Origin of the sequence: Corynebacterium sp. HMSC063A05, from assembly GCF_001809695.1 — a bacterium.
GTDB classification, from domain to species: Bacteria; Actinomycetota; Actinomycetes; order Mycobacteriales; family Mycobacteriaceae; genus Corynebacterium; species Corynebacterium amycolatum.
The window spans coordinates 1-57,659 of the sequence record NZ_KV798506.1; the positions used below are offsets into that span (position 1 = coordinate 1).

The 57,659-nt window shown below is 60.2% G+C and carries 47 protein-coding genes, 2 tRNA genes, 1 other RNA gene and 1 riboswitch; of the genes, 38 read left to right on the forward strand and 12 right to left on the reverse strand.

The window, feature by feature from the left end; all coding sequences use genetic code 11:
* The first annotated feature begins 462 nt into the window (after positions 1-462).
* Positions 463-1,452: an LLM class flavin-dependent oxidoreductase gene (locus tag HMPREF2651_RS08005; protein ID WP_049181383.1), complete on the forward strand. Its 990-nt coding sequence runs from the start codon at positions 463-465 to the stop codon at positions 1,450-1,452.
* 47 nt (positions 1,453-1,499) lie between these two features.
* Here the strand turns inward: HMPREF2651_RS08005 and HMPREF2651_RS08010 are convergent, their stop codons facing one another.
* Positions 1,500-2,348, reverse strand: a complete 849-nt coding sequence (locus HMPREF2651_RS08010) for a CoA transferase (RefSeq protein ID WP_038627302.1) — start codon at positions 2,346-2,348, stop codon at positions 1,500-1,502.
* 9 nt (positions 2,349-2,357) lie between these two features.
* Complete coding sequence (locus HMPREF2651_RS08015) at positions 2,358-3,383, reverse strand: prephenate dehydrogenase (protein WP_049181384.1); 1,026 nt, start codon at positions 3,381-3,383, stop codon at positions 2,358-2,360.
* A 38-nt stretch (positions 3,384-3,421) separates the two neighbouring features.
* Here HMPREF2651_RS08015 and HMPREF2651_RS08020 point away from each other — a divergent pair, with 38 nt between their 5' ends.
* From HMPREF2651_RS08020 to HMPREF2651_RS08030, 3 genes are all read left to right on the forward strand, one after another.
* A complete protein-coding gene (locus HMPREF2651_RS08020; RefSeq protein WP_005510946.1) occupies positions 3,422-3,979 on the forward strand; it encodes a tRNA adenosine deaminase-associated protein in 558 nt (185 codons plus the stop codon).
* Positions 3,921-4,535, forward strand: coding sequence for a tRNA adenosine(34) deaminase TadA (gene tadA / locus HMPREF2651_RS08025; RefSeq protein WP_080972874.1), 615 nt, complete (start codon positions 3,921-3,923; stop codon positions 4,533-4,535). Before HMPREF2651_RS08020 ends, tadA begins: the two co-directional genes overlap by 59 nt.
* 135 nt (positions 4,536-4,670) lie before the next feature.
* The gene (locus HMPREF2651_RS08030; RefSeq protein ID WP_005510930.1) at positions 4,671-4,859 is read left to right on the forward strand and encodes a CsbD family protein; all 189 of its coding nucleotides are present in this window, start codon (positions 4,671-4,673) and stop codon (positions 4,857-4,859) included.
* A 108-nt stretch (positions 4,860-4,967) separates the two neighbouring features.
* Here HMPREF2651_RS08030 and HMPREF2651_RS08035 read toward each other — a convergent pair whose 3' ends face one another.
* Positions 4,968-5,948 carry a diaminopimelate dehydrogenase gene (locus tag HMPREF2651_RS08035; RefSeq protein WP_049181387.1) on the reverse strand — a complete coding sequence of 327 codons (981 nt, stop codon included), beginning with the start codon at positions 5,946-5,948 and terminating at the stop codon, positions 4,968-4,970.
* A gap of 276 nt (positions 5,949-6,224) precedes the next feature.
* Here HMPREF2651_RS08035 and HMPREF2651_RS08040 point away from each other — a divergent pair.
* From HMPREF2651_RS08040 to HMPREF2651_RS08060, 5 genes are all read left to right on the forward strand, one after another.
* A tRNA-Ser gene (locus HMPREF2651_RS08040) sits at positions 6,225-6,315 on the forward strand.
* Positions 6,316-6,740: 425 nt separating this feature from the next.
* Positions 6,741-9,788 carry an MMPL family transporter gene (locus HMPREF2651_RS08045; protein ID WP_049181389.1) on the forward strand — a complete coding sequence of 1,016 codons (3,048 nt, stop codon included), beginning with the start codon at positions 6,741-6,743 and terminating at the stop codon, positions 9,786-9,788.
* Positions 9,789-9,849: 61 nt separating this feature from the next.
* Complete coding sequence (gene tgt, locus HMPREF2651_RS08050) at positions 9,850-11,151, forward strand: tRNA guanosine(34) transglycosylase Tgt (RefSeq protein ID WP_038627312.1); 1,302 nt, start codon at positions 9,850-9,852, stop codon at positions 11,149-11,151.
* Positions 11,152-11,330: 179 nt separating this feature from the next.
* Positions 11,331-12,293: an ABC transporter ATP-binding protein gene (locus HMPREF2651_RS08055; protein ID WP_187402556.1), complete on the forward strand. Its 963-nt coding sequence runs from the start codon at positions 11,331-11,333 to the stop codon at positions 12,291-12,293.
* 13 nt (positions 12,294-12,306) lie between these two features.
* On the forward strand, positions 12,307-13,086 hold the full coding sequence (locus HMPREF2651_RS08060) for an ABc transport system integral membrane protein (protein ID WP_049181390.1): 780 nt from the start codon (positions 12,307-12,309) through the stop codon (positions 13,084-13,086).
* 61 nt (positions 13,087-13,147) lie between these two features.
* On the opposite strand, the gene HMPREF2651_RS08065 is transcribed toward HMPREF2651_RS08060, so the two are convergent.
* Together HMPREF2651_RS08065 and HMPREF2651_RS08070 are read right to left on the reverse strand one after the other, a co-directional pair.
* On the reverse strand, positions 13,148-13,924 hold the full coding sequence (locus tag HMPREF2651_RS08065) for a queuosine precursor transporter (protein ID WP_049181394.1): 777 nt from the start codon (positions 13,922-13,924) through the stop codon (positions 13,148-13,150).
* Between the two features lie 22 nt (positions 13,925-13,946).
* Positions 13,947-14,639, reverse strand: coding sequence for an ArsR/SmtB family transcription factor (locus HMPREF2651_RS08070; protein ID WP_049181396.1), 693 nt, complete (start codon positions 14,637-14,639; stop codon positions 13,947-13,949).
* Between the two features lie 182 nt (positions 14,640-14,821).
* On the opposite strand from HMPREF2651_RS08070, the gene HMPREF2651_RS10830 reads away from it, so the two are divergent.
* The 24 genes from HMPREF2651_RS10830 (at position 14,822) to recR (ending at position 40,082) form a co-directional block, all read left to right on the forward strand.
* Positions 14,822-16,006 carry an MFS transporter gene (locus HMPREF2651_RS10830; protein WP_083300190.1) on the forward strand — a complete coding sequence of 395 codons (1,185 nt, stop codon included), beginning with the start codon at positions 14,822-14,824 and terminating at the stop codon, positions 16,004-16,006.
* Positions 15,993-17,123, forward strand: coding sequence for an acyl-CoA dehydrogenase family protein (locus HMPREF2651_RS10835; protein WP_080972872.1), 1,131 nt, complete (start codon positions 15,993-15,995; stop codon positions 17,121-17,123). Before HMPREF2651_RS10830 ends, HMPREF2651_RS10835 begins: the two co-directional genes overlap by 14 nt.
* Positions 17,117-17,566: a thioesterase family protein gene (locus HMPREF2651_RS08080; protein WP_049181401.1), complete on the forward strand. Its 450-nt coding sequence runs from the start codon at positions 17,117-17,119 to the stop codon at positions 17,564-17,566. Before HMPREF2651_RS10835 ends, HMPREF2651_RS08080 begins: the two co-directional genes overlap by 7 nt.
* A 64-nt stretch (positions 17,567-17,630) precedes the next feature.
* Positions 17,631-18,590, forward strand: a complete 960-nt coding sequence (gene gluQRS, locus HMPREF2651_RS08085; RefSeq protein WP_049181403.1) for a tRNA glutamyl-Q(34) synthetase GluQRS — start codon at positions 17,631-17,633, stop codon at positions 18,588-18,590.
* A 401-nt stretch (positions 18,591-18,991) separates the two neighbouring features.
* A complete protein-coding gene (locus HMPREF2651_RS08095) occupies positions 18,992-19,444 on the forward strand; it encodes a flavodoxin family protein (protein WP_049181406.1) in 453 nt (150 codons plus the stop codon).
* 38 nt (positions 19,445-19,482) lie between these two features.
* Complete coding sequence (locus HMPREF2651_RS08100) at positions 19,483-20,739, forward strand: Nramp family divalent metal transporter (RefSeq protein WP_049181409.1); 1,257 nt, start codon at positions 19,483-19,485, stop codon at positions 20,737-20,739.
* 115 nt (positions 20,740-20,854) lie between these two features.
* Positions 20,855-20,975, forward strand: a riboswitch (SAM riboswitch).
* 10 nt (positions 20,976-20,985) lie between these two features.
* Entirely contained in the window at positions 20,986-21,339 is a 354-nt protein-coding gene (locus HMPREF2651_RS08105; protein ID WP_038627330.1) for a hypothetical protein, read from the forward strand.
* Positions 21,340-21,445: 106 nt separating this feature from the next.
* A complete protein-coding gene (locus tag HMPREF2651_RS08110; protein ID WP_049181416.1) occupies positions 21,446-22,966 on the forward strand; it encodes an AMP nucleosidase in 1,521 nt (506 codons plus the stop codon).
* Between the two features lie 120 nt (positions 22,967-23,086).
* Entirely contained in the window at positions 23,087-24,265 is a 1,179-nt protein-coding gene (locus tag HMPREF2651_RS08115) for an HNH endonuclease signature motif containing protein (RefSeq protein ID WP_049181418.1), read from the forward strand.
* A 37-nt stretch (positions 24,266-24,302) separates the two neighbouring features.
* On the forward strand, positions 24,303-24,512 hold the full coding sequence (locus tag HMPREF2651_RS08120; protein WP_038627335.1) for a heavy-metal-associated domain-containing protein: 210 nt from the start codon (positions 24,303-24,305) through the stop codon (positions 24,510-24,512).
* A gap of 24 nt (positions 24,513-24,536) precedes the next feature.
* Entirely contained in the window at positions 24,537-26,735 is a 2,199-nt protein-coding gene (locus HMPREF2651_RS08125; protein WP_049181420.1) for a heavy metal translocating P-type ATPase, read from the forward strand.
* Positions 26,736-26,738: 3 nt separating this feature from the next.
* A complete protein-coding gene (locus HMPREF2651_RS08130) occupies positions 26,739-27,086 on the forward strand; it encodes a metal-sensitive transcriptional regulator (RefSeq protein ID WP_038627339.1) in 348 nt (115 codons plus the stop codon).
* A gap of 198 nt (positions 27,087-27,284) precedes the next feature.
* A tRNA-Ser gene (locus tag HMPREF2651_RS08135) sits at positions 27,285-27,370 on the forward strand.
* Positions 27,371-27,574: 204 nt separating this feature from the next.
* Positions 27,575-28,924: an extracellular solute-binding protein gene (locus HMPREF2651_RS08140; RefSeq protein ID WP_049181445.1), complete on the forward strand. Its 1,350-nt coding sequence runs from the start codon at positions 27,575-27,577 to the stop codon at positions 28,922-28,924.
* A complete protein-coding gene (locus HMPREF2651_RS08145; protein WP_049181424.1) occupies positions 28,925-29,842 on the forward strand; it encodes a carbohydrate ABC transporter permease in 918 nt (305 codons plus the stop codon).
* A 12-nt stretch (positions 29,843-29,854) separates the two neighbouring features.
* The gene (locus HMPREF2651_RS08150; RefSeq protein WP_167836000.1) at positions 29,855-30,694 is read left to right on the forward strand and encodes a carbohydrate ABC transporter permease; all 840 of its coding nucleotides are present in this window, start codon (positions 29,855-29,857) and stop codon (positions 30,692-30,694) included.
* Positions 30,695-30,712: 18 nt separating this feature from the next.
* Positions 30,713-31,870, forward strand: a complete 1,158-nt coding sequence (locus HMPREF2651_RS08155; RefSeq protein WP_038627345.1) for an ABC transporter ATP-binding protein — start codon at positions 30,713-30,715, stop codon at positions 31,868-31,870.
* 56 nt (positions 31,871-31,926) lie between these two features.
* Positions 31,927-32,021: signal recognition particle sRNA small type (gene ffs / locus HMPREF2651_RS08160), an RNA gene on the forward strand.
* Between the two features lie 328 nt (positions 32,022-32,349).
* Positions 32,350-33,819, forward strand: coding sequence for a SulP family inorganic anion transporter (locus HMPREF2651_RS08165; protein WP_070586023.1), 1,470 nt, complete (start codon positions 32,350-32,352; stop codon positions 33,817-33,819).
* Between the two features lie 125 nt (positions 33,820-33,944).
* Complete coding sequence (locus HMPREF2651_RS08170; RefSeq protein ID WP_187402754.1) at positions 33,945-35,216, forward strand: aspartate aminotransferase type Ic; 1,272 nt, start codon at positions 33,945-33,947, stop codon at positions 35,214-35,216.
* Between the two features lie 25 nt (positions 35,217-35,241).
* Positions 35,242-35,967 carry a suppressor of fused domain protein gene (locus HMPREF2651_RS08175; protein ID WP_049181430.1) on the forward strand — a complete coding sequence of 242 codons (726 nt, stop codon included), beginning with the start codon at positions 35,242-35,244 and terminating at the stop codon, positions 35,965-35,967.
* Between the two features lie 30 nt (positions 35,968-35,997).
* The gene (locus HMPREF2651_RS08180; RefSeq protein ID WP_049181431.1) at positions 35,998-38,982 is read left to right on the forward strand and encodes a DNA polymerase III subunit gamma and tau; all 2,985 of its coding nucleotides are present in this window, start codon (positions 35,998-36,000) and stop codon (positions 38,980-38,982) included.
* A gap of 112 nt (positions 38,983-39,094) precedes the next feature.
* Positions 39,095-39,418 carry a YbaB/EbfC family nucleoid-associated protein gene (locus tag HMPREF2651_RS08185; RefSeq protein ID WP_048759222.1) on the forward strand — a complete coding sequence of 108 codons (324 nt, stop codon included), beginning with the start codon at positions 39,095-39,097 and terminating at the stop codon, positions 39,416-39,418.
* A 37-nt stretch (positions 39,419-39,455) separates the two neighbouring features.
* The gene (gene recR / locus HMPREF2651_RS08190; RefSeq protein ID WP_016421873.1) at positions 39,456-40,082 is read left to right on the forward strand and encodes a recombination mediator RecR; all 627 of its coding nucleotides are present in this window, start codon (positions 39,456-39,458) and stop codon (positions 40,080-40,082) included.
* 56 nt (positions 40,083-40,138) lie between these two features.
* On the opposite strand, the gene HMPREF2651_RS08195 is transcribed toward recR, so the two are convergent.
* Genes HMPREF2651_RS08195 through HMPREF2651_RS08205 form a run of 3 tightly spaced genes read right to left on the reverse strand, consistent with a single transcriptional unit; the run spans position 40,139 to position 43,603 of the window.
* Positions 40,139-40,951: a type 1 glutamine amidotransferase gene (locus HMPREF2651_RS08195; RefSeq protein WP_049181432.1), complete on the reverse strand. Its 813-nt coding sequence runs from the start codon at positions 40,949-40,951 to the stop codon at positions 40,139-40,141.
* Complete coding sequence (locus tag HMPREF2651_RS08200) at positions 40,952-42,301, reverse strand: MurT ligase domain-containing protein (protein ID WP_038627359.1); 1,350 nt, start codon at positions 42,299-42,301, stop codon at positions 40,952-40,954.
* A gap of 60 nt (positions 42,302-42,361) precedes the next feature.
* Entirely contained in the window at positions 42,362-43,603 is a 1,242-nt protein-coding gene (locus HMPREF2651_RS08205; RefSeq protein ID WP_053088412.1) for an exonuclease domain-containing protein, read from the reverse strand.
* 283 nt (positions 43,604-43,886) lie between these two features.
* On the opposite strand from HMPREF2651_RS08205, the gene HMPREF2651_RS08210 reads away from it, so the two are divergent.
* Complete coding sequence (locus HMPREF2651_RS08210) at positions 43,887-44,930, forward strand: hypothetical protein (RefSeq protein ID WP_049181436.1); 1,044 nt, start codon at positions 43,887-43,889, stop codon at positions 44,928-44,930.
* 202 nt (positions 44,931-45,132) lie between these two features.
* On the opposite strand, the gene leuA is transcribed toward HMPREF2651_RS08210, so the two are convergent.
* Complete coding sequence (gene leuA, locus HMPREF2651_RS08215; RefSeq protein WP_049181438.1) at positions 45,133-46,950, reverse strand: 2-isopropylmalate synthase; 1,818 nt, start codon at positions 46,948-46,950, stop codon at positions 45,133-45,135.
* 402 nt (positions 46,951-47,352) lie between these two features.
* On the opposite strand from leuA, the gene HMPREF2651_RS08220 reads away from it, so the two are divergent.
* A complete protein-coding gene (locus tag HMPREF2651_RS08220; RefSeq protein WP_065422985.1) occupies positions 47,353-49,986 on the forward strand; it encodes a YhgE/Pip domain-containing protein in 2,634 nt (877 codons plus the stop codon).
* A complete protein-coding gene (locus tag HMPREF2651_RS08225) occupies positions 49,986-52,301 on the forward strand; it encodes a YhgE/Pip domain-containing protein (protein ID WP_049181440.1) in 2,316 nt (771 codons plus the stop codon). The genes HMPREF2651_RS08220 and HMPREF2651_RS08225 overlap by 1 nt, the downstream gene beginning before the upstream one ends.
* 6 nt (positions 52,302-52,307) lie before the next feature.
* Here HMPREF2651_RS08225 and HMPREF2651_RS08230 read toward each other — a convergent pair whose 3' ends face one another.
* Both HMPREF2651_RS08230 and HMPREF2651_RS08235 read right to left on the reverse strand, forming a co-directional pair.
* On the reverse strand, positions 52,308-53,321 hold the full coding sequence (locus HMPREF2651_RS08230; protein WP_049181441.1) for a class C sortase: 1,014 nt from the start codon (positions 53,319-53,321) through the stop codon (positions 52,308-52,310).
* Between the two features lie 158 nt (positions 53,322-53,479).
* Positions 53,480-54,559 carry a DMT family transporter gene (locus HMPREF2651_RS08235; protein ID WP_224786687.1) on the reverse strand — a complete coding sequence of 360 codons (1,080 nt, stop codon included), beginning with the start codon at positions 54,557-54,559 and terminating at the stop codon, positions 53,480-53,482.
* A gap of 557 nt (positions 54,560-55,116) precedes the next feature.
* Here HMPREF2651_RS08235 and HMPREF2651_RS08240 point away from each other — a divergent pair.
* On the forward strand, positions 55,117-56,382 hold the full coding sequence (locus HMPREF2651_RS08240) for an aspartate kinase (protein ID WP_038627371.1): 1,266 nt from the start codon (positions 55,117-55,119) through the stop codon (positions 56,380-56,382).
* A 9-nt stretch (positions 56,383-56,391) separates the two neighbouring features.
* Complete coding sequence (locus HMPREF2651_RS08245; protein ID WP_038627372.1) at positions 56,392-57,432, forward strand: aspartate-semialdehyde dehydrogenase; 1,041 nt, start codon at positions 56,392-56,394, stop codon at positions 57,430-57,432.
* Between the two features lie 81 nt (positions 57,433-57,513).
* Here HMPREF2651_RS08245 and HMPREF2651_RS08250 read toward each other — a convergent pair.
* Positions 57,514-57,659 (reverse strand): IS3 family transposase (locus HMPREF2651_RS08250; RefSeq protein WP_141746490.1); only part of this gene is annotated, 146 nt, incomplete at its 5' end.

A 57,659-nucleotide genomic window follows, 5' to 3' on the forward strand; every position in this document is an offset into this window, starting at 1 on the left:
GGCATGCGGACACACTTTTCTTTACTTAACCCCTCATGTCGATGAGCTATTCACTTGTGGCCAGGCTATAGCTCATCGATATGTGAATATCTCATCGACAGGTGAGGGGCGGAATTGACAGGTGAGGGGCGGAGCGGAGAATCAAGCAGGGAACTAGAATATTCGTGCCTTTTTCGTAAGTGAAGTCGACACGAAGTTCGCATTTCCGCCCACCTGCATCCGCAAACCGCACCCGCCACCCGCCATCCGCACCCGCACCCGCAAACTGCCACCGCCACCCGCCATCCGCACCCGCACCCATGTGCCCGCAAACCGCCACCGCCACCCGCACCCATGTGCCCGTCCACCCACGAGCCACCCTCAAACCTCCAAACGCCAAATCTCAAACCCCCAAACCCCAGCGCCTCAGTATTCGAAACATCTCAAACTCGCAATATCTGCCTAACGGTCTACAGTGGAACCATGATTCGTACTGAGTCCATTCTTGACCTTGCTACCGTAGCCTCGGGGCAGTCCCACGCTGACGCCCTGCAAGGCTCCATTGATTTGGCACAGACTGCGGAAAAGGCCAGTTATCAGCGTATTTGGTACGCAGAACACCACAATATGAACTCCATCGCGTCCTCGTCGCCGGCCGTTCTTATCGCAGCCGTGGCTGCAAAAACCGAGAGCATCACCCTCGGCTCCGGCGGCGTCATGCTGCCGAATCATGCACCGCTGACGGTCGCGGAGCAGTTCGGCACGCTCGCGAACCTGTACCCGGATCGCATCGAGCTGGGGCTTGGCCGCGCGCCGGGCACTGACCAGGCCACTATGCGTGCGCTGCGTCGTGACCCGCGCTCTTCCGATTCCTTCCCGCAGGATGTGCAGGAGCTGCGCGGTTACCTCTCCGACGAGTCGCTGATCAAGGGCATCAACGCGATTCCGGGCCGTGGCACCCACGTGCCGCTGTACATCCTGGGCTCCTCGCTCTTTGGTGCTCAGCTCGCGGCGGCGCTCGGCTTGCCGTACGCATTTGCTTCGCACTTCGCGCCGGACGCGCTTCGCGATGCCATCGCGGTCTACCGCGAGCAGTTCCAGCCTTCTGAGCAGCTGGATAAGCCGTACGCTTTTGCGGCCATGAATGTGATTGCGTCGGAAAGCGAAGAGTATGCGCAGCAGCAGTACTTCGCTACCCGCAGGAACATGGTCAGGCGTTTCCTCAGCCGCGGTGGGCATCATCTCACTGACGATGAGGCGGAGATTCTGATGGATACTCCGCAGGGGCGCCAGGTGCAGAATATGTTCCGTCATACGGCAGTCGGCACGGTGGCGCAGGTGCGTGAGCAGATTGCGCAGTTCGGTGAGTACTCGACGGCGGATGAGCTAATCGTGGCTCATCAGTCGTTGAAGGTTCCTGACCGACTGCGTTCGGTAGAGCTCACCGCGGAGGCCGCGGGGCTGACCGCGTAAGGCTTCAGGTCCCCGGCGCCTCGAGGCGCGGGGCTTTAGCTTTCCGCTTACTCCACCGCAGCCAGCGGTAGCGCTTTTTCGCTGGCAAACTGCATTATTTCGGCATTGGTGCGCTCGCTGAGGAAGGCTGCGAGTTCCTCGCGGTTGCTCGCGCCAGTGGCCTCGGTCAGGGCGGCGGCAAAGTGCGGCTCCAGCGCTGCCACGGCCGCGTAGCCATCGGCGCTGGGGTAGAGGCCGTACGTCCACAGGCCGCCACCGAGTAGTCCGCCGGGCGCCGTCATGCCGTACTTCAGCGGCGCGGCACCGGTCTCACCAGCCTGCTTCAGGCCGATGCGGCAGTGCAGTCCAGACTGCTTTACGACGTCCGCCCCAGCACCTGCCCGCTTAATCAACCCGGCAAGGGCAGCGGTGACCGCAAAGTGTGCGCCCAGAATGTCGCCCAACAGCACCGGGGGCATGGCCGGAGGCGTGAGGGTTCCGGCCTCCGCCTGGTAGGTCAGGTCATGGCCGGGTGTTTCTGGAGCTTCGGTATCACCGACAATGTCGATATGTACCGGCCCATTCGGGCGCTCGTGGAGACCCGCCAGTCCCATGCGTTCCAGCGCGGAGGGGCGAACCGAGGTGATGACCACATCGGCCTCATCGATCAGTGAGCTCAGCTGTGCGCGGCCCTCATCGCTCTTCAGATTCGCCTGGATAATCTCGTGACCTGCGGACATAGCTTCGTACCAAGGGCGGCCGAAGGAACCGAGCGGGTCGCCTGTGGGTGGTTCGACCTTAATCACCCGGGCGCCTAGCTGGCCCAAGTGCTGAGCGGCCAGTGGTCCCGGAACGTTAATGGCGAAGTTGACGACAGTGATGCCTGCGAGGCTGGTGTGCAGCTCGGGGGAAAACATAGTTCCACACTAGAACACATCTATCTGCCCGCCGACGCTTTCGGCCAACTTCAACTGGTTGATCCAGCCGCCCTCGCCGACGCGCAGTCGGAAAATCGGGCGGTGAGCAGGGCGAGCCTCGTAGCGGACACGGGCAATCTGACCGGTTTTGGCCAGGTCCATAGCGGTTCCCTCGGTGGCCAACTGGGTGCGCGCGGCGGTGAGGCGCTCGATGACGTCGTCAAGCGCGGTGAGCACGGGTTCGGTGTTGTTCTCACACCAGGACATGACCATGTCAGGAGCAGCGGCGGCGACGCGGGTGCAGTCGCGGAAAGAGCCGGCTGCAAGCGAAATGGCCAGGGGGCCACCGGCTTCACCGGCGGCGGCAATTGCGTAGGCCGCTAGGTGTGGCATGTGGGAGATGCGGGCGACGCTGGCATCGTGGTGATCGCTCAGCGCTGGAATGAGTTGACTGCCAAGAGCTGCTCCCAAGTTGGCGACCTGCGAAAAGACTTCAATCCAGCGCTCCGGGACGGGATCGCCCGCAGCATCGGTAGCAGCTGCCAGGTCGTAGGTGATGACCCAGGGGGCACCGTCGAAAAGCCCTTCGAGCGTGGCGGACCAGCCCGCCTGCGCAGAACCCGCCATCGGGTGCGCGCCGACGAAGCGTTCCTCCATGCCACGCGCGGCGACCTCGGCGGCGACGGCGGCCTTCACGGAGACCACATCCGTGATGCCACAGCTGGGGGCGTGCTCGTTGATGGCATCCAGCATCGCGCCGACGACCGTCATGGGGGTGCCGATAACGATGAGTGCGCCGCTGGCCTCAGCGCGTTCGAGAGTGGCCTGAAAATCCGTGCTGGCATCGAATCCCTCCTTCGTGGCTTCCTCGACCGTTGCAGACGAGCGATTCCAACCGAAGCATTCGACGTTATGGGCCCGCAGATCGCGCATCATGGAGCCACCGATGAGGCCCAAACCGAGGATGCATACCGCGGGTAGTTGTGCAGCTGACAGGGAGGACGAAGCAGGGGAGGGGGACTCGAAATTGCTCACCTGACAAGCATGACATACAGCGACTAGCGTTGTGGGTTATGAGCACGACCTTTTCCGGAGGGTACACCTCCGATGACGACCGCTCCTTCGCGGTTGCCGTAACTATGGGGGAGCGCGGTTGGCGCGTCGTCGATCTTGGGGACGACGCCACCGATTCCCTCGCCGACGCTGCACAGGCGCTGCGCAATCTGCGTTCGGAACGCGCCGCTGTCGGAATGCTCAATATCGACGACGATTACTTTATTCTCGTGCGCCAGGGCGTTGGGTCGCTGCGCGTTGTGCTTTCCGACGCCACCGCCGCCGTCACCGACGACATTGCGGCAGATGTGTTCGACGAGCTGGATCTGGATATCCCCGACCTCGACGAGGACGAGCTCGACGATGTCGACGCCTGGGCCGAAGGAGATATGGATATCCTCGCTGACCTGGGCTGTTCGGAGGAAGCCCTGGAGTCCATCTGTGACGATCAGTCGCTGTGGGCGTCCGAGCAGCTTCTTGCCATTGCCGAGGAGCTGGGGTGCGCCGAGGAGCTCGCCGATGTCGCCGACCTGGATTACGACGGTGACGATGACGACTACGACCCCTATGACGACTAACCCTGACAAAGGTCATCTGGCCGGGCGGCCAAGCGCCCTTGCGGCCAGCCAGCCAGCTGGTCGGCCAAGCGCCCTGCCCCGTCGAAAACAGGACATTCTCGACGAAGAGTGGATGCGCCTGGCTATCGCCGAAGCTGTTCACACGGCCCCCGGGGATGTGCCGGTGGGAGCTGTGGTCGTGGATGCCGAGGGCAGGGTTGTGGGCCGGGGCTCGAACCGTCGGGAAGCGGATGGTGACCCACTTGCCCACGCCGAAGTCATTGCGTTGCGCGAGGCCACCCGCGCTGTTGGTGACGGCTGGCGGCTGGAGCAGTGCACGTTGGTCGTGACACTTGAGCCGTGCGTGATGTGCGCCGGCGCGTGCGTCATGGGGCGCGTGGGGCGCGTGGTCTTCGGCGCGTGGTCGCCCAAGACCGGCGCGTGCGGCTCTATCGCCGATGTCATCCGCGATCCCGCCCACGCATTCACGCCGCAGGTGCGCGGGGGTGTGCTTGCCGACGAATGCTCCGTTTACCTGCGGGAATTCTTCGAACGGCAACGGCAGTCGGAAGCGTGAGCGGGGTCACAGTTAGGTCACAATTCCCACTGTGGCCGTGACGAGTCTTCATTTTCACGTACCGTCGGAACTAGTGGGGCTGCTAGACGGTGGCTCTAGAGAATAGATAAGTCGTTTACATAGGAGGCTTACATAATGAGCGAGCTGCAGAACAAGGCCGACGAGTTGGGCGGCAAGGTTAAGGAAGCTGCCGGCGACGCCGTTGGCAACGACGACCTGGCAAACCAGGGCAAGGGCGAGCAGGCTGCGTCCAAGGTCAAGCAGGGTGCTGAGGACCTGAAGGATAAGGCCACTGAGACCTTGGGCAAGCTGACTGACAAGTAAAGCGCTTAGCTCTCGGGTAGAGATAACCCCAACCGTCTCCGCTTCTGATGTGCGGAGACGGTTGGGGTTCTTTGTGTTTCGATGGCCGGCTGTCAGCGTTGGGGCTGGCTACAGCTTCTGAGCCACCAGGTCATCCAGTGGTTCGGCGGACAGTAGGTACGGGGCGATCTCGAAGACGGTACGGGCACCAGTCTCGCCAGCCTGCTTCAGGCGGTAGGCAGCGCGACCGTAGGCAACCTGGACGGCTGCGGTGAAGTCGGGGTTGCGCTCCAGTTCGAGACCGAACTCGATGACGTGACCGGAGGTACCGGCCTGGCCACGGGTAATGACCTGGCCGCCGTGCGGCATGCCCTGGTGGTCGCGGTCGAACTCCTCTTCAGAGATGAAGTCCACGATGGTCTCGTAAGGAGCAAAGTAATCCGGCATGGTCACGATGGCCTCGCGGATTTGCTCCTTGAGCTTGGCGTCCTCGTCGGCGTTGCCCGTCTCTTCAGCGACGACGAAGCAGTGGCGCAGGTGGCACTCGTTACCCTTCAGATCTGCGCCCTCGCCCTTCTTCACAGCCTCGATAGCTTCCGGGTTTGGCTTGGTGTACTGGACACCCTTCTTCACTCCCGGCACGCGACGCACGGCATCGGAGTGGCCCTGCGATAGACCCGGCCCCCAGAACGTCATCTGGTCTGCGCCCGGCAGGATGGCAGCGCCCAAGACACGGTTCAGGGAGAACAGACCCGGATCCCAACCGGTCGAGATCATGGCGATGTTGTCACCCTCGCGGGCGGCGGCGTCCATGGCGGCGCGGTGCTTCGGAATCTCGTGGTGGTTGTCGTAGGTGTCGACCGTCGTAAAGTTCTTTGCCAGCTCAGGTGCCTGCTCTGGGACATCGGTGGCCGAGCCGAGGCACACGAACAGAACGTCTACCTCGTCCTTGTACTTTTCGACCTCCGCCGCCGGGAGTACGCGGGCCTCAGTGTCTAGCGAATCACGACGGGAGAAAACGCCGACGAGTTCCATGTCCGGCTGGTCAGCGATGACCTTTTCGACGCTGTGGCCCAAGTTGCCGTAGCCGATGATGGCGGAACGAATCATGAGGGAGAACCCTTTCTGTGTGGCTGCACTTCTGTGTTTAAGTTTCTAGATTTCAAGCTACAGACTATTCCTTCATATCTCAGAGGGCGTTGGCCACCCCGAAGAGTGCGGTGGTTTAAGTGAATGGTGCAGTAGATGGAGTGATTTGGGATGGCGGGGGCTGTGGTTCTTTGTGAACGGCTTGGCGGAGGACCGGCGGTGTCGATTGTGCGGACAGCTGAGCCTTCTGACCTGGGGATTTGGTAGATAAAGGGGCTACCTGTAACGTTTTCTAGCGGTGACGTGTCCGAGCGGCCGAAGGTGAAGCACTCGAAATGCTTTGTGCGGTAACCCCGTACCGAGGGTTCAAATCCCTCCGTCACCGCCAATAAAACCCCCGGTGGTTCCTTTAAGTAGGAGCCTCGGGGGTTTTTGCATTTAATCGGCCCTGATTGCCTGAGTGTGGTGTGTGGGGGGAGGTGCCCGTCGTAAAGCGGTGAATGGTGAGACATCCGACCTGGAGTGCCTAAATCACAAAAATAACATCAGTAACACACACCCCATTGTTCACGTTTATCCGGGAAGTCCGCTACTCTTAGCAAAAGTATTTCCGGTTTTTATGTCGTGCCCGCCCTCAATGACCATGTCAGCGCCAGAGTTGATGTTGGCCAATCCGGGGTGGTCGCTAGCATCGGAGTAGCGAAGAGGCTTCAAACTGCAGGTGGATTCCGAGGGAGTGCTTGGTTAGTGCGAACTCGGGGAAGCGGCAGTTGGGGCGGTCCAGGCGAATATTAGACGTAAGGGAAACTTGACATGGCAAAGGCCTTGTTCAAACTCGGCAGGTTCTCCTACCTGCATAAATGGACTGTGATCATCGCGTGGTTCCTGATTTTGGCGGGGCTGGGCGGTGCAGTTGCCGCATTCCAGAAGGGGTTCATCGACCAGTTCTCGATCCCCGGCATGCCGTCGGCAACGGCTTCGCACGTGATTGAGGAAAAGTTCCCCGATGTTCCGAACCCAATTCGAGAGCAGCGTATCTATGTCGCCTTCGAGGCCCCGGAGGGGCAGAGGCTCGATGACCCACAGAATAAAGAAGCTGTTGACCAGGTCATTAACGGCATCCGCGACAATGTCGGCCAAATCTCCGATGATTTGCAACTTCACAACCCGGTAGACCTCAATCCGAAGATGCAGGCGATGGTCAAGGAACAGGGCATGGCCGCCGGCCTGCCCAAGGATGTTGCCGAGGCCGATGCCAATGCCCTGCGTACCGTGTCCGATGACGGTCGCTACGGTATTTCCACCTTCGTTTTCGATGCCAAGATGCCGCAGGATATCGAGCCGGAGAATATGCAGGCGCTCCTCGACGCAATGCAGGCCGGTCGTGACGCAGGTATCAAGGTCGAGGCCTCTGGCCCGGGCATGCAGCCCGCGATTGAGGTAGCTCCGACCTCGGAGATTATCGGTGTGACCGTGGCGTTTATCGTGCTGGTTGTCACCTTCGGATCTCTGGTCGCTTCGTTCCTACCTATTGTGACGGCGGTAGTGGGCATTATCATCGGTGTCTTCGGCGTGACATTGATGACCGCATTCACCGACGTCAACTCGATTACCCCGGTGCTTGCTGTCATGTTCGGCCTGGCTGTCGGTATTGACTACGCACTGTTCATCCTCTCTCGCTACAGGGCGGAAAGAGCCCGAGGGATGACCAACGAAGACGCCATCGGCATGGCGACCGGTACGGCTGGCTCCGCTGTGGTTTTCGCTGGCCTCACCGTGATTGTCGCCTTGGCAGCGCTGACGGTCGCCAAGGTGCCGTTCATGTCCCTGATGGGTATTTCGGCGGCAATTACGGTGGCCTTCACAGTGCTGGTCTCTCTGACCCTGCTGCCGGCAGTAATGTCTCTGCTGGGGGACAAGGTCTTCGCTGGTCGCGTGCCCGGTGTTGCTGGCAACCCCTCGCGTAATCCGCGCAAGGAACGTCGCTCTTCCTTCTTCGGTGAGATGACGATGGGGCGACGTTGGGTCACCTTTGTGCACAAGGCCCCAGGGTTGTTCTTGGTCGGCTGTATCGTCCTATTGTTGGCATTGGCCTACCCGGCCATGCACTTGAAGCTGGCGCTTCCGTCCGACTCTACTGCGGCGAAGGACAGCACGAACCGCAAGGCCATCACCATGATTGAAGAGGGCTTCGGCGCGGGACGTAATTCTCAGCTCATCATTGTTGCCAAGTCGGACGATGTGAAGCCCGATGCACCGGTGCTCAAACCACTTATCGAGTCCCTGAGGCAGACCAACCCGGAACTCTCTGACATCGAGGCCGCCCGCAAGGCTTCCTATAGTTACGCTGTCGACCAGTTCAAATCCAACATCGGTGTCGAGCACATCCAGATGATTGGCATGAATCATGACGGCACTGCGGTCAAGATGATTATGACCCCGAAGTCGGGTCCACTCGATCCCGCGACCAAGCAGCTGATGAACGCGGTGCGCGATCAGCAGAAGCAGATTGAGCAGACCACCGGCCTATTCACCGGTGTCACTGGCCTGGTTCCTATTGAAATTGACATCACCGACCGCCTCCAGGGCGCAATGCCGCTCTACTTGGGCGTTGTCGTGGGTCTGGCAGTGATCCTGCTGCTGATGATTTTCCGTTCCCTGATGGTGCCGTTGACTGCGGGTGTGGGCTTCTTGCTCTCTGTCGCAGCCGCATTCGGTGTCACAGTGGCATTTTTCCAGGATGGCCTCTGGGGTGTGATTAGCACTCCCGGTCCGTTGGTCAGCTTTGTGCCAATCTTCCTCATCGGCGTGACGTTCGGTTTGGCCATGGACTATCAGGTCTTCCTGGTTTCCCGCATGCGCGAGCATTACACCCACAACAAGGGTGAATCCTCACCAGAGTCGAAGTACAACGCGGTCGAAGAATCGGTCGTTGAGGGCTTTACGCTCGGCGCTCGTGTGGTCACTGCCGCTGCGATTATTATGATCTCCGTCTTCGCAGCGTTCGCCGGGCAGCCCCTGGCGATTATTAAGGTATTCGGTTTCGCGCTGGGTGCCGCAGTGCTTTTCGACGCCTTCGTTATCCGCATGACGTTCATCCCGGCAGCCATGTTCTTGCTTGGCCGCGCTACGTGGTACATGCCGAAGTGGCTGGACAAGGTGTTGCCTTCTGTGGATGTCGAAGGCTCCGCCCTGGAAGAGGTTTCCGAGGAGCTGGTGGAGAAGGGCCGCCGGGAGCGTATGGCTCGCGGTGAGTCCCTGTTGCCCGAAAGTGAAGGTGCCGGGCGTGGCTTTGGCGACGCTGACGAGGACGAGGACGAAACAGACAGTGCCGATGGTGAAGTCGGTGCTGGTGCAGAGGGGGCAGCCGCTGCAGCTGGTACAGGGGGTACAGCGGGCGGCACTGCTGTGGCTGTCGCGACCAAGAAGCGTAACCGCTGGATTCCGAAGCGGAAGAAGGCAAAGCTGGAGGAAGTCGAGCAGGCTGACCAGGCTGAGCAGACTGAACAGGCCGAACAACCTGAGCGCTCCGAGCAGGCCGAACCGTCCGCCCCGACGGCACCAGCTGAGCCTGAGCAGGCCGAACAGCCGGAGCCGACTGAGCAGCCGGAGCAGGCAGAGCCGACCGAACAGCTCATGCAGGCAGCGCCAGCTGAACCAACCGACGCCCAGCCGAACCCGGAAAATGCCAAGGATATCGAGGTCCGTCCGTACTACAGCCCGGCTCGTAAGCGAAAGAAGATTACGGTTGCGGAACTGATGAAGCGCGAAGGACTCGAAGAGGAAGCGCCACGTCGTAGCCGCGCCGTGTGGGACCCGGAAAACGCTATTCAGCCCGAGGAAAACGACAGCGCTGAGTAACTTGCGAATAGTACCCAGGTAACCTCAATGCATTAGCACTGGACCACAACCAAGGAGCTTCATGTCGCAGTCGAGGACGACGGGCTTTGACGTCGTAAAGCAAATCGAAGGCGCGCGCGGACGTGCTGGCACCATCCACACCCCGCATGGCGATATTGCTACGCCGGCGTTCATTCCGGTCGGCACGAAGGCGACCGTGAAGACACTCACGCCCGAGCAGGTGCGATCCACCGGCGCGCAGGCGATGCTGTCGAACGCGTACCACCTGTACCTGCAGCCCGGCGAGGAAATCGTCGACCAAGCCGGCGGATTGGCTAAGTTCTCCAACTGGAACGGTCCGACGTTCACCGACTCCGGTGGATTCCAGGTGCTCAGCCTCGGCGCGGGCTTTAAAAAGACCCTCGCGATGGACGTCACTGGCATGCAGAAAGACGACATCGTCGCCGAGGGCAAAGAGCGCAACGCGTTCGTCGATGAGGACGGCGTGACTTTCCGCTCGCACATCGATGGCTCCGAGCACCGTTTCACGCCGGAGGTGTCCATGCGTATTCAGCACGCGCTGGGCGCTGACATCATGATGGCATTTGACGAGCTCACCACGCTCATGAACACCCGCGGCTACCAGGAGGCGTCCGTCGCGCGCACGCACCGCTGGGCGCGCCGTTGCCTGGAGGCTCACAACGAGCTGACAGTTTCGCGCGGTCAGGTCGACGGGCACGTCCATTCGCTTGACGACGGCCAGTTGCCCATCCAGCAGTTATTCGGTGTCGTGCAGGGTGCGCAGTACGAAGACCTGCGCCGCAAGGCCGCCCGCGGGCTGGTCGAGCTCTCCCGCGAGTTCGAGGACGCCGGCCAGCTCGGTTTCCACGGCTATGGCATTGGTGGGGCGATTGAGAAGCAGAATCTGGGCCTGATCTGCGGTTGGGTCAATGACGAGCTTCCCGACGACCGCGCCCGCCACCTACTGGGAATCTCGGAGCCGGACGATATTTTCGCCGCTGTCGGGGCCGGTGCCGACACCTTTGACTGTGTGGCTCCGACCAGGCTTGCCCGCCGTGGTGGTGTGTACACGCTCGATGGCCGGATGACCTTGACCAATGCCCGTTTCAAGAACGACTTCCGCCCCGTGGACGCGGAGGTGCCCTCCTACACGTCGCTGAATTATTCCCGGGCCTACCTGCATCATTTGTTGAAGGCCAAGGAGTATCTGGCCGGCACGCTGTGCACGATTCACAACCTGTTTTTCATGGTCAAGCTGGTGGAGAACATTCGCGCTGCAATCCTGGAGGACCGGTTCTTCGAGTACCGCGATGAGTTCATGGGCCGCTACTACGCCAATGGCGGCCGCGCGGTGGGGAATTAGCGGCTGAGGACTGGGGTGGGGCTAGACTTCTAGCTTTTCGCACTTCACGACAGCCATGTCACCTCGTGCCAGCTGTGGAGGTGGCATGAGGTGACACCCGTGTCGTGAAGTGGAACTTGGGCCCGGGGACCTCAAAACTAGACCTAGCTCTACTGCGCGAGGCAGTCTCAACCGGCATCATGGAGGGCATGATCACGGTTGAACGACTCAGCAAGAAGTACGGCTCGAAATTAGCCGTCGATGACCTGTCCTTCACCGTTCCCGACGGTGTAGTGACAGGTTTTCTCGGCCCAAACGGCTCCGGCAAGTCCACCACCATGCGCTGCATGCTGGGCCTCGATGCCCCGACCACGGGCCAGGCCTTGTTCACCGGGACGGATTCACAGGGCAACACCTACAGCAACCAGCCCTTTTCCACGCTGAAGAATAAGCCCAGCGTCGCGGGCGCAATCCTGGATGCGACGTGGCACAACAAGGCTCGTTCGGGTCGTGCTCATCTGCGGGCCCTCGCCCGCGGCGCCGGCATCCCCGACACCCGTGTGGAGGAGTGCCTCGAGCAGGTCGGTATGACCGAGGCGGCGAAGGACAAGGTCGGTGGCTATTCGCTGGGTATGAAGCAGCGTCTGGGAGTGGCGGCGGCTCTGCTCGGCAAGCCGCAGCATCTAATCCTGGATGAGCCGGTCAACGGCTTGGACCCGGAAGGCGTCTCGTGGATGCGCCACACCATCAAGGCCCTGGCAGCACAGGGCTGCGCTGTTCTCGTGTCGTCGCACCTCCTTTCCGAGATGCAGCTCACCGCCGACCGCATTGTCGTCATCGGTCGCGGCCGCATGATCGGCGAGTACACCATGGACGAATTCCTCGCCGACGGCACGGTCGTCGAAGTTGAGGTCGATGATCCGGCTCGGCTGCTGCAGGCGTTGGGGCCGGTGGCGCGTGGGGTTGACGTCGATAAGCAATTGCGCATTCCGCTTTACGACGGCATCAGCGAGCAGCAACTCCGCCGCGACATTGCGGCCGCTGCCCTGCGTGAGGGGCTGTTGGTGACGCGGTTGAACACGAAGCGCGACAACCTGGAAGAGAAGTTCCTGGCTGCGACCCAGGAATCGCAGGAGTACCGCGCGCAGGCGATTGGGCAGTAGGGGAGTGACTGAGATGAGTTTTGGAAACGCTTTGCGGTCGGAATGGACGAAGCTGGCCAGCCTGCGTGGCACGTGGGTGTATGTGGTGTTGTTGGTGGGCTCGATAGCTGGGCCGATGGTGGCTTTCAGCATGGCGGCCGACGTTGGTGCGACAGCTGATTGGGAATTGCTGCTGTTGGGGACGGTAATCTTCAACATGATCGTAATTGCCTTTGGCGGTTCCACCTTGGCGGGTGAGTATAACGATCAGATGAATGCGCATGCGTTCTTGACGCAGGATCGAAGGAGTCTGTGGCTGTCCGCGCGGATGACGCTGACGCTTGTGTTGATTGCTGCCTGTTGGGTCATCGGTGTAGCTATTGCCTGGTTGGCAGTGACAGTTTCGCCGCGCGTGGAGTTCGAGGGCGGTGACGCTGCCACGGAAATGCTTGCCGGAGTGCTTGGCTTTGTCGTGTTTGGGCTGATCGCGATGTCGCTGGGAGTGTTGACGCGCTCGCGCGTGGCCGCTGTCGCCATTCCGCTGGTGTGGATCCTGGTGGTGGAAAGCATGCTGGAGTTCGCGGCGCTGGCATATGCGATTTTCGGGCCACTGTGGCTGGTCACGCCGGGGGCGCGCATTCAGCAGTTGTCAACGCAGCTGGGAGGTCTGATGGCAAATCCGGAGAATCCACGTACTGGCTTTGAAGCCGGCATGACGCAGCCGATGTGGTTCAACATCGTGGTGCTGGTGGCCTGGATTGTTGTGGCAGTTGGTGTTGCTCATTGGGCCAATGGCAAGCGGGATGTGAAGTAGAAAAACAAAAAGTGCCGCGACTACTCGCATCTCAGGCGAGGTCGCGGCACTTTTTTCGTCGTTAAGCGGGAACGTGAGTGTCGTAGTAGCCTTCGCGGCGCTTGACCCACGCGATGACGGCGTAGGTGATTGGCATGACTACGATTTCGACCGCGGTCTTCCAAATGAAGCCGACGATGACGTAGTTGACGAAGGTGCCCCAGGTGTCGATGCCGATTGCGGTGGCGGCGATGGAGCAGAAGATGAGCGTATCGACGAACTCACCAACCACAGTCGAGCCCATCAGGCGCGCCCAGAGCGCCTTTTCGCCAGTGCGCTTCTTAATGGCGTTGAGCGACCAGGCGTTGAGCAGCTGACCGACGACATAACCGGCCAGACCTGCGAGAACAAGCTGCGGGACGGTGCCCAGCACAGTGGCGAATGCTTCCTGATTTTCATACCACGGTGCCGCTGGGAGCTTGATGGCGGCAAAGAAGCAGAGCATTGCGCCGGCGAGGATGGCGAAACCGGTCCACACGGTGCGGCGGGTGGCTTTGTAGCCGTAGCACTCGGAAAGCACGTCGCCGATGACGTAGCTCAAGGGGAAGAGGAAGAAGGCACCGTCGGTGGCCAGGCCGAAGATTTCCACGCCCTTGGTGGCGGTGATGTTGGAGACAATCAGCACGCCGATGAAAATAGCCGTGAACATCGGGTACAGCGATTTCGGTACCGGGATGTGGCGTGGCGTGTGTGCTGCGGATTCGGACTTAGTTGCGTTCTCGGGCGCGTGCGAGGTGCTCACAGCGGCAGCCTCGGCGTTGCCCGGCCCAGACTTGGGCAGGTTTTCGTTATTTGTCACGGGAGGGAATGTTACCTGCCGCTTAGTGCTCCAAGCGAGCGCCGATGAAGTCTTCGAGGCCGACTTTGCCTTCTGCCGTGAGTTCGAGTCCGCGGGAATTGGGGATTGGGGTCAACCAACCCTTTGAAATGAGGCCACGCAGGAGCGCGGCGCCGAGCGATCCGGCCAGGTGAGAGTCGGCGTGTGTCCAGTCCTTGCAGAGGAACGCTGTCTTCCTGCTTGCGTCGAGGCTGGATAGGCCAGTGCCGAGGTAGGCGAAGCATTTCTCGGCGTTGGGGCCAAAGGTGACGTCCCCGGCGTCGGTGATGAGTGCTTCTTTGGCGAAAAGGGCCCGAGTGAGTTGTACTCCGAGGGATCCTGCTAGGTGGTCGTAGCAAGACCGGGCGAAGGTAACTGCTGGTTGGTGCTCTGGGATGGGTGCGGCAGTGTCGGCGCCGGCAGCCTGGAAAAGATTGGCAATTACCTGGCGTATTGAGGGGTTAGCGATGGAGTAGGTCGCGCTCTTCCCTTGTCGCTCGACATCGACAATTTCGGCTTCGCGGAGGCGTCGAAGATTGTTGGACAGCGTCGATTCGGCGATGTTGGTGGACTCGGCGAGGCTGCGCACGCGAGTCGGACCATTTTTGAGGAGATACTCCAGGATTGCCAGGCGCACGGGAGACGAGCATTCCGCGGCGATTGCGGCTGCCTGCTCGAAGTACGTGCGCTGTTTCATGGTGTTAGCGAATCACTTTGCGGTGTTCGAAGCAAGTTACCGTACGCGGAAGAATGGACTGAAACGGAGTTTTAGTGCTGTTTCAAACGTGAGGCTAGATTGATTTCACCAAACCTCTAGCCGTACAACACATTCTGTGAAATCATACTTTTCATGAACAGAAAGTATGGACGGAGGTGGAAATGTCGGGTGAAGTTCAAGCTAATGTTCGAGATGGAGCAGCGCTAGCGCTTGGGCTGGTCATCGTAGTAATTGGAAGTACGATGCCCTCCGGTCTATATGCCTTATACCAGCATGATTGGGGTTTGAGCGCCAACAAAACGGTAGTTGTCTTTGCATGCTATGCGGTGGGTGTAGTGGTCACGCTCACATACGGACATTTGTCAGACTCGCTGGGGCGAAAGCCGATCGCACTAGTCAGTATGGCGCTGTCATTGGCATCAACCCTGATGTTTCTGGCGGCGGGGTTAGTCGATTCACATGAAATGGTTCTATATGCCGCTCGAGTGATTTCAGGATTCTCAGTCGGTCTCGCAACGGGATCATTTACTGCCTTGTTGCAGGAGAAATTGCTCACGCATATCGGCGCGCTCACAAGTACGGTGGCGGTCTCTGGGGCATTAGCTTTAGGTCCGTTGTACTCGGCTGTGGTAGCCAGGTTCTCATCGGCACCACTACAAATGCCGTATTGGATTTACGCAGCGCTCACCGTGGTGTCGATGGTTGGTGTCGCGCGCGTGCGGGAGCGTAGCTGCGAGAGAAATTCGGTGAGCTGGCGGCCGCAGTTTGGTGTGGCTCGGGATGTGATTCGAGTTTTCATTCCGGGAGCGTTAGCGATTGGCTGTGCGTATGGAGTCAACGGTCTCTTCCAGTCCGTAGTTCCGCTGGCTGCGAAGGATATGGGCTTCGATACGCAGCTAAAGATTGCGTCGATTACGGCCTTGATGCTCGGAGTATCGGCAGTGACTCAGGTGATGCTCGGGCGGAGGGCGCAGCGGGTCTCGTATCCGGTGGGGTTGGTGATTCTCGCGCTCGGGCTGGGTGGCGTAACACTGAGCTTGTTTAGCTCAACTGCTGTTTTGCTGGTTATTGCAACCGTTATCTGTGGTGTCGGCCAAGGACTCTCTTTCAAGTACTCTCTGCTGCGGGTTTCGGAAGCGGCACGTGGAAAAGATCTTGCTGCGACTGTTTCCAGCTACTACATCGTGGGCTACGTGGGAACGGCAGTTGGCCCGCTCGCAGCGGGGCTAAGCGGTGGAAGTAGAGCGATAGTCGGAATCGTGTGTATTGCATTCGCGGTCGTAGCTGTAGTGGTTGCGGTGATGGGTAGTCGAGAAGTCAGATTGGAGAAAAATGAAGTCGTATGAAATATTCCTTGAACGAGCAACCGAAGAATTCGGCAATATAAGCTGCAAAGAAAGCTCGATTGAATTTTCGAGAGAAGTATGTCGAATAGTAGGACGCATGGGGTGGGCTGGGCTTTCTATTCCTGTAGATTTTGGCGGTGCGGGTGCATCTCATGTAGAACGTCTATTTTCAATCCAGGCTTCGTCTCACTGTGATCCAAGTATCGGCGTTTTAGTGCAGTCCGTTCAGTTAGGATTAGCAGTATTCTTAAATGCGAGCAAGGAGCAGAAACAAGAATGGTTACCACCGCTGTGTAGCGGAGAGAAAATTTCCTCAATTTGCTTAACAGAGCCCGTATCCGGGTCGAATCTTGCGAAAATGGAGACACGGATACTTAAAGGGGCGATGGAGTCTTCCTTAGTGGGGAAGAAGGATTTTATCGTTAACTCGCATATAGCAGATGTGCATGGTGTTGTTGCTAGAAATGTTAATGGATCGGTAGGCGATAAGTTTTTTGCAGTTATTGTGCCGGCTGATTCGCGGAATATTCAGGCGGGAAACACGTATTTATTGCCGGGGCTTGAAGGAGTTAATATTGGAAGTGTTGAATTCGTTGATGGTTGCAGTGTGACCAATAACAATATCCTCTCCGACAAAGATGGATTGGAGGTAGCTCATCGTTCGATAACGCTGTTCGGAAAGCTCAACTTGGCAGCAGTTGCTTTGGGAATTCAGCAGAAGGCGTTGGATATTACCAAGGCATATCTAAGATCTGAAACGGGTAAGTTAAAAAACCTATCTCAAAAAAGTGCGATCCGTGGACTGCTTGGCAATGTCAATCGCCGATTTGTTATTTCAAACGCAGCGTGCGTTTCTGCAGCGGCTAGCTTAGATCGCGGAACGCCCAATGAGCCGCTAATCCTCGCAGCGAAAACCGAATCTGTTAACAGTGCAATTGCGACTGTAGTTGACTGCATGAACGTGCTTGGAGCGCGTGGCGGGCTGGTCGAAACTGGATTAACTGATTTGCTTTTAGCTGCAACTCAGATTCAGTATCCCGCTGGTACAGCAAGTGTAAATAATAAACGCCTAGCTGATGACTGCTTAGGTGCTTATAGAGAGGTAGGGTTATGGTAAAAAGTATTCTTGAAAAAACCTATGCTTTTAGGTATACAATCCCCGAAGGTAAGACAGTTCCCGATTTGTATCCCGACGAGGACGAATTTGCCTCAATGCCTCCGATATTTGCAACGGGTTTTACGGTGGGATTGTTGGAACTTGCCTGTATTAAGCACCTTGATTCTGAAAAACTATTGAACCCAGGAGAGATGAGCTTGGGGTTCGGTGTGAATATACGTCACACGGCTCCATGCACTGAGGGGGTTGAGCTTGAGGTGCGTGCAAAATGCATCATGCAGGCCAGAAATCGCTTTAAATGGGAAGTGTCTGCAACACTGGGTGAGCTAGTGATTGCCACTGGTGTCCATGAGCGGGTCTGCGTTAACAGGGACGTATTTACAAACGAGGTAGACAGAAGCATGAGTCTATATGGCGGTAAAACCCTGCGTGATGGACTTTAATCGCTAATTCCATTGCGGGATTCCAGTGAAGTGCGTTCAGCATATTTGGCGTTATTCTCGACCTATGTTTGGCTTCGCTCTTCAACCACATCAGAGACCTCCCACCGGCCGCTACGCCCCTTCGCCGACCGGTCGGCTGCACCTGGGAAACCTGCGCACCGCAGTGCTGGCCTGGGCGCACGCCCGCGCGCAGGGTGGCCGCTTCATCGTGCGTATCGAAGATATCGACCGCCAGCGCTCCCGCCCCGAGTATGAGGCGCAGCAGCTCGCCGATCTCGAGGCCATCGGCATCGACTGGGATGGCACGCCGGTCCGCCAGTCCGAACGCTCTGAGCTGTATGAATCCGCACTTGTCGACCTCACTCAGCGCGGCCTGACTTATCCCTGCTTCTGCACGCGCCGCGAAATCCTCGCCGCCTCCTCCGCGCCCCATGGCGTGCCAGGTCAGTATCCCGGCACGTGCCGTTCGCTTGACGACGAGCACCTCTCCGCGAAGAAGGCCGAATTTGCGGCGGCTGGGAGAAGGCCGTCGTTACGCCTGAAATCACAGGTGTGTGAGGGGACTGCGACCGATGAGCTGCATGGCGAGATTACCGCCCCGATCGATGACTTTGTCCTCCAGCGTGCCGATGGCATGTGGGCCTACAACCTCGCGGTCGTCGTCGATGATGCCGAGCAGGGTGTGACCGAGGTTGTGCGTGGCGATGATCTGATGTCCTCCGCCCCGCGCCAGGCGTACTTGGCTGGTCTTTTGGGGTATGCGACGCCTTCGTTCGTGCACGTTCCACTGGTGGTGAACTCTAAGGGGCGCCGGTTGTCCAAGCGTGATGGCGACGTGACTCTCGGCGAGGTGCCCGCGGATGCAGCGCAGCGGTGGATTCTGGGTTCGCTGAGTGGCGGTGGCGGTAACGGCAGTGATGGTGGCGATGGTAGTGATGGCGGCGCAGAACTTGACTCCATCGCTGACCTCCCGGAAGCTCTGCGTGCGGGTCTGGAAATTCCTCGCGGACAGGTGATTTTCTAGGGCCCGCCGAGAACTACGGCTAGTGCATACGTTAGGGGCAAGAGTGCGAAAGCAACTAGTGCCGTCGTAATTACCAAACCGTTTGACCGGGCTTTTAGCGCTGTTAGGAAGCCGATTAGGCCGAATCCGAAGACTCCGACAGAGAGGGGTATTGTCCAGGCATCGGAGAGTGCAGTGCTGACGAAAAACAGTCCAATGTAGCAAGTCAAGGCTAAGAGGAGTGTGGCAGCGGCGAGATTGTGGAAGCGATTCATCCTGGTGTCCTACTTCTCTATTCTCGTTGTTTGCATAGTTTATCCAGCACATTAATCGGGTTGGCGCTGCCTAGAGTGTGGTTCGCGCCGGGGTCTAGCTCGAGAAAAGCCACCGCACTCTCACTTTGACTTCGTTACCCTCGGGACATGCCTACTCTTCTTGTCGTCCACCATTCCCCAACCCCGCTCCTGCAGGAAGTCTTAAGCCACGTGCTCGAGGGCGCCAACGATCCCGCGCTAGAGGGCGTGGATGTCAAGGTCGTCGAGGCTCTCGATGCCACCATCGACGACCTGACCAGTGCTGACGCCATTCTGCTCGGCACCTCCGCCAACTTCGGTTACATCTCCGGCGCGCTGAAGCACTTCTTCGACACCACCTTCCGGGAGGCGCAGGAAGCCACTAAGGGGCTGCCATTTTCCTACTGGATCCGCGGCGGTTTCGACACCACCGGCGCGGAAAATGCCATGAAAACCATCACGACCGGCTACAAGTGGGAGCTTGCGGCCGAACCCGTCGTGTTTGTCGGTTCGCTTGACGACGACATCTCCGACCGCCTGGTAAATCTCGGTGGCACCATGGCTGCACAAATCTTGGGTTGATTGAACAATTGGTATCAATGTTGTGAAATAATGGTCCCATGAATGATTCAGGGACACAGGGGTCGCAAGTGACGTCGTCAAGCAAGCCCATGATGAGTCTGCTGGGGCCTGCGTTTGTGGCGGCGATTGCCTACGTGGACCCCGGAAATGTGGCTGCGAACCTGTCTGCGGGGGCTAGCTACGGGTATCTGCTGCTGTGGGTGCTGGTGGTGTCCAACCTCATGGCGATGGTTGTGCAGTACCTGTCGGCGAAGTACGGCCTGGTGACGGGGCGGTCGCTGACCGCAGGCGTTGCCGACCGCTTTGGTTCGAACCGGCCGGGGCGACTGGCGTACTGGGTGCAGGCCGAGATTGTGGCGGCAGCGACGGATGTGGCGGAAATTATTGGTGGTGCCACGGCGCTGTATCTGCTTTTCGGAACGCCGATGCTGCTTGGCGGCGTCATTGTCGGCGTGGTCTCGCTGGGGCTGTTGCTGCTGCAGGGTGGGCGTTCGCAACGCACTTTTGAAGGCGTGATTGTGGCGTTCCTGCTGGTCATTACGGTGGGGTTCCTGGCCGGGCTGTTTGTCACGGGCTTGAGTCTCGGGGAGATGGCCAGCGGAATTCTGCCACGCTTCCAGGGTGCGCACACCGTGGTACTGGCGGCGTCCATGTTGGGTGCGACCGTGATGCCGCATGCGGTCTACCTGCACTCCGGGCTGGTGCGCGACCGCGAGTACAAGGTGGAAGATGATGCCTCGCTGCGCCAACACCTGCGTGCCACGCGTATCGATGTATTCGGTGCGCTCGTGCTGGCTGGGTCGGTGAATATTGGCATGCTGTGTCTCGCAGCCGAAGCACTTCCGGGAGTGGAGGGGACCGACTCCATCGAAGGCGCGCACGCCGCCGTGACCAGCGCGCTCGGCCCTGTAGTGGGCGTGCTTTTTGCGGTTGGGTTGTTGGCCTCCGGGCTGGCGTCGTCCTCCGTCGGCTGCTACGCCGGCGACCTGATTATGCGCGACCTACTGAAGGTGCACGTGCCGATGCTGGTGCGCCGCATAGTCACCATCATTCCGGCGCTGCTCATTATCGCCAGCGGCGTGGAGCCGACGTGGGCGCTGGTGCTCAGCCAGGTGGTGCTGTCGATTGGTATCCCGTTTGCGCTGGTTCCGCTGGTGCGCATGACCTCCTCGCATGCCGAGATGGGTATCTGGGCCAACACCCCGCTACTGCGCCGGGTCGCGTGGGTTATCTGCGGACTCATCATCGCGCTCAACGTGGCGCTGGTGGTTCTGGTGCTGATGGGGAAGGGGTAGTCAGCGGGCGAGGTGGAAGGTAGTAGCTTCCGGGAGGGGGAGGTGGGGGCTTCGTCGTAAAGCGTGCGGGAGATGGTAGACAAAGCTGTCTAGTTGGTGTTAGGGTGGGCGACACGATCACAAGATATCGACGAGAAATGGCCTTTGACAGCGTCGATAGGCAACCGCCCGATTCGCGGACCCGGTGCCCCAAAGGAAGATCAGCCCCACAGACCGCCTGCGGGGAAGAGCGAATAGGAGCGCCAAATGCACACCACAATCAGCGACGTCCACATCATCCACCTCAGCCGTCACACCGCTGACCTCCTCGTCGACGGTCGACCCGTCGCCATCCGGCTGCAAGAAGCCGACATCGACCCCCACTCCCGGAATCTCGTCCAACTCCCCGTCGACCCCGCCTTCTACGCCACCCTCCGCGGCCAACAACGCGCCGACTACCTCAGCGCCCACGTCCGCGACGGCGTACGCTACGGTCGCATCCTCTGGCATGAGCTTGACGACGGCCGCCACTTCCTCACCATCCCCACCGTCGGTGGCTACCACGTGCACCAGGTCTTTGAAGTCCGCCGCAGCCGTGAGGGAGTGTGGAGTCGGCACTGAGCTTGGTGCAGTGAGCTTCGCGTGATGGACGCGGCGTTGCGTGGATGAGCGTGGTGATGAGCGCGGCGCGGATGCGAGCGGGAAACTCTCCGCCTAGCCTTGGGATATGCAGGTACGAGACTCCGCAACACCCCCGTTTTGGCCCACCGAAGGCGAAGGCGATTTCTATACCGACGCCGCCGCAGCCGTCGACCGGCTCACCGAAATCCACCGAGCGGGAATGGCCTACCTAATCGAGCAGTACACCGCCGCCACCGAAGGAAATTCCGGGAGTGGGCCAGTGCGCGCCTACTACCCCGAACTACGCTTCACCGTCCCGGTCGGTAGCGCCGTCGAGGATGTCGACCCCTCCCTGTCGCACGGCTTCGTCGACCGCCCGGGAGTGTATGCCACTACCATCACCCGCCCGGTGATGTTCCGCACCTACCTCATAGAGCAAATCACCGACCTGCTCACCAACCACGGCGGCGAAGTTGAGGTGCGCGTCTCCGACCAGCCCATCCCACTCCGGATGTGCCGCGGCTTCGATGCGGCCGCCGAGGAAGCGGCGAGGAGGGAAGGGGCGTCGGCAAGCATGTTGGCGGCAGTGGAGAAAACGTTTACCCCCATCGACTCCGCCTGCATCGACGACACCATCGCCGACGGTGAAGCCGATTACCTGGGCCTTCTCGTCAAACCCTTGAGCCTCTTTACCGCCCAGCGCATCGACCTCGCCCTCCAGCGCCTTGAGCACTACACCGGGTCGCACGCCGCAAACATCCAGCGCTTCGTACTGTTCACCAACTACCAGCTGCACACCGACGTGTTCCTCGAATATGCCGCCACCCTCACTCCCGGAAATCCGCACGGGTACACGGCGCTGGTGTGCCCGGGTGGGAAGCGCTACGACATCGGCGCCATCCCCACTCCCGGAATTTGCCGTGAGCACGCGCACGCCTCGCAGATGCCGGCGTACCACCTGCTTCGCGACGACAAATGCGGCATCACCATCATCGACATCGGTGTCGGCCCCTCCAATGCCAAAACCATCACCGACTGCCTCGCCGTCACGCGCCCGCACTGCTGGATGATGGTCGGACACTGCGCCGGCCTCGACGGCCGCATGCGCATCGGCGACATGATTCTCGCCAACGGTTACGACCGCGCTGACGGAGTCCTCGATAACTACGTGCCCCTGGAAAAGCCCATCCCGCCGATTGCGGAAATTCAGCTCGCCGTCACCAACGCGCTCGCCCGCGTCTCCGGGCTTTCCGGCGACGAACTGAAAAAGCGCCTGCGCACCGGCACCGTGCTGTCGACCTCCGATCGCAACTGGGAGTGGCGCTCCCAGACCGACCTCTACCGGGAGCTGCAGAAATCCACCGCCATCGGCGTCGAAATGGAATCCGCCACCATCGCCGCCAACGGCTACCGCTTCCGCGTGCCCTACGGCGCGCTGCTCAGCGTCTCCGACATGCCACTGCACGACAAACCCAAACTCCCGAAATCTGCCCGCGAGTTCTACCAATCCTCCAAGGAGGAGCACCTCATGGCCGCCGTGCGCGCGTGCGAGGACATGGCCACCGCTCCCGACACCCTCCACTCCCGGAAGTTGCGTCGGCCGGTGGGAGAGGTTGCGTTCCGGTAGGGCACTTTCGGGAGTGCGTCGTCAAGCCCGTTTGTGCAGATTGTGCATGCTTTACGACGGCTGTGGACAACGCCAAAAAGCGATTGAAGCCGTCCCCTCCCGGACGCTAGCCTTAGCCCCATGACGACATTGGGACTGCTCAGCGCGCTGGCGACACGGGGGATTGACGTGCTCGCCGACCTGCGCGCCGCACTCCCGGAAAAATCCACCGGGCACCGGGAGTTGGCGGCCAGCATCGGCTTCGACCCCTTCCGGCTCAAGCGCCTGCTGCGTTGCGCCGAGCGGCTGTTCGGCACCGTCGAGAAGGATGTTGATGTCGAATCCCGCGACAAAGCCGTCGCGATTGCCCGGGAGCTAAAGCTGTCGCTGGACACGGTCATGCAGATCGACAAGCGCTCCGGGCAGCTCAACAATGTCGAAATCCGGGAGTACTACCGCCTGGACTTCACCCGCGCCGCCGCGGCCTACGACTTCGAGGGCCTCGACACCTACATGCGGACCAAGGTCAAGGAGCTCAACCGCACCGACGAGCCGCCGCAGCACCTGCGCGCCCACGTCTCCCGGAATCCGGACATTCGCGGGATGAAGCACCTGCAGGTCACCGGTCCGGCGAACATGATTGACGACCTGGTCGCGCCGCTGACCGTGCGTGCAGCCGAAATCGCCAAAGCGCACGAGGACTACACCCGGGATCGGTGCGTCGGTCAAGCGCTGGCAGAGCGCCTGGCGCACGGGTCGGAAGGGCCGCTTGACGACGTCGATAAGCTCCGTTACCAGCCCGCGCTCATCGTAACCGCGCAAGACATCGTGGAGTACAGCCCGCGGTTTGCGGCGACCTCCAACGGCTCCGTCCTCACTCCCGGACAATTCGTCGAGGCGCTGCTCGCAGACACCGGCTGGGTGCTGGTCTACGACGAGCACAACACCCCGACCGACCTACTCCCGATGCACAACCCGCGCCTGGCGACGGAGGAGCAGCGCATTGCGATGATCCTCGACAACCCCATCTGTGCCTGGCCCGGGTGCCCGCGCCCCGCCCACGCCGGGCAGGCCCATCACCTGGTCGCCAGGAAAAACGGGGGCGCCACGACCATGGAAAACATGGTTATGACCTGCAAAGAGCACAACGCCGCCAACGATGACGACAGGCAAGGCCTCAACGGGCACCTCGAGCGTGACGACGGCTCCGGCGCGGTCTACCGTCACCCGCCGTCTCCGCACGCGCCGCCCGAATTCAACCTTGCCTTCCCAACAGCTCTCGCGGGGCGGGCCTACTCGGGCTACCGTCAGCGCGAATAGCTTTACATATATACCCGTAGGGGGTATATGTTGGGGTATGGCTAATCAAACTTTTACTGTTACTGGCATGACATGCGGGCACTGCGAGGCGTCGGTGCGGGAGGAAGTCTCTGAACTCCCGGGAATCACCGATGTCCAGGTTGACCGCTCCCGGAATTTCCTCTCCGTGACTTCGGAGGCAGACATCGACACCGCTGCCGTAATCGCAGCAGTGGATGAAGCTGGCTACAAGGCGGTCGCAAACTAACCCCCCAAAAAAAGAGGAAAGTAGATGTCCGAGCAGCAACTTCTCACTCTTGATATCCCCGTCGGCGGGATGACGTGTGCGTCGTGCGCAAACCGTATTCAACGCAAGCTGAACAAACTTGATGGAGTTAACGCGAGCGTGAACTATGCGACCGAGAAGGCGCATGTGGAGGCGCCGGCGGACATCAACCCGCAGCAACTCATCGACACGATCGTGGCGGCAGGTTACACCGCTGAGCTTCCGCAGGAGGAGTCCGAACAGGAACCGGAAGCTGCTCCCGAAGAAAAAGACCGGGAGCTGCAGGACCTGCGCAATCGCGTCGTCGGCGCTGTCATCCTCACGGTTCCCGTCATCGCGATGTCGATGATTCCTGCCCTCCAATTCACTAATTGGCAGTGGCTGTGCCTCACGCTCTCGGCGCCGGTCTTTGTGTGGGCCGGCTGGCCGTTCCATCGCGCGACGCTGAAGAACCTGCGTCATGGTGAAGTCACCATGGACACGCTGATCACCATGGGTACGACCGCCTCGTTCCTCTGGAGCGTCTGGGCGTTGTTCTTCGGGCGCGCCGGGCTGCCGGGGCTTAAGCACGAGTTCCACTTAACGGTCACTCCCGGCGATGCTGATATGAACATCTACCTCGAGGCGATGGCCGGCATCATCATGTTTGTGCTGCTCGGTCGTTATTTCGAGAAGCGTTCTAAGCGCAATGCTGGTCAGGCGCTCCGGGAGTTGATGAAGCTCGGCGCCAAGGAGGTCTCCGTTCTCGAAAGTTCGGGAGTGGAGAAGCGGCTGCCCGTGGAACAGCTCCGCCCGGGAGTGGTGTTCGTCGTTAGGCCTGGTGAGAAGATCGCGACGGATGGCGTTGTCGTGGAGGGTGCGTCGGCGGTGGATGCGTCGATGCTGACCGGAGAGCCGATGCCTGTCGAGGTTGGCCCTGGCGATGAGGTGACAGGGGCGACGATTAATACGTCTGGGCGGTTGCTCGTGCGGGCGACGCGCGTGGGCTCGGAGACGCAGTTGGCGCAGATGGCAGCGATGGTCGAGGCGGCGCAGACGGGCAAGGCACCGGTGCAGCGGCTAGCGGACCGGGTTTCGGGAGTGTTCGTGCCCGCCGTCATCGCGATCGCCGTGGTCACGCTCGGTGCGTGGTTGCTCACGGGGCACGGCGCGAGTGAGGCGGTCACGGCTGCGGTCGCCGTACTCATTATCGCGTGCCCGTGTGCGCTTGGCTTAGCGACGCCCACAGCGCTCCTGGTCGGCACGAGTGAAGGTGCCAAGGCGGGTGTGTTGCTGCGCGGCCCGGAGGTGCTGGAGTCGGCGCGGAAGGTCGACACGGTTGTGCTGGATAAGACCGGCACGGTGACTACGGGTGTGATGGAGTTGACGGAGGTTCCTCCCACTCCCGAAAATCTGGTGCCGCTTGCCGCTTCGGTGGAAGCGGCGTCGCACCACCCGATTGCGCAGGCAATTGTGCGTGCGGCGGATCCGGATTCCCTACTCCCGGTTTCTGATTTCCGGGATATTCCGGGAGTGGGGGTTGAGGGCACCGTAGACGGCCACCGCATCGAGGTCGGCCGCTCCGGGGAAAATTCCGGGAGTGGGGGGACGGTGGTTGCGGTGCGCCGCGACGGCGAGCTCCTGGGCACGTTGGAGGTGTCGGATTCGGTGAAGCCGACGTCGGCGGCTGCGGTCGCGAAATTCCGGGAGTGGGGGGTGCGGCCGATTCTGCTGACCGGCGACGCCGCCGGCCCTGCGTTTCGCGTTGCGGATAAGGTCGGTATTGCTCGCGAGGACGTGATTTCGGGAGTGATGCCGGAGGATAAGGTCGCGACGATTGAGAAGTTGCAGGCCAGCGGCGCGTCCGTGGCGATGGTCGGCGATGGCATTAATGATGCTGCGGCTCTTGCGCAGGCGGATTTGGGCATGGCGATGGGCACGGGCACCGATGTGGCGATGGAGGCCGCGGATATCACGCTGGTGCGTGGTGATTTGTTGGCGGCTGCGGATGCGCTGCGGTTGTCTCGCCGGACGCTCCGCACGATTCGGTCAAATCTTTTTTGGGCGTTTTTCTACAACGTTTTGGCAATTCCTGTCGCCGCACTGGGGTTGTTGAATCCGATGTTGGCTGGCGCTGCAATGGCGTTTTCGTCGGTTTTTGTGGTCGGCAACAGTCTGCGTCTGCGCGGTTTTTCTCCGAGTCAACTAGATAATCAAAAGGAGTAATTCATGAGTGAGTCTTGTTGTTCGTCTCAATCGCATTCGCTTGACGACGGTTCTTGCTGCCATGACACCACTGATCCCGGTTATCTTTCGGAGAAGCGGCGTTATGAGTCCCGTATTCGTCGCATTGAGGGGCAGGTTCGTGGCATTGGTCGGATGATTGAGAACGAAGAGTACTGTATCGATGTTTTGACCCAGATTTCGGCGGTGAATTCGGCGTTGAAGTCGTTGGCGTTGACTCTTCTGGATGCTCATCTTCATCACTGTGTGGTGCATGCGGCTGAGGGTGGCCAGGAGGAGTTGGATGCCAAACTGGAGGAGGCCTCGGCGGCAATCGCTCGGCTGGCTAAGTAACTCCCGGAAAAATTCCGGGAGTGGGGTGGCCGTCGTGAAGCGAAACGGCGGTCAGCGGTCGGTGGTCGGGTGCCGTCTTTTGCTTTCGGTTGTTGGTTGCACTGGTGGTGTCGATAGTGCCACTTGAATTCTACGTTTCCCCTGTTCGTCGGCGTGTTTTGGGAAAATCGGATTTGTTGGGTAGTCTTTAACGACGTTGGAGGATTCGACTAGCGGCCTATGTCACACGCCTGGAACGCGTGCGGGAGTCACATCCCTCGTGGGTTCAAATCCCACATCCTCCGCAGATTGAAAACCCCCGGTTATCGCCGGGGGTTTTCTTATGTTTTCAGCCATATACGCCACTCCCGGAGTACAGTTAGTTTTGTACGTCGAAGCACGGAGTGGTCATTATGTTTAATAAGCGCCCGAGAATCCGAAGAGCCGGTCGAGACCGTACAGGTGCTCCTTTCGGCTCTTTAGGTTCTAGCCGGAAATTACGAGCTGCCATCGCGGCGGTGTCGGCTGTATCGCTCGCCACGCTGGTGGCGGGTTGTGGTTCGGAGGCTCAGCAGGATTCGGCGCCGGTACTGCGGATTATGGGTCCGGCGGATGGTTCGGATCAGTATGCGCAGGCGGCGCAGAAGTGCTCGGATGCGTCGGGCGGGAAGTATCGCCTGGAGTATGACATTTCGGCGAAGCAGACTGATGATCAGCGTCTTCAGTTGGCTCGTCGCATTGTGGGCGGGGATTCCTCGTTCGACATTATGGGCCTTGATGTGACGTGGACTCCGGAGTTCGCGGAGGCGGGCTGGGCGCTCCCACTCCCGGAAGATATGGCCGAGCGCGTTACGGAGGGTACCCTGTCGGGTCCGTTGGACACTGCGACGTGGCAGGATCAGCTCTACGGGGCGCCGTTGAATACGAATACGCAGCTCCTGTGGTACCGAAAGTCGCTGGTAGATGGCCCGCCGAAGACGTGGGATGACTTAATCGCGACGGGGGAGAGGCTCGCCGATGAGGGCAAGGCGTCGATGATTGGCGTCCAGGCTGCCCAGTTTGAGGGCTCGGTGGTGTGGCTCAATTCGATGACCGCGTCGGCGGGCGGTCAGCTGGTCGCGCCGGATGGGCAGTCGGTCACGATCGCGGATAACGATGCCGCGGAGCGCGCCCTGGACACCATGCACCGCGTGGCCACGGCGAAGGGGCATGACCCGTCGATTTCGCAGTCGGATGAGAACCAGGCTCGTCTGGCATTTGACCGCGGCGATGCATTTGCGCAGGTGAATTACCCATTTGTTTATGCCGGTGCGAAGGAGAAGGCGGAGTCGGGAAATCAGGTGGCCAAGGAGGTCTTCGAAGACATGGCCTGGACCACCTACCCGGCGATGGATGAGGGCACACCGGCGCAGGTCACGATTGGTGGCCTTAACCTTGCGGTGCCGTCGACGTCGAAGCACCCGGAGCTCGCTTTCGAGGCCATCGACTGCCTGCGCAATGAACAAAACCAGCTCAACAACGCGTTGAAGGGTGGTCTGCCGCCGACGTTGACGAGGCTTTACACGCAGGCCACGGATGAATTCAAGGAGGAATACCCGTTTTACCGCGAGATCTACGAGCAGTTGAACACGTTGGAGGAATCCGATTCGGCTGAGCTGTCGCAGGAGGAGCGGGCGCTGTTACCGTCGCCACGCACGGCCGGTGTGGTGACGCGCCCGAAGTCCCCTGCTTACCAGTCGTTGTCGATTTTGATGGCGTCGCGCATTAGTCCACCGGAGGATGTTGATGCGAAGTCGCTGGTCGGCACGCTTGATGAGGAACTTCAGGCGGCCGTAAACTCGGAAGGCCTGGTGCCGTAAATGTCTGATAAATCTACGAAAACTAAGTCCACGCTTTCCGACGGGCGCCGCGCCGAGCGTCGCCTCGGTCTGCTGTTGGTGGCTCCTGCGCTGATTTTGATGCTGGCGGTGACGGCGTACCCCATTGGGTACGCGATTTGGCTGTCGCTGCAGCGCTATGACCTGCGTTTCCCCGATGACCGCGAGTTTATCGGCCTGCAGAACTACGCATCCGTGTTGACCAGTAGTTATTGGTGGGAAGCGCTGGGTGTGACGGCCTTTATCACGCTGGTTTCGGTAGCGGTTGAACTGGTGCTTGGCATGGCTATCGCGATGGTGATGTACCGCGCGATTTTCGGCCGCGGCCTGATCCGCACGGTGGTGTTGATTCCGTACGGCATCGTCACGGTGGCGGCGGCGTACTCGTGGAATTACGCGTGGACGCCGGGGACGGGCTATCTCGCTAATTTGCTTCCCGACGGCACCGCGCCGCTGACGGAGCAATGGCCGTCGATATTTATCATTATCGGTGCTGAAATTTGGAAGACGACTCCATTCATGGCGCTGCTGCTTCTTGCGGGTCTGGCGCTGGTGCCTGACGACGCGCTGAAAGCGGCCGAGTTGGATGGCGCGGGCTTCTGGCAGCGCTTTTTCAAGATCACTCTGCCGCTGATGAAGCCATCGATTGTGGTGGCTCTGCTGTTCCGCACTCTGGATGCTTTCCGAGTGTTCGACAACATCTACATTCTGACCAAGGGCAATAATGGCACTGGTTCGGTGTCGATTCTGGGTTACAACAACCTGTTTAAGGCGTTCAACCTGGGTATTGGTTCAGCAATTTCGGTGTTGATCTTCGTGTGCGTGGCGCTGATTGCAATTGTGTTCGTCAAGGGCTTCGGGGCCTCGTCGCCAGGCGCGGCCGCGGGCAAGAATAATTAGGAGGCGATTGCAGTGCACAACACGGATAAGACACCGAAGCAACGCGTCGCATGGACAATCGGCATCGCTTTGGTGGTCATTTACGCGCTGGTGCCGGTGCTGTGGATTGCCAGCTTGTCGTTCAAGCCGACAACCGATCTGCACGATGGCCACTTCATCCCGCGCAATTGGACGTTGGATAACTACCGCGGCATCTTCCAGACCAGTGAATTTACCCGCGCGCTGATCAACTCGATTGGTATTGGGCTGATTACAACGCTTTTGGCGGTAATTGTCGGCACGATGGCGGCCTACGCAATCGCTCGCCTGGAGTTTCCGGGCAAGTCGGTGATTTTGGGAGTCTCGCTGCTGATTGCCATGTTCCCGCAGGTCTCTCTGGTCAGCCCGTTGTTCGACATCGAGCGCAAGCTCGGTCTGTTCGACACCTGGCCGGGCCTGATTCTGCCGTACATCACTTTCGCACTTCCGATGGCGATCTTTATTCTGTCCTCCTTCTTCCGGGAGATTCCCTGGGAGCTGGAGAAGGCGGCGCAAATGGACGGCGCGACCCCTTTCCAGGCATTCCGCCTGGTGGTGGCGCCGCTGGCGATTCCGGGAATTGTCACCGCTGCAATTCTGGTGTTCATCTTCGCGTGGAATGACTTCCTGTTGGCGGTGTCGTTGACCTCGACGGAGGCGGCACGTACGGCACCGGCGGCGATGGCGAACTTCACCGGCTCGTCGCAGTTCGAGGAGCCGACCGGTTCCATCGCGGCGGCCGCGATTGTCATCACCATTCCGATTGTCATCTTTGTGGTTATTTTCCAACGTCGAATTGTCGCTGGTCTTACCTCCGGCGCAGTGAAGGGCTAAAGAAGGTTAGGGCTAAAAATGGCTGAAATTGAACTAAAGCACGTGTACAAGCGCTTTCCTGATGGTCACATCGGTGTGGAAGACGCGAATCTCAAAATCGACGACGGCGAGTTCATCATCCTCGTCGGCCCCTCCGGTTGCGGTAAGTCGACGATGCTGAACATGATTGCAGGGCTGGAGGACATCTCCGAAGGTGACCTGCTCATCGACGGCGAGCGCATGAACGATGTCGCTCCGAAGGACCGTGATATCGCCATGGTGTTTCAGTCCTACGCGCTGTACCCGCACATGAACGTCCGCGAGAACATCGCTTTCCCGCTCAAGCTGGCAAAACTGCCGAAGAAGGAGATCGAGAAGAAGGTCAACGAGGCCGCCGAAATTCTCGATCTGACGGAGTTCCTCGACCGCAAGCCCGCGCATCTCTCGGGTGGTCAGCGTCAGCGCGTGGCGATGGGCCGCGCCATCGTCCGCCGACCGAAGGTCTTCCTCATGGACGAGCCGCTCTCAAACCTGGACGCCAAGCTCCGCGTCCAGATGCGCACCGAAATTGCCCAGCTGCAGGAACGCCTCAGCACCACCACTGTCTACGTCACCCACGATCAAACTGAGGCCATGACGTTGGGCGACCGCGTCGTCGTGCTGAAAAAGGGCGTTATCCAGCAAATTGGCGCTCCGCAAGAGCTCTACCACCGACCGGTCAACGTCTTCGTCGCCGGCTTCATCGGCTCGCCCGCCATGAACTTCCTGCCTGCCACTGTGCTTGACGACGGCCACAGCGTCGACACCGCCCTGGGCCACCTGCCACTCCCGGAAAAATTTGCCCCGGGCCGGAAGGCTATCGTCGGCTTGCGACCAGAGGCTTTCGAAGACGCCGCCCTGACCGACGACAATTGCGATGCACCAACGGTCGAGGTCGAGGTGTCCGTCCTGGAGGCGATGGGCTCCGAGCAGTTCATCCACTTCCCACTCCCGGAAATTGATTTGAAGGGTCATGCCGCAGCTGAGGAGGCTGGCCTGGCGGATAACCCGCATGCCATGTTGGTGGCTCGAGTCGATGCGGAGTCGAATGTGCGTCGAGGTCAGAAGATTACGTTGGCCATCAACACGGACAAGTTGAATGTCTTTGATTCTGAGTCAGGTGAGAACTTGGCGTTGAAGGCTAAGAACCAAGACTAAAACTGTTGGCCTGGCAGTGGTGTGACTTTTTGTACGTAGCTGTAGTAGGCTGTCTTCACGGATCCCATGTGGCGTCCATCTCGTGAACTCCCCCAGGGCAGGAATGCAGCAAGGGTCAGCGAGCTCTGACGGGTGCGTGGGGTCCCCTTTTTTATCCCCGGCGTTCTTCTGGCACTTGTGGCAAGGTTTCGGGCACTTGTCAACGGTTTCCTGTGACCTATCGATGTTTTTCGGCACTTATCCCCGCGATATTGGCCAGGCCATTTCACCTATCGATGAGCTATTCACTTATGGCCACGCTGCAGCGCATCGATAGGTGAATACCTTGGCCACAAGTGGTCGCGTTTCGCGTTCGCTGGTCTGGAAGAATACTGTGTATGAGCGATGCCAACGACATGCGAGTGCCACCGCAGGCAACACGAGAACCGCTAGAAACTCCAGAACCGCAACAGCCACAGGCCCGAGAAGTCCCAGCCCCGATGGGCGTGTGGGACTCCTTCCGGTTCGCAGTTTCTTCACCGAAGCGCCTGCGCACCGAGCTGCTGGCCGGCGCAGCGGTGTCGTTCGCGCTGATCCCCGAGGTCATTTCGTTTTCCATCTTGGCGGGCGTGGACCCGGCGGTGGGGCTGTTTAGCTCGGTGATTATGGCCATCGTGATTGCCTTCACGGGTGGTCGCCCGGCCATGATTACCGCTGCCGCTGGTTCGGTTGCGCTCGTCGTCGCGCCGTTGTCGCGGACGTACGGGATGGATTACCTGATTCCGACGGTGTTGCTCGCGGGCGTGTTGCAGATTGCTTTTGCGGCGTTGGGGATCGCTAAGCTGCAGCGTTTCATTCCGCGTGCGGTCATGATTGGCTTTGTCAACGCGCTGGGCATCCTCATTTTCACCGCGCAGCTGGAGCATCTCATCGATGTGCCGTGGCTGGTGTATCCGCTGGTCGCTCTGGGTATTGCGATTATGGTGTTCCTGCCCCGCGTGTTCACCGCGATTCCGGCTCCGCTGGTAACTGTGCTCGTCGTCACGCTTGTTGCGGTGTTGGCGGATTGGCGCGTGCCGAACGTGAGCGATATGGGTGAGCTCCCGGAATCTCTCCCGCAGCTGCTGATTCCGAATGTGCCCCTGACCTGGGAGACTCTGCAGCTGATTGCGCCGTATGCGGTGGGCGTGGCGATTGTCGGCATCATGGAATCGCTGATGACGGCGAAGCTCGTGGACGACATCACCGACACGCATTCGGACAAGACCCGTGAGACGTGGGGACTCGGTGTCGCGAATATCGCGGGCGGTTTCTTCGGCGGTATCGCTGGCTGCGCGATGATTGGTCAGACGATGGTGGGTGTGAAGGAATCGTCGGGACGCACTCGCTTGACGACGCTCTTTTCCGGCGTCTTCCTGCTCATTCTGGTCCTTCTGCTCAGTTCCGCAGTCGGTGCGATTCCGATGGCGGCGCTGGTTGCGGTGATGGTCGTGGTGTCGGTGGACACGGTCGATTGGCGCTCGATTTCCCCGCGGACATTGCGCCTGATGCCGCGTTCGGAGACGGTGGTGATGCTGGTGACGGTCATCGCCACGCTGGCGACGGATAACCTCGCCATCGGCGTAGTTTCGGGTGTGGTCGTGGCGTCGCTGATGTTCGCGCGCCGTGTCGCTCACCTGGTCAGGATCGAAGTGCTTGACGACGACCCCAGCGCCCACTCCCGGACGTACAAGGTGCGGGGTCAGCTGTTCTTCGCCTCCAGTAACGACCTGGTGTACCAGTTCGACTACACCGACCCTGCGCAGCGCATTGTGATCGACATGTCGGAGGCCGAAATTTGGGATGCTTCCACGGTGGCGGCATTGGATTCGGTGCGGGTCAAGTTTGCTGACCGGGGCAAAGAGGTGGAATTTATCGGCTTGGAGGGGCCGAGTAAGCAGCGTCTGGATGCTCTGTCGGGGAAGTTGTAGAAATCCCAATCCGGAGTATGCCTTACACTTAGTTGCAAAGCCAGATGCGGCGCGGGGAAAAGGTTTTCCGTGCCAGGTTTGTCAGGTTTTAACTTATGTCCGATACCTGGGAGGGTGCGTACACCATGGCCGTGGATTCCTTTGATGTTCAGCAGTTGGCGGCACACAAGGATGAGTTTGCGAAGGCATATGAGGAACTGAAGTCCCGTAACCTCGCACTGAATTTGACTCGTGGCAAGCCGTCGTCGGAGCAGCTTGATTTCGCGAATGCCCTGCTGGGTCTCCCGGCGCCGGATTACATTTCGGTTTCTGGGGAGGACGTCCGCAATTACGGCAACGCCAAGGGTATTACTGATATCCGCGCTATCTGGGCGGAACTGATGGATCTGCCGGTGGAAAACGTCCTGGCACAGGATGCTTCCAGCCTGAACATCGAGTTTGACCTGATTTCGTGGGCCATGCAGTTCGGCAACGTCGACTCGGAACGCCCGTGGAACGAGGAGCCGGTGCTTAAGTGGCTGTGCCCGGTTCCGGGGTATGACCGTCACTTTTCCATTACGCAGCACTTCGGCATTGAGATGATCCAGGTGCCGCTGAACGAAGACGGTCCGGATATGGATGTCGTGGAGAAGCTGGTTGCCTCTGACCCGCAGATTAAGGGCATGTGGAATGTCCCGATGTTCTCGAACCCGACGGGCGTGACCTACAGCGCTGAGGTCTGCCGCCGTCTGGTCCAGATGGAAACCGCTGCTCCGGATTTCCGTCTGATGTGGGATAACGCCTACATGGTTCACACGCTGACGGATGAGTTCCCGGAGATTCACAACGTCATTAAGTGGGCGGAAGAGGCGGGCAATCCGAACCGCGTGTGGGCATTCGGCTCGACCTCGAAGATTACCTTCGCTGGTGCCGGCGTTGCTTTCTACGCTTCTTCGGATGCCAACTTGGAGGATTACCTCAAGCACGCTGGTATCCGCGGCATTGGCCCGAACAAGGTCAACCAGCTGGCTCACGCCAAGTTCTTCGGTGACGCGGAGGGTGTGCGCGAGCAGATGCGCCGTCATGCAGGGTCGCTGGCTCCGAAGTTTGAGAAGGTTCTGCAGATTCTGGATGAGCGCCTGACGGAGTACGGCGTGGCAGAGTGGTCGAAGCCGACCGGCGGTTACTTCATCAACCTCGACGTGGTTGATGGCACCGCTCGTCGCGTGGTGGAGCTGGCAAAGGAGGCCGGCATTGCGCTGACCGGTTCGGGTTCTTCCTTCCCGCTGAAGCAGGATCCGAATGACCGCAACATCCGCCTGGCACCGTCGCTGCCTCCGATGGAAGAGCTCGAGGTTGCTATGGACGGCGTCGCTACCTGTGTGCTGCTCGCCGCCGCCGAGAAGGCGACTGCGTAGGCCAGGTAGGTCGGGATAGGACTATATGAACTTCGAAGAGACGAAGTTTTGGATCTCCGGGCTTTTCCCCGGAGAACCTGAGGTCGGCGAGTATGTGACGGAGCTGCCGGCCAGTGGTCGGCACGGGCAGGAACACGATTCGGCTCCACTTCGGGTCGCTGAGTTCCCGCTTTACGACGAGCCGGACGGCCAAGCGAACGAGCGTCGTCCGGAAACGGCAGCCGCCACGGTGGAGTTGGGTCGCAACTACTGTGGCCTAACGGGTGCCGCGCAGACCGATATCCGTGTGGAGCTTTTCGCCGTCGCCTACGCGGGCTTTCCCGTGGCCACCATGGTCGCGGCCGCGGGAGCGCTGGTGGAGGAAGAGCCGGAGTTTCTCTCGCCAATTCCGGGCCGTGTCATCCCGAATGCGGTGCGGCTGGTGTCCGATCGGGTTGCCGAGGTAGGGGAGTCGTCGTCAAGCACTGCCTTTACCGTGGCGCACGTGCTGTGCACGGTGCCGTATGTGTGGAGCGACGGGGTGCCAAATGTGTCTGAGATGCCGGGCAAGATCAGCCTGCATGAGGGCGATGTGGAGTCGCCGCAGGGACGCATGACCACGATGACGCAACTGGTGCCAATTACGGATGCGGAGCTGGTGTTTTATGAGCAGCAGGGGCCGCAGGCGCTGATGCAGAAGTTGGCCGAAGTAGATGCTGACCTGCGGGATTGGTGCCGTGATTCGGTTGTTTCCCAGGAGGGTTCGAACTAGCCGGTCCGGGGTGGAAGGTAGGCTGAGCACGTGGCTCTGTATAGGAAGTATCGTCCGGCATCGTTCGCCGAAGTGGTGGGGCAGCGGCACGTAACTGACCCGCTGTCGGCGGCGTTGGAATCTCGGGATGCGCAGGGGCGTCCCAACCGCATTAACCATGCGTATTTGTTTTCCGGGCCGCGTGGCTGTGGCAAGACCTCGTCGGCGCGCATTATGGCGCGCAGTTTGAACTGTGCGGAGGGGCCGACGGCCACACCGTGTGGCCAGTGTGCGTCGTGTCGTGCGTTGGCGCCGGGTGGTCCGGGCAATTTGGACGTTATTGAGCTGGACGCGGCTTCCCACAACGGTGTGGAAGATATGCGTGAGCTGCGGGAAAAGGCTATCTTCCAGCCGGCGGAGTCGCGCTACCGCATCTTCATTATTGACGAGGCACATATGATTACCGCCTCGGGTTTCAATGCGCTGTTGAAGATTGTGGAGGAGCCACCGGAGCACCTCATCTTCATTTTTGCGACCACGGAGCCTGAGCGTGTGCTGCCGACGATTCGCTCCCGTACGCATCACTACCCGTTCCGGTTGCTGACTCCGCCGGATATGCGCGGGTTGCTTGAACGTGTGGTGACGGCCGAGGGCGTGCAGGTGGACCCGGACGTGTATCCGCTGGTCATCCAGGCCGGTGGTGGTTCGCCGCGTGATTCGCTGTCGATTATGGATCAGTTGATCGCTGGCTCCGGCACCGATGGCGTGGATTATGAAACTTCTGCGGCCATTCTCGGTGTCACTGACAGCGTGATTATCACGGATGCGATCGAGGCGCTGGCAGCTGGTGATCGCGCGGCCATGTTTAGTGTGGTCGGGCGTGTGATTATGTCGGGTCAGGATCCGGCGCGGTTTGCCTCGGATCTCCTTGGACGGGTGCGTGATTTGCTGGTGCTCTCGGCGGTGCCGAATGCGCTGGAGCAGGGTCTTGTGGAGATTCCGGAGAGCCAAATCGACGGTGTCCTGGAGCAGGCCGGGACAATTCCCCCGGCGACGCTGACGCGCTTCACGCAGGTGCTCTCTGATGGTCTGCGGCACTTCCGCGGCGTGACGTCGCCGCGTTTGCTGCTCGAGGTTCTCTGTGCGCGCATGCTCCTGCCCGCTACCGAAGATTCGGTGGAGTCGCTGCTGCAGCGCGTAGAAGCATTGGAGCACGGCAGGCCCGCGCTTGCCGACGGTTCGGGGGCTGCAACGCCCGCAGCGGCACCGGTGTCTTCCGATGCGGGTGCGGCTGAAGCGTCGCCGATGCAGTCTGGCCAGTCGGCTCGGGAGGCATGGCGTCAGCGGAATGCCCAGCGGAAGAAGGGTGCGCAGTCGGTTTCGGTCACTCAGCGCGGACGTACTGAGCAAGCAGCGCATGTGCCGTCCCAGGCACAGCCAGAACCCCAGCCGGAACCGCAGCCTAAGGTTCAGTCGGAACCCGTTGAGCAGCAATCGGCGCCAGCGGCAGCGGTGTCGCAGGAGTCGGTAACTGAGCCGAAGCCTGCACCAGAAGCACCTACTGCGCCCGCTGAGCAGCCTGAGCAGCCTACGCAGGCTACGCCGGCCGAATCAGTTGAGCAGTCACAGCAGACCGAACAACTGCAGCAGCCGGAATCGGCTGAGCAGCCGTTGTCCGAGGAAGAGGCTCAGGCAGAGAAGATTCGTGAGTTCCGTCGGAAGATGGCGGAGCATGCCCGGATTAGCGAGCAGCAGACTCGGGCGCAGCTTGCACAGGAGCGTGAGCAGCAGACTCGTGAGCGTGAGGGTGAAGGCGGCTCGATGTCGATTGTCGAGGAGGAGCCAGTTGTCTCTTCCTCGCCAACGCACTCTGAACAGCCAACCCAGCCGACTCAGGCCGCACAGTCTGAACAGCCAACCCAGCCCGAGCAATCAGCCGAGTCGGCACGGCCAACTCAGGCCGCCCAGCCCGAGCAGCCTGAACAGCCAGTTCACAAGCCGGAACCAGAATCGCAGCCGGAGCCCGAACCTGCACCCGCTCGTATCGAGCAAATCCGCGAGCGCTGGCAGGACATCCTTGCAGCTGTTGACGGCCCGCACGCGTTCCCCATTCGCGTGCTAGCTGAACAGGCAGTGCCACTCGATGTCGAAAATGACAGGCTCATCATCGGGCACAGCACAGGAGCGCTCGCTACCAGGCTAAACACACCGGATTACGCACAGGCACTGTCCGCTGCCGTGAAGCAGGTGACGGGCTTCAATGGTCAGGTGCACTGTGTCGTCGGTACGCGCCCGCGCGCACCGCGGTCAACAGCTACGAGTGGTGTTGCTGGGGAGGATGATTCGTCGTCAAGAGGTTCGTCCTTGCCGAACGACACCGCCCCTGCACCGACACCAGCAGCGCCAGCGCAACCAGAGACATCTGAGCAGCGGGAACAGCAGACGCAGTCAGAGCCAGCACCGCGCCCGCAGCGATCGTCGGCCTACGCGTCTGTTGCTGAGCGCCGCGCAAAAATCGAGGCTGCCAAGCGTGCTGCGATGGGGCACCAGGCAGGTCACGACCAGCCAGCGCAGCCACATCAGCAAAGCCAGCCAAATCAACCAGCTCAGCCAAGCCAACCGACTCAGCCGAACCCGAACTCGGTCCATCAACAGCCGCAACAGCAGCCAAACCAGCCGCAGCCGCAGTCGTTCCTGCGCGCGGCGCAGGCCAACGCCCAGGCAAATGCCCAAGCTCAGGCCAATCAGGATTCGGGCTTCGGCGGCGTCCCGCTGCCGCCAGAACCGATGGAGGAGTTCGCTCCACCAGAGGGCGCAGAGAGCGCAGGGGGCTACGGCTTGCACACCCCGTCCAACGCCAACACCACCTACAACCCGGTTTCCCAAAACCCGCAGGACAACAACTACGAAGAGGACACCTCCGAGTATTTCGAGGCCGCGAACGAGGCCGGGTCGCTCGATCACCGTTCGCTAAAGGACGTGGTCATGGAGATGCTGGAAAAGGAGCTGGGAGCTAAACCGTTAGAAGATCGCTAGAGCCGTTAGAATGGGGCGGCGACGCGCGTCGTAAAGCAAGGGCGATAGGCCTTTAAGCGTGCGCGTAATTACAAATCAGCACGTAAAAGCACAATAGTTAGGAACTTTAGTTATGACTCAGCCAGATATGAACGCAATTCTGCAGCAGGCACAGCAGATGCAGGCGCAGCTGCAGGCAGCGCAGCAGGAAATCGTCGCCTCCACCATCGTCGGTGAGGCTGGCGGTGGCCTGGTCAAGGTGACTATGCAGGGCTCGGGTGAGGTCACGGACATCGCCATTGACCCGAAGGTCGTTGACCCGGAGGACGTGGATGGTCTGCAGGACCTGGTCCTCGGCGCTTTCCAGGATGCCACCGCTAAGGTGCAGTCGCTGGCGGAGCAGAAGATGGGTCCGCTGTCTCAGGGTTTCGACGGTCTCGGCGGCCTCGGTTTCTAAATTAGCTTTTCAGACCAGTATTTGTAGGTAATTATCATTGTTCGAAGGACCACTCCAAGATCTCATTGATGAGTTCTCGCGCCTGCCGGGCATCGGCCCGAAGTCAGCTCAGCGTATCGCTTTCTACCTGATGAAGGCGGAGCCGGAGGACATCGGCCGGCTCCAATCCGCGCTGGGGCGGGTGCGCGAGGGTGTGCAATTCTGCCGGGTCTGCGGCAACATCTCGGAAAGCGACGTGTGTCAGTACTGCTCGGACACACGCCGCGACCGTGGTCTGGTGTGCGTCGTTGAAGAGGCGCGCGATATCCAGGCCATCGAGCGCACGGGGGAGTACAACGGTCGCTACCATGTGCTCGGCGGGGCGCTCGATCCGCTCGGCGGCATCGGCCCGAACGAGCTCAATATCCGCACGCTGCTGCAACGTATCGCCGGCGTGCTTGACGACGTCGACGAGACCCAACCCCCCGAGATTCACGAGGTCATCATCGCGACTGACCCCAACACCGAGGGCGAAGCGACCGCGACCTATTTGGCCCGGCTGCTCCGGGACTTCCCGGATCTCGAGGTCACTCGATTGGCCTCCGGCATGCCGCTCGGCGGTGACTTGGAGTTCGTCGATGAACTCACCTTGTCCCGCGCGCTGACGGGCCGGCTGAAGGTCTAGGCCCGCCAACCGGCCGCTGACCAGTCAGCTCGGCCGGTCGCGCGAAACCACAAAAACTAGCGCTCGCTCTTCGGACGCGGCTTGGACAAAATGCGCTCTTCGCGCAGCTTATCCACAACCTCGATGTCCAGCGGAGCCAAGCTCGACAGGTCCTGGTCGGTCGCGCGGGCCAGCAGCAGATCAGCCAGCTGCGGATTGCGGGCCAACACAGGTCCGTGCAGGTAGGTGCAGATAATCGAGCCCTGAACCGCGCCCTCGGCGCCACCGGCGGGGTTAAGTGCAGAAACGTCCACTCCCGGAGCAATTCCGGAGTCCGCCTGCTCCACTTCCGGGCCGGAGTTGCCCACGCCACGGACAACCCGACCAAGCGGCTCCGCATCGGCTCCCAGGGTCGTGCGACCCATGTGGTTTTCGAAGCCGGTCAGGGGGCTGGCGTCGACGTCGTCAAGCAAACCGTTCGTGGAATCGACGAGCGTGCAGATTTCGCCGATTGCGCGCGTGGGCAGCGAATCGGTGGTGCAGTCGACAAGGCCGAGACCTGCGACGTCGCGTCCGCCCGCGCGGAAGGAATTGCCGAAGATTTGGAAGCCCGCGCAAATCGCGAGGATTTGCTTGCCGGCATCGGCTGCCTTCTTGATGCCGCCGTCGTTAATCAGGTGCTCCACCGCGATGGTCTGCGCGACGTCCTCGCCGCCACCGACGGTGTAAATGTCCAGGTTGGTGGGTACGGAATCGCCCAGCTTAATCGGGACGATCTCGGCGTCAATCCCACGCATCCGCGCGCGTTGCCGCAGCACCAGCGCATTTCCATCATCGCCGTAGGTGCCCAGCACGTCCGGGAGGATCAGACCGATAGATAGCTCGCTCATTTACTTTTCCTCCTGTGCTCGTTCGATGTCGCGCTTCAGATCGCGGAAGGCGGTGTAGTTCGCCAGCACCTCAACTCGGGTGACGCTTGACGACGACCCCCGCGCCTCACACGACCGGATCGCCTGCAGCGGATTTGCGACCAACCTCGCATCAATGCCCGCATACAGCAACCGCACCGCGAGGTCAGTTCCGCGTTCGCCCGCGGATAACACATCCATGCCGTCGAAGTCCTCGAAGCGGACATCCCACAGCCAGGACAGGTCCTCGCCGTCAGCGACGTGACCGTTGACCGCGATGACCACTGCATCCGCAGTGCGGTCGACCATGGACAGCGCCTCTTGCCAGCCGGCCGGGTTCTTGGCCAGCAGCATGCGCACGTGCTTCTCGGCGCCCTTGTCATCTCGCACAATCATGGTGGAGTAGCGGCCCGCGACGTTGTCGACGGTTTCGGTGGCGCGGAGGGATTTCTCCAGGTCCGCACCCATATCGACAGCGCCCGCGATCGCCAAGGTGGCGTTGCCACGGTTGGCGTTACCCGGCAGCGTGAGGTTCATGGGAAGGGTGTCGCCAGCAGGCGTGATGACGCCCTCGGCTGTGATGCGGTAGTCCGGCTCTGGGCGTTTGAACTCCGAGCCATCCGGGAGTGGCTTCACGGCATACCAGTTGTGCCCGTCCTGGATGATGGGGCCGCCGGTGCGCGGGGAAGAGGTGGCATCGTTGGTCCAGCCACCGCCCGCGGAGACCCAAATAACCTTCTTGGCATCCCATGCAGCCGACGCGATGAGTGGGTCGTCGCAGTTGGCGATGACCGTCGCCTGCGGGTTAGCGTCCACCGCAGCGCGGAGTGTGGCCTCAATCTTGTTAATCTCGCCGACGCGGTCGAGCTGGTCGCGGGACAGGTTCAGCAGCACCAGGACCTGTGGTTTCAGATCCTCTGCGATGTGCGGGACGTGCAGCTCATCGACCTCCAAGACCAGGCTGTCCGCATCGGGAGTGGCGAGCAGCGCGGAGATAATACCCGCGTCCATGTTGTCGCCGCCTTCGTTGGTGGCCACGTTGTGGCCAGCGGCGCGCATGGCGGCCGCGAACATGCGGGTGGTGGTGGACTTGCCGTTGGTGCCAGTGATGATCGCGGCCGGCCGTCCCTTGCCGAGGGAGGCCAGAATGCGCGGGTCAATCTTCTGCGCAATCAGGCCACCGATCATGCCGCCCGCGCCGCGGCCGGACTTCCGGGAGGCCCAGGTGGCGGCGTGAGCGGCGGCAGTCGCAAACCGAGCACGCAGGCTCGGGGAGCTTGCGCGATCGCGACGGTGGTCACTTACGCCGTTATGTGAAGTGCCTTCTTTCATAACTGTGTATTTTACTGTGAATAATTCGTAGAACGAATGCGCTGGCGACAAGCCCTAGCCCTACTTCTCCATCTCTCCGACCAGCCGCAAAAATGCCTCATCGGAAACAATCGGAATGTCCTTCCGGTGGGCATGCATGGCCTTGCCAGTCAGTTGATCCGGCGTCACATCCGCAGGCCGGTTACACACCAGCACCGACGACTCTCGCGTGACCTTCTCCGAGTACGCCAGCCCAGCCCGCACGCCCGCCGCAATCAAATCATCCGGGTCCAGCGACACCTCTGGTGCCACGACGAACTCCATGCCCGCAGCGAGCTTCCGCCCTGGTGTATAGCGGCCGGGGTTCTCCACGGGGCGCGGCGCCTCCATCGCGTCGACACGCACTGCCGAGCGCTGCAGGCCCACAATGTCCTCGCGCAGCTGGTCGGGCGTGTACATGTTCAGGGTTGCGCCCTCGTCCAATCCACCCTGTGCGCGGAACAGCGCAAGCGTAGTGGTGACATCATCCAACGTCCGCACCCGCTCTGGCACCGAGATGCCAGCAATCGACGCCTCGGGCGAAGGCACATCGAGGCCGTAGGCGCGCGCGACGGCGCGCAGGCGTGCGTCGTCAAGCCGTTTGCCCTGGCGGCGCGCCGTTTCCAACGTATCGGCGATCCGTGCGGGCGCCGGAATCCGCGCAACGCGAGTGCGCGTACGACGACGCCCCCGCTTATTCCGCGCGGACCGTTCACGATTCGCTTGACGACGGGCCCTCTTGGCCTCGGCAACTATAAAACCCCAGACCAACGGTGCATTATGAGCAACCAGCGTGCGCCCATCGAGCGCGTGCGCGAGCTTGGCCTGGATCACCCCGAACTTCGGGGCTCCCTCGAAGTCCGCGGGCTCGAGGCCGTGAAGGTGTGTCGGGCCGGGATCTTCTGTGGGATCGATGACGACATGCCAGGTGTCCACGATGTTGCCGCTGCCGTCGGCGGTAGACACTCCCAGGCTGACCAGCCGAGACGTCTTGGGATGGATGCCCGTGGCCTGGATAGACACGATTGCGTAAGGAGCTTCCTCCGCCGACGAGAACTGTTTGTGCTCGTCAGCGGCCTTTGTCGCGGCGGTCTCGGCTGTGGTCGGGGTGGTTGCGGTTGCGGCCGGCGTGGCTGCGTCCGTTGTGGTGGAAGCCGGTGCAGTTGGTGGTGTTTTGGCGCCCGCTCCCGACGCGCGTTGAGAACGGCGACGATTCCGTCGCCGCCTCTTCGTCTGAGAAGAGGCCCCAGTCGCTTTGCGCTCCTCGCGCGCCGATTCAGTCATGCCTCAAGACTAGCGGGTGCTCTCACCCACGGAGAAAGTGACCAGGTTTATGGCACTTTAAGCAAAAACTTTGCGACGATACTGCTATAAACCTGGTCAGTAACTTGGGTGCCCAATCGGAAGGGTCGTTGGGCACGGTCACATGGGTCCCATAAACCACGTAAACCACACACTTCCCAAAGTTTCTCCCCCGGTAGGGTGCCCAGCGGAAAAGGATGGAACCGGGAGGGTGCTTTTCGCGCCTTATTAAATAAGGAGCACATTAACCACGGGGCGGGGAGAAGTGAGCAATAAGAAACGCAAGCAACTGGTGGCGGACCAGTATGGAATCATTAGGCCGGAGAACCAGCCGGGGGACGGGTACCGCGAGGTCGCAAGGCAAGCGCGGGCCGGTTATCTGGAGCGGCTTTGCCGAGGCCACTATGTAGTCGCACACTCGTGGGAGGGACTCCACCGCGAAAAACGCCTGGCTATTACTGCGTTGGCGGTGGTCTCCGAGACGTCGTCAGGCGTTATTTCGGGAGCTGCAGCGCTGGCCTTGCATGGCTCGTGGGTGCTGGTGCGCGACGCGAAGATCGTGGTCGTGGGTGGGAGCCAGAAGTTCCACGGCATCGACTATTGTATGCGCCTGCGGTCGGAGATCCATCTGGATCACACGCAGGGGCTCGCGGACCGGCGGGTGGCGGTGCTCGCGCGTGCGGCTTTCGATGAGTGTCGGGTCCGACTCAGACAGAAGGGGAAGGAATCCGTGTCGTGGCGGGCGGCGGTGTTGGCCGTCGAAGGTGCGCTGCGGCATGGCGTCACGCGTGATCAGCTCGCGGAGATGCCAGCGCATTATCCTAGCTTGCGGGGTCAGGAGCTGTTTCACCGTGCGTCTGCGGTCTGTCATGGTCGCTGCGAAACGCCCGGTGAGGCTCTGACCAAAGCGGCGCTTCTCGAGCTCGGCCTGAAATTCCACGAACAAGCCGAGATTTGGACCCGCGGAACCAGCCACACGGCGCCGCATTTTCTTGCCCGAGTGGATTTTTACGTCCCCGACCTGCTGCTTGTGGTGGAGTTCGACGGCCACATCAAGTATTCGGCGAGCGAGGCCGCACCGACGCCCGCGGCCCAGTCCGAGCTGCTCACGCGGGAGACCTATCGTGAGCGTTCGCTGCGCGCAACGGGGCTTGATGTCGCGCGGGTGGTGTGGAACGAGGTGGAATCGTCGCATGCAGTTCGCTTATCGACGCTCCGTTCAATCCTCATCGAGCGCGAACGCGTCATAGCCGCAGGTGGGGTCACCTTCCGTGCGGATGTGCGCAATGCCGGTCCGTTGATTGGGTAGTTGGGGTGTTGGGTCAGGCCGTTAGATAGTTGGATAGCTGGGCCGCTGGATAGTTTGCCCCAAAAAGAAACTGACCAGGTTTATAGCAGATTCGGCCTCAAATTCGGGCCGGAAGCGCAATAAACTTGGTCAGTAACTCTGTGGAGCGGAAGGTTGTAGAGCTGAGCCCCAACTCCACAGCCAGCTTCCAGCGCGACAGGCCTTAAGCCAGTGCGCGGTTGACCGCGCTGGTGACTGCCTTCAGCGATGCGTAGGTGATGGAACCAGCGATGCCGGAGCCCCAGACCTTGGTGCCGTTGACATCTGCGAGGACGTAGGCCGCAGCCTCGGCATCGTCACCTGCGGTGCGAGCGTGCTGGACATACTCCTGAACGTCGACGTTGATGCCGAGCTTCTCCAGGGCGTTGGCGTAAGCGGCCAGCGGGCCGTTGCCGACCCCCTCGACGGTCTGCTCTTTACCCTCGTAGACGATGTGAGCCTTGATCTTGGTGGCATCCGACTCGTTCTGAGGGGCATCGACAGTCAGGGCGATCTGCTCGAGCGGAGCCTCGCGGTCCAGGTACTCACCTGCGAAGATGTCCCAAATCGCCTTGGAGTTGACCTCGCCGCCCTCGGCGTCGGTGACTGCCTGCACGACGGAGGAGAACTCAACCTGCATGGAGCGCGGCAGGTTCATGCCGTGGTCCGTCTTCATGATGTAGGCCACGCCGCCCTTACCGGACTGGGAGTTCACGCGAATAACGGCCTCGTAAGAACGACCAACGTCCTTCGGGTCGATGGGCAGGTAGGGAACCTCCCAGGTCACCGCGCGCAGGTCCTCGTCGGAAAGCTCCTTGACGGCAGCGCCCGGGCGGACCTTGTCTGCCATTGCGTCGAGGCCCTTGTTCACGGCGTCCTGGTGGGAACCGGAGAAAGCGGTGAAGACCAGGTCGCCGCCGTACGGATGGCGTTCCGGAACGCGCAGCTGGTTGCAGTACTCGACGGTGCGGCGGATCAGGTCGATGTCGGAGAAATCAATCTGCGGGTCGACCCCCTGGGTCAGCATGTTCAGGCCCAGGGTGACCAGGCAGACGTTACCGGTGCGCTCGCCGTTGCCGAAGAGGCAGCCCTCGATGCGGTCGGCGCCGGCCATGTAGCCCAGCTCGGCGGTGGCGATGCCGGTACCGCGGTCGTTGTGCGGGTGCAGCGACAGAATGATGGAGTCGCGGCGGTTGAGGTTGCGGTGCATCCACTCGATGGAGTCTGCGTAGACGTTCGGAGTGATCATCTCCACGGTCGACGGCAGGTTGATGATGATTGGGTTCTCCGGTGTCGGGTCGATGACATCAACCACGGCGTCGACAACTTCCTTGGCGTACTCAACCTCGGTGCCGGTGTAGGACTCCGGCGAGTACTCCCAACGCCAGTTGGTGTCCGGGTAGTCCTTCGCGATGGTCTTAATCAGCTCTGCGGCGTCGGTGGCAATCTTCTTGATTGCGTCTTTGTCCTTACGGAACACAACATCGCGCTGCAGGATCGAGGTGGAGTTGTAGAAGTGAACGATGACGTTCTTAGCGCCGGCACATGCCTCGAAGGTGCGGCGAATCAGGTGCTCGCGAGCCTGAACCAGAACCTGGATGGTGACGTCGTCCGGGATCATGTTCTTCTCAATGATCTCGCGCACGAAGTTGTAGTCGGTCTGGGAAGCGGACGGGAATCCGACCTCAATTTCCTTGTAGCCCATCTGGACCAGCAGCTCGAACATGCGGCGCTTGCGCTCCGGGCTCATTGGGTCAATCAGCGCCTGGTTACCATCGCGCAGGTCGACGGCACACCAAACCGGTGCCTTAGTAATGCGCTTGTCCGGCCAGGTGCGGTCCTTCAGCTGGAAGTCCTGAACTTCCTGGTCGTAAGGCAGGTAGCGGTTGGTTGCCATCTGGGAGTTGCGCTGCTTATTCCAAGCAGGCTGTCCTTCCGGAATCTTGCCAGCAGGAGTGGAGATTACAGAAGGAGCGGAAATAAAAGCGTCGGAAGGAGACATGTTGTGGGCCTTTCTAATTCGGACTTTTCTTGTAGGCCGGCACAACTAACCCCGCGACGGGGAGCCGGCCTTAAACCCAAGCCCCGCCGCGGCATAGAAGCAGTAGTCCGCGTTGCATGTGATGTACCTTACCCCGTTGGTTATATGAATTTCATCATTCGGGGGTTTTAGTGGGGGAAATATGCGCGGGTTTCTGTGCCGTAAGAGTTACGTGCCATAAGGGGTGAACGGCGTTGTCGACGGCTCCCAGTCAACCACCCCGCCCAGTCCGCCTGCTCACTCCACCCAGTGCGCCCACTCACCCCGCCCAGCTCAGTCATCCACTCAACTCATCCCGCCCAGCGATAGTTCTAAAACTAGTACCAATGTATTTAGCGGGGTAAAGATGATAGCGTCCTAAAGGTGCAAACTAGCTGGTCTATTCTGAAGCGAGACTTGCGCCGTCTCCGCAATAGCCCAAGAGTGTGGGTGATCATCATCGGCGTGATGATTACCCCTGCCTTGTATTCCTGGTTCAACATCCCGGGCTTCTGGGATCCGTACGAGCACACCGAGAACATCGGCGTGGCAATTGTGAATGAGGACAAGGGCGCGAGTTCCTCGGTTACCGGAAGTCTCAATATCGGTAACCAGGTGGTCAAACAACTAAAAGAAAATCATGAACTGGGCTGGCAGTTCCCCGATGCCGAGAAGGCAGACCGAGATCTAAAGCGCGGCAAGGTCTATGCCGAAATCACCATTCCGCCGAATTTCTCGCAGGAAATGGTCGATCTAATCCAAGGGCAGGGGCATCCAGCAAAACTGACCTACCGCGCTAACCAGAAGATCAACGCAATCTCGCCGCACATCACGGCGCAGGGCGCGTCCGGCATTGATGGTCAGATCTCCGCTTCCTTTAATAAGGAGATCGCGAAGGCGGTCACCGAGCAGGTCAAGGAAGCTGGCGGTCTGCTGCAAGGTCGGTTCGATGCGGCCCGTCTTAATTCCGCTGATGCTTTCCAGGATGTCGCTGATGCGGTTGCCAATAGCCGCGATGAAGTCGGCGCTATCCAGGAGCAGATTGGCGATCTGCAGCCGACGATTGCGCAGATTAAGAAGACTCTTGGCAGCGTAGATACGGCCCTCGACGATGCCCAGGATGCGTTGACGCAGGTGCAGGCGATTACTGGTGAGCTCAACAACGAGGTCCTGAATTTCTCCGCGGATCTCAACGATGCCTACCTGCAGGGCAGTACCGCCCTGGTAGAGGGCACCGGCAATGCCAACGCCGCGATCGGCGCGATGACTGGCAATCTGCAGGGCGCAATTTCCCGTTCGGATTCCGCGACGGCTGCGGCGGAGGACATCGTCAAGCAGGCGGATCAGGTCATTGGTGGGCTGAATTCCCTGTTGGATGCCAGCCCGCTCAACGGCCCGGATAAGCAGGCAATCCAGCGCACCATCGATGCGCTCGACGAGAGCAACGCCACCAATAAAGAGCTGGTGGAGGGCCTGAAGAACGTCTCCGGCTCGGCGCAGGGAACTCTCGACTCCCTCAACGCCACCAGCGAGGCATTGGCGCAGGCCACCAAGGACGGCAAGGCCGCCTCGGATCAGATCCGCGAGGCGTCCCAGGACGCGCTCCCGCAGTTGAGCAGGGCGCTTAATCAGCTCAACGCGCGCGTGGGCTCGTACGCGGCGGCGCTCGGCGCGCAAAAGGACACCGTCCGGGAAACGTCCGCGCTTCTCGACGCTACGAGTGGGCAGCTTTCCGCTGCGACTCAGGTCCTCGAGAGTTTCAAGGCTGACCTTGATGGCGTACGCGATGGTCTGGAAACCGCGCGTCTCGATGTTCTTACCCTGGGTACCACCGAAGAGCGCGAAGCCATGAACATGGTCAATGACCTCGACCCCGAGGGAATTTCGCAGTTCCTGAGCGATCCGGCCGAGATCCAGACTGAGGCCGTGTTCCCGGTGGATCACTACGGCTCGGGTATGGCGGCGCTGTTTACCAACCTGTCGTTGTGGATTGGCGCGTTCATCCTGATTGTGATTTTCCGCGTGGAAGTTGATGCGGAAGGTTTCAAGGAAATCACGGTCGGCCAGGCGTACATGGGCCGTACCTTGCTGCTGGGCATCATCGCTATTTTCCAGGCGCTGATTGTCTCCATCGGTGACATTGTCATTGGTGTGCAGAATGTCAGCGCGGTTGCGTTCGTCCTCACCTGTGTCGTGGTGGAGTTGTGTTATCTCGCCATTATTTACAGTATGGTGGCGGCATTTGGGCACGTGGGACGCGGTATCGCCGTGGTGCTCGCGTTTATTCAAATCCCTGGTGCCGCCGGTCTCTATCCAATTGAGATGACACCGGACTTCTTCCAGGCACTGAATCCGTTCTTGCCGTTGACCTACGGTATTGATGCTCTCCGCGAGACAATTGGTGGTTTCTACTCCAATTACTACCTGAAGAACATGCTCACCCTAATGGTCATGGCAGTGATCGCCTACGTGGTCGGCTACTGGCTGCGCCGCAGCTTGTCCTCGGTCAACGTCTTGGTTAACCACCAGCTTGAAGAGGGCGGTCTGGTCAACAACGAAGAAGTCCATCTGGTCGGTAGTGGGTACAAGCTCAGTGACCTGGTCTTCGCGCTGCGCAACCGCGAGGAGTACCAGACGCGAGTCGATGAGCGGATGGAGAACCTGCGTGGCAGCTACACGCTGTTCATGCGCATTGCCATTGGTGTCGCAGTGGTCGCCCTGGTGATACTGGGTATTCTGGCCCGCAACTACCCGGATCAGAAGGCCCTGTTCTTCGGTCTAGCCTGCCTGTTCGTACTGCTCTGCCTCGCTTACATCGCGGTGCGCGAGTACGTCAAGCAGTCTGTGATTCACGCCCAGGAGCTCAGCGAGCTGTCGGAGGAAGAGCTGCGCGCCTACATGGAGCACCAGACTTCCCATCCGCATGCGTACTCGTTGGAAAATGCTGGCGATACGTTTGAGCCACAGACGAAGGTGTCGTCGGCAAGCGTGAAGACTTCCCCAGAAGGTGAAGCCTAATGAGAAACGTTCTTGAAATTGTGCGGAACGACTTTCGGGTGATCCGCCAGAACACGATGACCGGCATCATGGTTTTCGGTCTGGTGCTGATTCCGCTGCTGTTCACCTGCTTTAACGTGCTGGCCAGCTGGGAGCCGTTTGAGAACACCGAAAAGCTGAAGATTGCGGTCGCCAGTAATGACCGCGGTCATCGCACGGATATCGGTGCGATTGACCTCAACTTGGGCAATGAGGTGCTGTCGAAGCTGAGCCGTAATCACGACATTGACTGGCGGATTACGGATTCCAATGACGCCATCGATGGCACCAAGTCCGGTGACTACTACGCGGCAATCGTGCTTCCGGAGAACTTCAGTACCGAACTGATGACCTTCTACGTCCGCGGTACCAAGGCGCCGAAGCTGACGCTCTATACGAATGAGAAGAAGAACGCGCTGTCGTCGATCATTACGGGCAAGGGCGCGAGTGGCGTTATTCAGGAGATCGATAAGAACTTCACGCAGGTCGTCGCCAGCGTTGGTTTGGGCGCAATCACCTCGCTGGATGAGTACCTGGACACCTCCGACTCCAAGCAGGCGCTGACGCGCGTGCAAAACCGCGTTGATGACACCGCCGCGCGACTGCGCTCTGGCGCGCAGACTGCTCGTTCGCTGTCCACGCTGGTGGAGACCACCGTGCCGCTGGTGGAGACCGCGGATTCCATCTTGGAAAACGCTGGTGCGCGGATGGATATTCTGCGCAACGGTTCCGGTGACGGCAACGTCGCCGGCGATCTGGAGGCCGCGGTCGGCAATGTTCGCGGCTCGGTTAGCACGGCGCTCGGCGCAACGCAGGCGAGCTATGAAGGCGTGCGCGATCGGGTCAACGAGCTTGTCGACGGCAGCCAGGCCACCAGCGGCGCTGCCGCGGATACCTTTGATGCGATGGCGGCCAAGTTCGGCCAGCAGGCCGATGGTCTGACTGCGATGCGCGACCACCTGGAAGACACTGTTGGGGCAGTGGTTCCGGGTATCGCGAAGCCGGGCTATGACCATGCAATCTCCGACTTGAACACCTCGATCGCTCGCACCCGTGGGCTGCAGGAGAGTTTCTCTGCCGTGGCAGCGGATTTGCGTGGTGGTCGGGATACGGGATCGTCGATAAGCCAGGCGAAGGACGCTTTCACGGCTGCGATTGCCGCTGTGGAAAATGCCAAGAACTCCTACGAGCAGAACCTGCGTCCGCAAATCGACGCGCTGTCGGAGCCGGTGTCGCGACTGAGCAATGACATCGAGGTCATTGGCGAGGACATTCGTGGCATCCGCGGTACGCTTTCTGGCTCGCCGGTGGATACGCTGCGTAGGACCAGCGCTGCCACGATGGGCTTGAGCAACCGCTTTGATGATCTGGCCGCTCGTTTCGACGAGATCCACAACGCGCTGGAAGAGGCGAAGGACACCGGTGATCTCTCGCGCATTGCCGCGGCCATCGGTGACGACCCCAGTGCCCTGGCAGCGCAGTTGGCCGCGCCGGTGCAGGTCGAGGAAGACCCCGTCTTCCCAGTCAAGAGCTTCGGTGCGGGCATGGCGCCGTTCTATGCGACGCTCGCACTGTGGATCGGTGCGCTGCTGTCGTCGGTGCTGATTCGCACCACGGTGCGTAGCCGCGGCGCTCAGAAGGTCGGCGATGAGGTCGGTGCTGATGAGGTCGAGGCCGCGGTCGATGAGGCGCAGAGCGATGCAGCCGCTGAGGTCGGCGATGATGCTGACGCCGAGGCCGTCGAGCCCAGCGACCAGCAAATTAACGCTGCCCAGACCGATGACTACACCCGCGTCGAGAAGTACTTCGGCCGGTTCGCCACCTTCGCCACCGTTGGCTTGGTTCAGGCCACGCTGATGGTGTTGGGACTCCAGGTGTACGTGGACGTCGATCCCGCACACCGATTCCTGATGCTGCTGGCCGGCTGGATGATCTCGCTGGTGTTCATGATGATCGTCTTCTCGTTCGTCTTCACCTTCGACAACGCCGGCAAGGCCATCTGCGTGCTGTTGCTGGTGATGCAGGTCTCGGCCGCAGGTGGCGCGTATCCGCTGCCTCTGGTGCCACAGTGGGTCCAGAACATTAGCCCGTGGCTGCCGGGTACCTACGCGATTGACATGTTCCGCAGCTCCATCGCCGGTATTTACGAGGCCGACTACTGGAAGCTGATGTTCATGTTGGCGCTGTTCATCATCCCGTCGCTGATCCTGGCACTGGGCCTCCAGCGCATCTTTGAAAAGGGAATCAACGGCATCAAGGACGCAATCGGGGAGACGAAGGTGATGGCCACCTCGTAAGGGGGCCTAATCCTCCGCCTCGTCGCTCTCGCGCTCGGCCTCCGGTTCGCCCTTGCCATCGCGCGAGAGCTTCCGCAGCCACCAAATCAGCAGCGCAATGATCACCGCCGCTGCCGCCAGGATGGCCCACATCCACCACTGCCACTGCGAACCGCTGCCGTCAAACACGGATTCCTCGTCAGGATCCATTGGCACCTGGTGCCCCGTCACCAGCAGGCGGTGCGTGTTAATGCCGTAAGGCGTGCACGTAATCAACGTGATCAGGTCTTCTCCGGGGACGCGTCGTAAAGCATCGGTTTCATCCGGCTTTACGACGGCTACGTCGTGGACCTCATACTTCAACTTGTGACCTGCGACTGCGATGTAGAACGCGTCGCCCTTTTTGACCTTGTCGAGGTTGTCCCACAGCGTCGCATTTTGCAGACCCGTATGCGCCGACAGCGACGCGTGACGACCTTCACCCTCGCCCACGCCGCCGACCGGGAAGTCGGTGCCGTAGAGGTGACCGACACCGCGTGAAAGCGACTTTTCCGAAGTGCCGTGGAAAATGGGCAGGTCAGAGTTGATGGACGGGATGACGATGCGGCCGAGCGCGTCGGTCTCGCCAAGCACGTCGAGGTAGTGGCGATAGCGCTGGTACTCCGGGGAAGACTCGTCATCGGAGGTGGTCCAGGCATCGCCCGGATTGACCTCGCCGAGGCTGGCGTTGTACTCGTGGGCCTCGTTCCAGGCGGTGTCCAAGACCTCAGGAGGAGCGGATTTCTCCAGCTTGGAGTACTCATCTGCGGCGCGGGCCTGCAGGAAGTTATTCCACTGCGTTGCGACAACCGGGTACAGCAGCACTCCCAAACCACCAATGATCAGCAGCAAGGCGATGATGGTGTTCGAATTGAGCTTCTTGCCCTTTTGGGGCTTTGCTTTGGTGTTGGTTGCGGCGCTGGCGTTGGTATCGTTTGCGCGTTCGGACTTCCGCTTAGATGTCGGTTTAGATGCCCGCTTGGAATGGGAATGACGCCCCATCGAATCCTACCTTTGGTGACATTGTGCATAGCGGCCACGGGGTCTTTCTCACCAGGGACAGTTCCCGGGCAGGGGATAGCCAGGCCGACAAATCGCTAACGACTTAATAAGTGCAAATACCAATGTAGGTGATGCGGCCCGGGAGAGTTGAACTCTACTTACTGCGCTGCGGCATCGGTGGAATCTGTGGTGGTGTTTGCGGTGTTTGCATCGGCTTTTGTGGTGCTTGGGGCGCTTGTGGAGGCTGTGGCGGTGGCTTCTGCCGGTCGAGCCGCCAGGGCAATAGTGGCAGAAATCATGGTCGCCAGTGCGATAAACAGCGCCACCCACTGCACACCAACTGCCTGGAAGCGTTCACCAAGAACGATGTATCCCAAGCTGAAGGCAACAATCGGCTCCACGACGGTCATAGCTGGCAGCGAAGCCTGCAACGGTCCCGCGTTAAAAGCCGCCTGCTGCAGGCCGACGCCAATAACTGCCAGTGCCACCAGCAGCCAGAGTTCCCAGGAGAGCAGGAGCTGGACGAGTCCGTCGTTGACATAGGTATCGACCACCGACTTAGACAGCAGCGCGACGAAGCCGTACAGCCAGCCGGTTGCCGTGCCGAGCAGCAGGGCCTTCGGGTTCTGGCGTAGCACTCCGCGCTGTTTCGTGTCTGAGGCGCTACCCGTGCCGGTGTCGGTGCTGGAGCGGTCTGCGATGGCTGGGCTGTCACTCGTGTTGGAGCCGCTACCTGCGTTGGAGCCGCTACCTGTGTTGGTATTGGGCCACTGAACTGCAGCGGCGTACAGTCCGCAGGTGACCACGCCACCGGCGGCAAGAGCCCATCCCCACAGGTAGGTGGGGACATCGGTGGAGCCCGCAGTCGGCTTGCCGAGCAACACCAGCGTCGCCACCGCAAAAGTAAGCGCCACGGACCAAATCATCTCTGACCGCGAAATCCGCCGACCATTGACCTTCGCCGCCAGCGGGAGCGTGAGCATCAGCTTCATGACCAACAACGGCTGCACCAGGAGCAACGTGCCAAATGCCAACGCCGCGACCTGAAATACATACCCGGCAATCGCCAGGCCCGAGCCCAACCACCAGCGCGGCAGTTTCAGGGTCTTCGCCACTCCGCGAAGTGTGCTGGTGCCCTCTTCCAGTGTTCCGGAGAGGTTGTGGCGGATGACGGTTCCCCACGCGATGCTGAGCGCGGACAGCAGTGCCAGTATCGCAGCGAGAAGGTCATTGTTCACGTAGGGAATGCTAGGCATGCAACACTTGTCATGTCCACTTCGCAGGGGTTGGGCGGGGCAGTGTTTGGTGCCCGCAGCGCCGTGGGGAGTCGCTGGCGGATTAGCTGGCCCGGCCAAGATGCTGGCGGATACCGGGAGTTCGGGAGTGACACTGACTGAGCCCGGAGTTCCTGGCACAGTACCGAGAGTTACTGACCTAGTTTATGTCAGTTTTGACAAGTTTCAGGGCCTATTTTTGTCATAAACTCAATCAGTTTCACATTTGCAGCCCGCTGGCAGTCCGCAGCCGCGCCCGATTCACACCCAACCCACAGCCCAAGCACCCCAAACACCCCAGCCGTCACACTCTCAACGCGCAGCCGCGCTCACCCCACGCCCAACCACGACCCCGCGCCCAAACACCCCACAAACCCCGCGCAACCCGCCCCAAAACCCCCACGCAACCCCCACAAGCTACGTTTTGGTAACCCACTATGTATTTACGAATGCAACTCAAGTAAATTGAGTCAATAATAGTTACGTGCATATAGTTGCCTAGTTTTTGGAGGTTGCCGACCATGGCACTGGTTGTGCAGAAGTACGGTGGTTCATCCCTGGAGAGCGCCGAACGCATTCGTCGTGTTGCAGAACGAATTGTGGAAACCAAAAAGCAGGGCAATGACGTCGTGGTTGTCTGCTCGGCAATGGGCGACACCACCGATGAGCTTCTGGACCTCGCTGAGCAGGTCAATCCGGTCCCGCCGGGACGCGAGATGGATATGCTCCTGACAGCCGGTGAGCGTATTTCCAATGCGCTGGTCGCTATGGCGATCGCGAGCTTCGGCGCCTCGGCTCGGTCTTTTACCGGTTCGCAGGCCGGCGTGATCACTACGGAACGCCACGGTAACGCCCGCATTGTCGAGGTCACTCCGGGGCGTGTCCGTGAGGCTCTCGATGAGGGCCATATTTGTCTGGTGGCCGGTTTCCAGGGCGTGAACCGCGAGACTAAGGACGTCACTACGCTGGGTCGTGGTGGCTCGGATACCACTGCGGTCGCTCTCGCGGCAGCTTTGGAGGCAGACGTCTGCGAGATTTACTCCGATGTGGATGGCGTGTACACAGCGGATCCGCGCATTGTGCCGAATGCACAGCGTTTGGACAACATTTCCTTCGAGGAGATGCTGGAGATGGCCGCGGTCGGCGCGAAGATTTTGCAGCTGCGAAGTGTCGAATACGCCCGCGCGTTTAACGTCCCGTTGCGTGTGCGTTCGTCGTATAGCAATGAACTTGGCACCCTTGTTGATGGATCGATGGAGGATATCCCTATGGAAGAAGCAGTGTTGACCGGTGTGGCGCATGACCGCTCCGAGGCGAAGGTGACCGTGCTGGGCATTCCGGATGATCCGGGCCAGGCGGCGAAGATGTTCCGTGCTGTTGCGGATGCGGAGATCAACATCGATATGGTGCTGCAGAACGTCTCTACCATCGCGGATAACCGCACTGACATTACTTTCACCTGCCCGCGCGAGGACGCTCCGAAGGCGATGGCGTTGCTGAAGAAGCTGCAGGCTGACAATGACTGGAACGATGTGCTTTACGACGATCACGTGGGCAAGGTCTCCTTGGTCGGTGCTGGCATGAAGTCCCACCCGGGCGTGACTGCGACGTTCTGTGAGGCGCTCGCTGATGAGGGTGTGAATATCGACCTGATTTCCACTTCGGAGATTCGTATCTCGGTGCTGGTTAATGACCAGGATGTCGATAAGTCTGTGAAGGCTTTGCACGACGCTTTCAATCTCGGTGGCGACACTGAGGCTGTTGTTTACGCTGGTACGGGACGTTAAGGAGTTCTTATGACCACGATTGCTGTTGTTGGTGCCACTGGCCAGGTTGGTCGTGTGATGCGCACCCTGTTGGCGGAGCGTAATTTCCCGGCCGATAAGGTTCGTTTCTTCGCTTCTGCTCGTAGTGCGGGCAAGGAGTTGGAGTTCCGCGGCGAGAAGATTGTTGTCGAGGATGTCGCGGCTACTTCTGACGAGGATTTGAAGGGCATTGATGTCGCGGTGTTTTCCGCTGGTGGCACGCTGTCGAAGGAGCAGGCTCCGCGTTTTGCGGCTGCTGGCGCTGTTGTTGTTGATAACTCGTCGGCGTGGCGTAAGGATCCGGAGGTCCCGTTGGTGGTCTCTGAGGTGAACCCGGATGCCTTGCAGGACATTCCGAAGGGCATTGTCGCTAATCCGAACTGCACCACGATGGCTGCGATGCCGGTGCTCAAGCCGCTTCACGACGAGGCCGGGTTGCAGCGTCTGCGTGTGTCCTCCTATCAGGCGGTCTCGGGTTCGGGCCTTGCTGGTGTGAATACTTTGGCTGGTCAAGTGCGCGAGAACATCGACAATCTGGAGAAGCTGACCACTGATGGTTCGGCTCTGGTTGCGGAGGACTTTGGTCCGTACGTCGCACCGATTGCTTTCAACGCGTTGCCGATGGCCGGCAACTTTGTTGATGACGGTTCGCTGGAGACCGATGAGGAGCAGAAGCTCCGTAATGAGTCCCGCAAGATTTTGTCTATCCCTGAGCTGGCTGTTGCTGGTACTTGTGTGCGTGTTCCGGTTTTCACTGGCCACACGCTGGTAATCCACGCTGAGTTTGAGAATGCTCTGTCGGTGGAGAAGGCAACTGAGTTGCTGGAGTCTGCGCCTGGTGTGAAGGTCGTCGACGTTCCGAATCCGCTCGCTGCCGCCGGTGTAGATGAGTCTCTGGTGGGTCGTATCCGCGTCGATCAGTCGGTTCCGGAGGGGCGTGGCCTGGTGCTGGTTGTCTCTGGCGACAATCTGCGTAAGGGTGCTGCTCTGAATACCATCCAGATTGCGGAGTTGTTGGTCGCTGACCAGTAGTTGAGCGCAGTACTTGAGAGCGCAAAAAGTTAAGCCTTGGCACTTAGTGAACTGGTCCCCGAAAGTTGGACTGGTTTAACTCTAGGCGGTTAGGGCTTCAAGGGTCTGATTCCGATATTGCATCGGGGTCAGGCCCTTGAGTCGTTGTTGGACGCGTTCGGTGTTGTACCACTGGATGTATTCGTCGATTACTTGGTTGAACTCTGCGACAGTGTCGAAGACTTCTC

Excerpts from the sequence above, each read along its gene's own strand:
- HMPREF2651_RS08110 (WP_049181416.1), top strand. The coding sequence starts at position 21,446 with ATGCAGGTACGAGACTCCGCAACACCCCCGTTTTGGCCCACCGAAGGC.
- HMPREF2651_RS08100 (WP_049181409.1), top strand. The coding sequence starts at position 19,483 with ATGAATGATTCAGGGACACAGGGGTCGCAAGTGACGTCGTCAAGCAAG.
- HMPREF2651_RS08010 (WP_038627302.1), bottom strand. The coding sequence starts at position 2,348 with ATGTTTTCCCCCGAGCTGCACACCAGCCTCGCAGGCATCACTGTCGTC.
- HMPREF2651_RS08200 (WP_038627359.1), bottom strand. The coding sequence starts at position 42,301 with ATGAAAGAAGGCACTTCACATAACGGCGTAAGTGACCACCGTCGCGAT.
- HMPREF2651_RS08005 (WP_049181383.1), top strand. The coding sequence starts at position 463 with ATGATTCGTACTGAGTCCATTCTTGACCTTGCTACCGTAGCCTCGGGG.
- HMPREF2651_RS08225 (WP_049181440.1), top strand. The coding sequence starts at position 49,986 with ATGAGAAACGTTCTTGAAATTGTGCGGAACGACTTTCGGGTGATCCGC.
- HMPREF2651_RS08170 (WP_187402754.1), top strand. The coding sequence starts at position 33,945 with ATGGCCGTGGATTCCTTTGATGTTCAGCAGTTGGCGGCACACAAGGAT.
- HMPREF2651_RS08230 (WP_049181441.1), bottom strand. The coding sequence starts at position 53,321 with ATGGGGCGTCATTCCCATTCCAAGCGGGCATCTAAACCGACATCTAAG.
- gluQRS (WP_049181403.1), top strand. The coding sequence starts at position 17,631 with ATGTTTGGCTTCGCTCTTCAACCACATCAGAGACCTCCCACCGGCCGC.
- HMPREF2651_RS08115 (WP_049181418.1), top strand. The coding sequence starts at position 23,087 with ATGACGACATTGGGACTGCTCAGCGCGCTGGCGACACGGGGGATTGAC.
- HMPREF2651_RS08070 (WP_049181396.1), bottom strand. The coding sequence starts at position 14,639 with ATGAAACAGCGCACGTACTTCGAGCAGGCAGCCGCAATCGCCGCGGAA.
- HMPREF2651_RS08095 (WP_049181406.1), top strand. The coding sequence starts at position 18,992 with ATGCCTACTCTTCTTGTCGTCCACCATTCCCCAACCCCGCTCCTGCAG.
- HMPREF2651_RS08120 (WP_038627335.1), top strand. The coding sequence starts at position 24,303 with ATGGCTAATCAAACTTTTACTGTTACTGGCATGACATGCGGGCACTGC.
- HMPREF2651_RS08060 (WP_049181390.1), top strand. The coding sequence starts at position 12,307 with ATGAGTTTTGGAAACGCTTTGCGGTCGGAATGGACGAAGCTGGCCAGC.
- HMPREF2651_RS08185 (WP_048759222.1), top strand. The coding sequence starts at position 39,095 with ATGACTCAGCCAGATATGAACGCAATTCTGCAGCAGGCACAGCAGATG.
- HMPREF2651_RS08020 (WP_005510946.1), top strand. The coding sequence starts at position 3,422 with ATGAGCACGACCTTTTCCGGAGGGTACACCTCCGATGACGACCGCTCC.
- tadA (WP_080972874.1), top strand. The coding sequence starts at position 3,921 with ATGTCGCCGACCTGGATTACGACGGTGACGATGACGACTACGACCCCT.
- HMPREF2651_RS08165 (WP_070586023.1), top strand. The coding sequence starts at position 32,350 with ATGGGCGTGTGGGACTCCTTCCGGTTCGCAGTTTCTTCACCGAAGCGC.
- HMPREF2651_RS08045 (WP_049181389.1), top strand. The coding sequence starts at position 6,741 with ATGGCAAAGGCCTTGTTCAAACTCGGCAGGTTCTCCTACCTGCATAAA.
- HMPREF2651_RS08145 (WP_049181424.1), top strand. The coding sequence starts at position 28,925 with ATGTCTGATAAATCTACGAAAACTAAGTCCACGCTTTCCGACGGGCGC.
- HMPREF2651_RS08125 (WP_049181420.1), top strand. The coding sequence starts at position 24,537 with ATGTCCGAGCAGCAACTTCTCACTCTTGATATCCCCGTCGGCGGGATG.
- HMPREF2651_RS08080 (WP_049181401.1), top strand. The coding sequence starts at position 17,117 with ATGGTAAAAAGTATTCTTGAAAAAACCTATGCTTTTAGGTATACAATC.
- tgt (WP_038627312.1), top strand. The coding sequence starts at position 9,850 with ATGTCGCAGTCGAGGACGACGGGCTTTGACGTCGTAAAGCAAATCGAA.
- leuA (WP_049181438.1), bottom strand. The coding sequence starts at position 46,950 with ATGTCTCCTTCCGACGCTTTTATTTCCGCTCCTTCTGTAATCTCCACT.
- HMPREF2651_RS08195 (WP_049181432.1), bottom strand. The coding sequence starts at position 40,951 with ATGAGCGAGCTATCTATCGGTCTGATCCTCCCGGACGTGCTGGGCACC.
- HMPREF2651_RS08175 (WP_049181430.1), top strand. The coding sequence starts at position 35,242 with ATGAACTTCGAAGAGACGAAGTTTTGGATCTCCGGGCTTTTCCCCGGA.
- HMPREF2651_RS08035 (WP_049181387.1), bottom strand. The coding sequence starts at position 5,948 with ATGATTCGTTCCGCCATCATCGGCTACGGCAACTTGGGCCACAGCGTC.
- HMPREF2651_RS10835 (WP_080972872.1), top strand. The coding sequence starts at position 15,993 with ATGAAGTCGTATGAAATATTCCTTGAACGAGCAACCGAAGAATTCGGC.
- HMPREF2651_RS08155 (WP_038627345.1), top strand. The coding sequence starts at position 30,713 with ATGGCTGAAATTGAACTAAAGCACGTGTACAAGCGCTTTCCTGATGGT.
- HMPREF2651_RS08130 (WP_038627339.1), top strand. The coding sequence starts at position 26,739 with ATGAGTGAGTCTTGTTGTTCGTCTCAATCGCATTCGCTTGACGACGGT.
- HMPREF2651_RS08240 (WP_038627371.1), top strand. The coding sequence starts at position 55,117 with ATGGCACTGGTTGTGCAGAAGTACGGTGGTTCATCCCTGGAGAGCGCC.
- HMPREF2651_RS08055 (WP_187402556.1), top strand. The coding sequence starts at position 11,331 with ATGGAGGGCATGATCACGGTTGAACGACTCAGCAAGAAGTACGGCTCG.
- HMPREF2651_RS10830 (WP_083300190.1), top strand. The coding sequence starts at position 14,822 with ATGTCGGGTGAAGTTCAAGCTAATGTTCGAGATGGAGCAGCGCTAGCG.
- HMPREF2651_RS08205 (WP_053088412.1), bottom strand. The coding sequence starts at position 43,603 with ATGACTGAATCGGCGCGCGAGGAGCGCAAAGCGACTGGGGCCTCTTCT.
- HMPREF2651_RS08030 (WP_005510930.1), top strand. The coding sequence starts at position 4,671 with ATGAGCGAGCTGCAGAACAAGGCCGACGAGTTGGGCGGCAAGGTTAAG.
- HMPREF2651_RS08245 (WP_038627372.1), top strand. The coding sequence starts at position 56,392 with ATGACCACGATTGCTGTTGTTGGTGCCACTGGCCAGGTTGGTCGTGTG.
- HMPREF2651_RS08105 (WP_038627330.1), top strand. The coding sequence starts at position 20,986 with ATGCACACCACAATCAGCGACGTCCACATCATCCACCTCAGCCGTCAC.